At 64.1% G+C, this 57159-nt stretch carries 53 protein-coding genes (1 of these 53 cut by a window edge); 33 read left to right on the forward strand and 20 right to left on the reverse strand.

The window, feature by feature from the left end; all coding sequences use genetic code 11:
- On the forward strand, nt 1-377 hold the 3' portion of the coding sequence (locus tag IG122_RS22245) for a tetratricopeptide repeat protein (protein WP_193188769.1). It extends 1315 nt beyond the left edge of the window; 377 of the gene's 1692 nt are visible here — the last part of the coding sequence; its start codon lies beyond the left edge, outside the window; the stop codon is at nt 375-377.
- Here IG122_RS22245 and IG122_RS22250 read toward each other — a convergent pair.
- Nucleotides 355-1071 (reverse strand): glycosyltransferase, encoded by a 717-nt coding sequence (locus IG122_RS22250; RefSeq protein WP_193188770.1) that lies wholly within the window; start codon nt 1069-1071, stop codon nt 355-357. The genes IG122_RS22245 and IG122_RS22250 overlap by 23 nt on opposite strands.
- Nucleotides 1072-1245: 174 nt before the next feature.
- On the opposite strand from IG122_RS22250, the gene IG122_RS22255 reads away from it, so the two are divergent.
- The 11 genes from IG122_RS22255 (at nt 1246) to IG122_RS22300 (ending at nt 15120) form a co-directional block, all read left to right on the forward strand.
- The gene (locus tag IG122_RS22255) at nt 1246-2910 is read left to right on the forward strand and encodes a glycosyltransferase family 4 protein (RefSeq protein ID WP_193188771.1); all 1665 of its coding nucleotides are present in this window, start codon (nt 1246-1248) and stop codon (nt 2908-2910) included.
- A gap of 2 nt (nt 2911-2912) precedes the next feature.
- Nucleotides 2913-4724 (forward strand): tetratricopeptide repeat protein, encoded by a 1812-nt coding sequence (locus IG122_RS22260; protein ID WP_193188772.1) that lies wholly within the window; start codon nt 2913-2915, stop codon nt 4722-4724.
- Complete coding sequence (locus tag IG122_RS24515) at nt 4721-5902, forward strand: glycosyltransferase (RefSeq protein ID WP_193188773.1); 1182 nt, start codon at nt 4721-4723, stop codon at nt 5900-5902. The genes IG122_RS22260 and IG122_RS24515 overlap by 4 nt, the downstream gene beginning before the upstream one ends.
- Nucleotides 5903-5933: 31 nt before the next feature.
- On the forward strand, nt 5934-6854 hold the full coding sequence (locus tag IG122_RS22270) for a 3-deoxy-7-phosphoheptulonate synthase (protein WP_193188774.1): 921 nt from the start codon (nt 5934-5936) through the stop codon (nt 6852-6854).
- Between the two features lie 103 nt (nt 6855-6957).
- A complete protein-coding gene (locus tag IG122_RS22275) occupies nt 6958-7323 on the forward strand; it encodes a hypothetical protein (protein ID WP_193188775.1) in 366 nt (121 codons plus the stop codon).
- A gap of 94 nt (nt 7324-7417) precedes the next feature.
- Entirely contained in the window at nt 7418-8380 is a 963-nt protein-coding gene (locus tag IG122_RS22280; RefSeq protein WP_193188776.1) for an ArsR/SmtB family transcription factor, read from the forward strand.
- Entirely contained in the window at nt 8380-9246 is an 867-nt protein-coding gene (gene metF, locus IG122_RS22285) for a methylenetetrahydrofolate reductase [NAD(P)H] (protein WP_193188777.1), read from the forward strand. Before IG122_RS22280 ends, metF begins: the two co-directional genes overlap by 1 nt.
- Nucleotides 9243-10109, forward strand: a complete 867-nt coding sequence (locus tag IG122_RS22290; protein WP_193188778.1) for a homocysteine S-methyltransferase family protein — start codon at nt 9243-9245, stop codon at nt 10107-10109. The genes metF and IG122_RS22290 overlap by 4 nt, the downstream gene beginning before the upstream one ends.
- Nucleotide 10110: 1 nt before the next feature.
- A complete protein-coding gene (locus tag IG122_RS24210; RefSeq protein ID WP_226893853.1) occupies nt 10111-11175 on the forward strand; it encodes a homocysteine S-methyltransferase family protein in 1065 nt (354 codons plus the stop codon).
- The gene (gene metH, locus IG122_RS22295) at nt 11172-13835 is read left to right on the forward strand and encodes a methionine synthase (RefSeq protein WP_226893854.1); all 2664 of its coding nucleotides are present in this window, start codon (nt 11172-11174) and stop codon (nt 13833-13835) included. Before IG122_RS24210 ends, metH begins: the two co-directional genes overlap by 4 nt.
- 73 nt (nt 13836-13908) lie before the next feature.
- Entirely contained in the window at nt 13909-15120 is a 1212-nt protein-coding gene (locus IG122_RS22300; RefSeq protein ID WP_193188779.1) for a TIGR04372 family glycosyltransferase, read from the forward strand.
- 14 nt (nt 15121-15134) lie between these two features.
- Here the strand turns inward: IG122_RS22300 and IG122_RS22305 are convergent, their stop codons facing one another.
- Entirely contained in the window at nt 15135-15842 is a 708-nt protein-coding gene (locus IG122_RS22305; RefSeq protein WP_193188780.1) for a GNAT family N-acetyltransferase, read from the reverse strand.
- 247 nt (nt 15843-16089) lie between these two features.
- On the opposite strand from IG122_RS22305, the gene IG122_RS22310 reads away from it, so the two are divergent.
- Entirely contained in the window at nt 16090-17052 is a 963-nt protein-coding gene (locus tag IG122_RS22310) for a lysylphosphatidylglycerol synthase transmembrane domain-containing protein (protein ID WP_193188781.1), read from the forward strand.
- On the opposite strand, the gene IG122_RS22315 is transcribed toward IG122_RS22310, so the two are convergent.
- The 9 genes from IG122_RS22315 to IG122_RS22355 form a co-directional block, all read right to left on the reverse strand.
- Nucleotides 17040-18176, reverse strand: a complete 1137-nt coding sequence (locus IG122_RS22315; protein ID WP_226893855.1) for a DegT/DnrJ/EryC1/StrS family aminotransferase — start codon at nt 18174-18176, stop codon at nt 17040-17042. The genes IG122_RS22310 and IG122_RS22315 overlap by 13 nt on opposite strands.
- A complete protein-coding gene (locus IG122_RS22320) occupies nt 18176-19282 on the reverse strand; it encodes an alpha-ketoacid dehydrogenase subunit beta (protein WP_193188782.1) in 1107 nt (368 codons plus the stop codon). Before IG122_RS22320 ends, IG122_RS22315 begins: the two co-directional genes overlap by 1 nt.
- Entirely contained in the window at nt 19269-20231 is a 963-nt protein-coding gene (locus IG122_RS22325) for a thiamine pyrophosphate-dependent dehydrogenase E1 component subunit alpha (protein ID WP_193188783.1), read from the reverse strand. Before IG122_RS22325 ends, IG122_RS22320 begins: the two co-directional genes overlap by 14 nt.
- A gap of 20 nt (nt 20232-20251) precedes the next feature.
- Nucleotides 20252-21373 carry a radical SAM protein gene (locus tag IG122_RS22330; RefSeq protein ID WP_193188784.1) on the reverse strand — a complete coding sequence of 374 codons (1122 nt, stop codon included), beginning with the start codon at nt 21371-21373 and terminating at the stop codon, nt 20252-20254.
- A 29-nt stretch (nt 21374-21402) separates the two neighbouring features.
- A complete protein-coding gene (locus IG122_RS22335; RefSeq protein WP_193188785.1) occupies nt 21403-22143 on the reverse strand; it encodes a hypothetical protein in 741 nt (246 codons plus the stop codon).
- Nucleotides 22144-22150: 7 nt separating this feature from the next.
- A complete protein-coding gene (locus tag IG122_RS22340; RefSeq protein ID WP_193188786.1) occupies nt 22151-22471 on the reverse strand; it encodes a hypothetical protein in 321 nt (106 codons plus the stop codon).
- A gap of 16 nt (nt 22472-22487) precedes the next feature.
- Nucleotides 22488-23618 (reverse strand): DegT/DnrJ/EryC1/StrS family aminotransferase, encoded by a 1131-nt coding sequence (locus IG122_RS22345; RefSeq protein WP_193188787.1) that lies wholly within the window; start codon nt 23616-23618, stop codon nt 22488-22490.
- A 58-nt stretch (nt 23619-23676) separates the two neighbouring features.
- Nucleotides 23677-25212: a PfkB family carbohydrate kinase gene (locus tag IG122_RS22350; protein WP_193188788.1), complete on the reverse strand. Its 1536-nt coding sequence runs from the start codon at nt 25210-25212 to the stop codon at nt 23677-23679.
- A gap of 133 nt (nt 25213-25345) precedes the next feature.
- Nucleotides 25346-26857, reverse strand: a complete 1512-nt coding sequence (locus tag IG122_RS22355) for an ArnT family glycosyltransferase (protein ID WP_193188789.1) — start codon at nt 26855-26857, stop codon at nt 25346-25348.
- Between the two features lie 144 nt (nt 26858-27001).
- Between IG122_RS22355 and IG122_RS22360 the strand changes: the two genes are divergently transcribed.
- From IG122_RS22360 to IG122_RS22395, 8 genes are all read left to right on the forward strand, one after another.
- A complete protein-coding gene (locus IG122_RS22360; protein ID WP_193188790.1) occupies nt 27002-28906 on the forward strand; it encodes a methylmalonyl-CoA mutase subunit beta in 1905 nt (634 codons plus the stop codon).
- Nucleotides 28903-31056, forward strand: a complete 2154-nt coding sequence (scpA, locus tag IG122_RS22365) for a methylmalonyl-CoA mutase (RefSeq protein ID WP_193188791.1) — start codon at nt 28903-28905, stop codon at nt 31054-31056. Before IG122_RS22360 ends, scpA begins: the two co-directional genes overlap by 4 nt.
- A gap of 31 nt (nt 31057-31087) precedes the next feature.
- Entirely contained in the window at nt 31088-32116 is a 1029-nt protein-coding gene (meaB, locus tag IG122_RS22370; protein WP_226893856.1) for a methylmalonyl Co-A mutase-associated GTPase MeaB, read from the forward strand.
- A gap of 68 nt (nt 32117-32184) precedes the next feature.
- Entirely contained in the window at nt 32185-33240 is a 1056-nt protein-coding gene (locus IG122_RS22375) for a nucleotidyltransferase family protein (RefSeq protein ID WP_193188793.1), read from the forward strand.
- 71 nt (nt 33241-33311) lie between these two features.
- A complete protein-coding gene (locus IG122_RS22380) occupies nt 33312-33761 on the forward strand; it encodes a SufE family protein (protein WP_193188794.1) in 450 nt (149 codons plus the stop codon).
- Between the two features lie 10 nt (nt 33762-33771).
- Nucleotides 33772-34197, forward strand: coding sequence for an iron-sulfur cluster assembly scaffold protein (locus IG122_RS22385; protein WP_193188795.1), 426 nt, complete (start codon nt 33772-33774; stop codon nt 34195-34197).
- A 32-nt stretch (nt 34198-34229) separates the two neighbouring features.
- Entirely contained in the window at nt 34230-35306 is a 1077-nt protein-coding gene (locus IG122_RS22390; RefSeq protein WP_193188796.1) for an NAD-dependent epimerase/dehydratase family protein, read from the forward strand.
- A gap of 165 nt (nt 35307-35471) precedes the next feature.
- On the forward strand, nt 35472-35672 hold the full coding sequence (locus tag IG122_RS22395) for a hypothetical protein (protein WP_193188797.1): 201 nt from the start codon (nt 35472-35474) through the stop codon (nt 35670-35672).
- Between the two features lie 73 nt (nt 35673-35745).
- On the opposite strand, the gene IG122_RS22400 is transcribed toward IG122_RS22395, so the two are convergent.
- Genes IG122_RS22400 through IG122_RS22415 form a run of 4 tightly spaced genes read right to left on the reverse strand, consistent with a single transcriptional unit; the run spans nt 35746 to nt 39309 of the window.
- Complete coding sequence (locus IG122_RS22400) at nt 35746-36606, reverse strand: metal ABC transporter permease (RefSeq protein WP_193188798.1); 861 nt, start codon at nt 36604-36606, stop codon at nt 35746-35748.
- Nucleotides 36603-37481 (reverse strand): metal ABC transporter permease, encoded by an 879-nt coding sequence (locus IG122_RS22405; protein ID WP_319024952.1) that lies wholly within the window; start codon nt 37479-37481, stop codon nt 36603-36605. The genes IG122_RS22400 and IG122_RS22405 overlap by 4 nt, the downstream gene beginning before the upstream one ends.
- Nucleotides 37478-38383, reverse strand: coding sequence for a manganese/iron ABC transporter ATP-binding protein (locus IG122_RS22410; protein WP_193188799.1), 906 nt, complete (start codon nt 38381-38383; stop codon nt 37478-37480). Before IG122_RS22410 ends, IG122_RS22405 begins: the two co-directional genes overlap by 4 nt.
- Nucleotides 38384-38391: 8 nt before the next feature.
- Nucleotides 38392-39309: a metal ABC transporter substrate-binding protein gene (locus IG122_RS22415; RefSeq protein ID WP_319024953.1), complete on the reverse strand. Its 918-nt coding sequence runs from the start codon at nt 39307-39309 to the stop codon at nt 38392-38394.
- 185 nt (nt 39310-39494) lie between these two features.
- On the opposite strand from IG122_RS22415, the gene mntR reads away from it, so the two are divergent.
- Nucleotides 39495-39974, forward strand: a complete 480-nt coding sequence (gene mntR / locus IG122_RS22420) for a manganese-binding transcriptional regulator MntR (RefSeq protein ID WP_193188800.1) — start codon at nt 39495-39497, stop codon at nt 39972-39974.
- A 79-nt stretch (nt 39975-40053) separates the two neighbouring features.
- Nucleotides 40054-41160: a histidinol-phosphate transaminase gene (hisC, locus tag IG122_RS22425; protein ID WP_193188801.1), complete on the forward strand. Its 1107-nt coding sequence runs from the start codon at nt 40054-40056 to the stop codon at nt 41158-41160.
- A gap of 24 nt (nt 41161-41184) precedes the next feature.
- Here hisC and IG122_RS22430 read toward each other — a convergent pair whose 3' ends face one another.
- Nucleotides 41185-41928: a DUF1045 domain-containing protein gene (locus IG122_RS22430; RefSeq protein ID WP_193188802.1), complete on the reverse strand. Its 744-nt coding sequence runs from the start codon at nt 41926-41928 to the stop codon at nt 41185-41187.
- A gap of 99 nt (nt 41929-42027) precedes the next feature.
- Between IG122_RS22430 and IG122_RS22435 the strand changes: the two genes are divergently transcribed.
- Together IG122_RS22435 and IG122_RS22440 are read left to right on the forward strand one after the other, a co-directional pair.
- Nucleotides 42028-43173 (forward strand): alpha-D-ribose 1-methylphosphonate 5-triphosphate diphosphatase, encoded by a 1146-nt coding sequence (locus tag IG122_RS22435; RefSeq protein ID WP_226893871.1) that lies wholly within the window; start codon nt 42028-42030, stop codon nt 43171-43173.
- 154 nt (nt 43174-43327) lie between these two features.
- Nucleotides 43328-43777: a PAS domain-containing protein gene (locus IG122_RS22440; RefSeq protein WP_193188804.1), complete on the forward strand. Its 450-nt coding sequence runs from the start codon at nt 43328-43330 to the stop codon at nt 43775-43777.
- 3 nt (nt 43778-43780) lie between these two features.
- Here IG122_RS22440 and IG122_RS22445 read toward each other — a convergent pair whose 3' ends face one another.
- From IG122_RS22445 to IG122_RS22455, 3 genes are all read right to left on the reverse strand, one after another.
- Nucleotides 43781-44026: a DUF2312 domain-containing protein gene (locus tag IG122_RS22445; protein WP_193188805.1), complete on the reverse strand. Its 246-nt coding sequence runs from the start codon at nt 44024-44026 to the stop codon at nt 43781-43783.
- 80 nt (nt 44027-44106) lie between these two features.
- On the reverse strand, nt 44107-44430 hold the full coding sequence (locus IG122_RS22450) for a DUF1244 domain-containing protein (RefSeq protein WP_193188806.1): 324 nt from the start codon (nt 44428-44430) through the stop codon (nt 44107-44109).
- Nucleotides 44431-44470: 40 nt separating this feature from the next.
- The gene (locus IG122_RS22455) at nt 44471-45298 is read right to left on the reverse strand and encodes an N-formylglutamate amidohydrolase (protein ID WP_319024954.1); all 828 of its coding nucleotides are present in this window, start codon (nt 45296-45298) and stop codon (nt 44471-44473) included.
- A gap of 78 nt (nt 45299-45376) precedes the next feature.
- On the opposite strand from IG122_RS22455, the gene IG122_RS22460 reads away from it, so the two are divergent.
- From IG122_RS22460 to pyrF, 3 genes are all read left to right on the forward strand, one after another.
- Entirely contained in the window at nt 45377-46678 is a 1302-nt protein-coding gene (locus IG122_RS22460; RefSeq protein WP_193188808.1) for a glycerate kinase type-2 family protein, read from the forward strand.
- 60 nt (nt 46679-46738) lie between these two features.
- Complete coding sequence (gene pyk / locus IG122_RS22465; protein WP_193188809.1) at nt 46739-48154, forward strand: pyruvate kinase; 1416 nt, start codon at nt 46739-46741, stop codon at nt 48152-48154.
- A 99-nt stretch (nt 48155-48253) separates the two neighbouring features.
- Complete coding sequence (pyrF, locus tag IG122_RS22470; RefSeq protein WP_193188810.1) at nt 48254-49162, forward strand: orotidine-5'-phosphate decarboxylase; 909 nt, start codon at nt 48254-48256, stop codon at nt 49160-49162.
- Here the strand turns inward: pyrF and IG122_RS22475 are convergent.
- Nucleotides 49159-49893 carry an SDR family NAD(P)-dependent oxidoreductase gene (locus IG122_RS22475; protein WP_193188811.1) on the reverse strand — a complete coding sequence of 245 codons (735 nt, stop codon included), beginning with the start codon at nt 49891-49893 and terminating at the stop codon, nt 49159-49161. The genes pyrF and IG122_RS22475 overlap by 4 nt on opposite strands.
- A 109-nt stretch (nt 49894-50002) precedes the next feature.
- Here IG122_RS22475 and IG122_RS22480 point away from each other — a divergent pair, with 109 nt between their 5' ends.
- The 5 genes from IG122_RS22480 (at nt 50003) to IG122_RS22500 (ending at nt 57131) form a co-directional block, all read left to right on the forward strand.
- Nucleotides 50003-51718, forward strand: a complete 1716-nt coding sequence (locus IG122_RS22480) for an FAD-dependent oxidoreductase (RefSeq protein ID WP_193188812.1) — start codon at nt 50003-50005, stop codon at nt 51716-51718.
- A gap of 180 nt (nt 51719-51898) precedes the next feature.
- Nucleotides 51899-53923, forward strand: a complete 2025-nt coding sequence (locus IG122_RS22485; RefSeq protein ID WP_193188813.1) for an elongation factor G — start codon at nt 51899-51901, stop codon at nt 53921-53923.
- A gap of 98 nt (nt 53924-54021) precedes the next feature.
- Complete coding sequence (locus tag IG122_RS22490; RefSeq protein WP_193188814.1) at nt 54022-55653, forward strand: acyl-CoA synthetase; 1632 nt, start codon at nt 54022-54024, stop codon at nt 55651-55653.
- 3 nt (nt 55654-55656) lie between these two features.
- On the forward strand, nt 55657-56196 hold the full coding sequence (locus IG122_RS22495) for a GNAT family N-acetyltransferase (RefSeq protein WP_193188815.1): 540 nt from the start codon (nt 55657-55659) through the stop codon (nt 56194-56196).
- Nucleotides 56193-57131, forward strand: coding sequence for an ornithine cyclodeaminase family protein (locus tag IG122_RS22500; protein WP_193188816.1), 939 nt, complete (start codon nt 56193-56195; stop codon nt 57129-57131). Before IG122_RS22495 ends, IG122_RS22500 begins: the two co-directional genes overlap by 4 nt.
- Nucleotides 57132-57159 lie beyond the last annotated feature (28 nt).

The following is a 57159-nucleotide window of genomic DNA, read 5'->3' on the forward strand; positions in this document are numbered from 1 at the left end:
GGGAGCCTTTGCTGTCCTCTCCGGAGATCAGGCTCGTAAGCCTTCAGTACGCGGGCGGCGGCGCGTCCGGCGAGCTGCCGGAGCGCATTCTCCCATCGCCTGTCAGCGATCTCCGGAACGATCTCGACGGTCTGGCCGCCCTCATAGCCTGCCTCGACGCCACGGTCTCGATCTCGGGCATCAATGCGCACATGGCCGGGGCGCTCCGGCGCCCGGGTTTCATTTTGCTGCCGCGCCTGCCGCTCTGGTTCTGGGGACGCGAAGGAAGCGGCTCGCGCTGGTATCCGAGCCTCCGTCTGTTCCGACGCTCCGATAGTGGCTGGGGGGCTCCGATCGCGAATCTTTCGGAAAGCGTCAGACGTTTTCTTTCGCTTTGACCATCGCCTCCTCGGCGAGCCAAAGATCGCCGTAATCGACGTCCTGCCAGTTCTCGAACCAGGGGCCGCCGCGGGTATAGTGGATCGCGGCCGGGTGGGAGCCGTCGGCCGGTTTGTCGTACCAGCCCTCAAGCCAGTTCCAGGTACGGTCCACGGAACCGATCAGCTCGTCGGGAATCCACTGGAAGCGGTGCAGGAACGCGCCCCCCTCCCGATTGACCACCTCCGGAGTGAGTGCGGCGTTGGCCGGGTGGCCGCAATTGATCAGCATCATGCTGGACCAGTTCTTGCGCGGATAGACGGTCTGCGCCTTGCCGTCCATCTTGGTCCGTTCGGTCGGACGGTAATCGTGCTGGACGCAGATCAGAGCCTTCTCGTCGTCGGCCAGCGCGAACAGCTTCGCGACGTCGGTGGTCCAGAGAAAATCGCAATCGCAAAACAGCGCCCAGCCTTCGTAGCCCGCGAGGTGCGGAACAAGGAAGCGGGTATAGGTGAACTCGGTGGACGCCAGCGGATCGGCATCCTTGGAATAGAGTCCCGCCGCGCGCAGGTCCTCCTGTTTCAGGGGGACGATCTCCAGATCCGCGTCGCTGTGGCGGCGCAGGGAATGCTCGCAGACGTCGTAGGCGATCGGTTCGCGGCTGTCCCAGCCGATATAGATCCGCAGGGGGCGGGAGCCGGCAACTGCAGTCATGATTTACTCCAAACGGACGAATTGCATGTGCGTCTCATTAGCATGCGAGCGGACGGCTCCAAAGGATTCGCTTTGTCGCAGGGGCGAGAGCGCTTTGCACCGGTCCAGCCATCCTCTATAAACGCAACGCTTTAGATTTCGTCTTCATATTATTCCGTTGCCGGACGGTTCTTCGTGTCAGCCACTCCTGTTTGCGCCATTCATTATCATCCCGATGCCTACAAGGCGGATCGCGTCGGAGTGAAGGGCCGCCATTCCGCGGGCAGCGGGTTCCTGACCGGACTGTTCCGGCACGGGCGTGCGCCTATGCATGTCAGCGTGACGCCGAACGAGAATCATGCGGCCGAGTTCGCCGCGGCTGCCCGGCAACGCGATCCCCAAGCACGCGAAATCCGGAACTTCCAGACCATGCCGGCGGCCGGTTCCGCCGCCGAGTGCCTCATGGTTCCGGGCCCTGTTCTCGACGAGTTCGCCTGGGAGCGCAGGGTCAGGGACCAGCGCGCCTACAGTATCTGCGGCGTGACCCATACCCTGGCGTCGGACCGGATCATTGCCGGCCTCGCCAATTTTCACATCCTGCCGCTGCAGCCCTGGGATGCCCTGGTCTGCACCTCCCGTGTCGCCCGAGACGTGGTCGAGAACGCGATGGAGACCTACGCCGACTATCTGGCGCGCAGGACCGGGGCCAAGTGCGAGACTTCCCTGAAGCTTCCGATCATTCCGCTCGGCGTCGACGGTGCGCGCTACGCCGAAGACCAAGCGGCTCGGCAGTCGTTCCGTGCCGGGATCGGTGCGCGCGACGGCGACTTCGTGATCCTGTTTCTCGGCCGCTTCACCTTCCATGCCAAGGCCCACCCGGTGCCGATGTATCTCGCGGCCGAACGCGCGGCGAAGCGGCTCACGGACCGGAAGGTCCATCTCGTCATGGTAGGCCAGGCGCCGAACGACAACATCCTGAAGCTTTTCAGGAGCGGGGCTGAAACCTACACCGATGCGGCCGAAGTTCATTTTGTCGACGGACGGGACGACGATCTCGTCAACGGATCCTGGCAAGGCGCGGATGTCTTCCTCTCCCTCTCCGACAATATCCAAGAAACCTTCGGGCTGACGCCGATCGAGGCCATGGCGGCGGGCTTGCCGTCGGTGGTAAGCGACTGGGACGGCTACAAGGACACCATTGTGCACGGCGAGACCGGATTCCGCGTCCCGACGGCCGCTCCCGGCAGCGGAAGCGGGCTCGAATTCGCGGTCAAGTATCAGACCCGGCGGGACGACTACGATCGTTTCGTAGGCCGGGCCTGCATGTCGACGTCCTGCGATCTGCAGGCGACGGCGGATGCCTTGGTGCAGCTGGCAAAGGATCCGGAACTGCGCGCCCGGATGGGCGAGGCGGGTCGGGCGAGGGCCCGGACCCACTACGATTGGTCGGTCGTGATCCGGGCCTATGAGGATCTCTGGCTGGAATTGCGGGAGCTGCGCGCTTCGGCTCCCGAAGTCGCTCCGCGTGGTACGCAGGAAAGCCCACACCCGCTCTACCCGGATCCGTTCGCTATCTTCGCGCCGCATCCGAGCGCGGTACTTTCCGCCGATACCGTGGTCAGCGCCGATCCGGACTCCGACCTTGACGGGATCGAGGACCTCGCCCGTCATCCGTTCTGCACCTTCTCGAGCGATCTCATGCTTCCGAGCCGGCTCCTGCCGGACGTGCTCGCCCGCCTGTCCGCCGAGGGGCCGCTTTCGGTCGGTGACATGGAGAGCACTGTTGCTCCGGAACTCCGTCGGCATCTCCGCCGTACCCTGCCGTGGCTGGCCAAGTTCGGCCTGATCAAATTGAGCTGAAGATGAAAGCAATCGACCTGCCGGCACGAGTGAAGCTGCACAACGATACCAAGGCAGCCATGACGCAAATCGCCGAAGGCAAACTCGACGAGGCGCAGAAAACCTCCGCCCAGATGCTCAAGGATGTCGGCCGGACCGCGGTCCAGGCCGGTATCGAGGCCAGACTGGCTTTCGAGCGCAAGAACCCCACCCGTGCCCGCGAGCTCCTCGCAGAGGCCCTGAAGATGGCCTCGCCGGGGGACTTGATGCTTATCCGGCTGGCAATCGACCTGGCGCGGAAGATCGGCGACAACAAATTCACCGAGGACGTGTTCCGCATCGCGCTCGAGATGGTGCCCAGCGATGCCGCCGTGCGCTATGCCGCCGGAGGCTATTGTTATCGCAAGGGCGTCCTGCCGGCGGCTCGCGCCCATCTGGAGGCGGCGGTCAATCTGCGGCCGCGCTTCATCGATGCGATGCGGGACCTTGCGATACTCTATTTCGAGATGGGCGAGAGGGACCGGGCGGTCAGGGTTCTGAGGCGAGCCTGCGAATTCGATCCCAAGGTACGGGACAAGATCCTCGAAATCGGCAATCAGCGCTACAAGATCCCGAATTTCGCGGGCGCGATCCAGGCCTACGAACTGTCCGTGGCCTACGAGCCGCTATTCTCGTCGGCCTATTCGAACCTCGGCTCCGTCTACCGGCAATGCTGCCACTTCGAGAAGGCGGAGCGGGCCCTCAAGAAATCGATCATGATCGAGCCGGACAATTCAGGGGCGTTCTACAACCTCGGCAATCTGATGAAGGAGACGGGCGACCTGGCGCAATCGATCCGGTCGTTCCGGCGGGCCCTCGTGCTCAGGCCGGACGAGCCGACCTTCCACTGGAATCTGTCGCTGGCGCTTCTCGCAGACGGCGAGTTGCGGGAAGGGTTCGAGGAATACGAGTGGCGCTGGCAGACCTCATCCTTCCCGACCAAGAAACGGGCGCTGAAACAGCCCGAATGGGACGGCTCTCCGCTGGAAGGACGCACCCTGCTGATCCTCGCGGAGCAGGGAATCGGGGATGCGCTGCAATTCCTTCGGTTCGTACCCGCGGCCGTCGAACGCGCCCAGGCCGGCAAGAAGAAAGGCCGGATCCTCCTGGAGGCCCACGAAGAGATTCTCGAGGTCTATTCCGACTACAAATCGATGGTCGAACTGGTGCCGCGCAAACCCGGCGAGGAACCGAAATTCGATTGTCACTACCCGCAGCTTTCCCTGCCGCTGATGCTGGGCATCGATACCGTCGAGGATCTTCCGAAGGCCCCCTACATCAATGCGATCGGGCCGGAGCGGTTCCCGGTCCCGGGCCTCGATGCCGGAAAGCTCAATGTCGGCATCGTCTGGGGTGGCAATCCGGCTTTCCCGGGCGACGATATCCGGTCGTCGAAGGTCGAACATTACCTTCCGCTCTTCGGCCTCGATGGCGTCCAGTGCTACAGCCTGCAGAAAGGTCCGCGGGAAGCGGACATCGCCCAGGCTCCGGCCTCGCTTGTTCCGTTGAGCAAGGACATCAAGTCCTTTGCCGATACCGTCTCGATTGTCCGTCAGCTCGATGTCACCGTCACCACCTGCACGTCTGTGGCGCATCTCGTCGGCGGGATGGGGTGTCCGGTCTTCGTGCTGCTGTCGCATAATCCGGACTGGCGCTGGCTGCAGCATCGCGACGACAGTCCCTGGTATCCTTCGGCCCGCCTGTTCCGCCAATCCGAACCGGGTGACTGGGCCGGGGTGATAGAGAGAGTCGGCGCCGCCCTCTCGGACCTCAGGGATGCGAAAGGGATCTCGTGACGCGCGTTTTATTTGCCTGGGAACTCGGCGACGGCTTCGGACATGTGAACCGCCTGCTTCCGATCGCGCGCGTCCTGAAGGAAAAAGGCGTCACTTGCGCCTTCGCCGTTCGCAATCTGACGGTGACTCATCCGGTCATCGCACGGGACGGTTTCCGTGTGTTCCAGTGTCCGTTGGTGAAGCCCTACGTGTCGAAGGAGGTCGAAGGCAAACCGATAGCCTCGATCGGCGACGTCCTGGCGACGGTGGGATATGTCGACCCGGATCTCCTCGCAGCGCTAACAGACGGCTGGTCGGCAATTATCGAGTCTTTCGATCCGGACCTCATCGTCTCGGACTATTCTCCGACGGCGGGGCTCGCGGCTTTCGGCGAACGTCCGGTCGTCCCGGTCGGCGACTGGTTCACGTTACCGCCCGGCAACTGGTCGGAATTTCGCACCTTCAAGGACCATCCAAACCGGGTCGATCCGGCGAAGCTGCTGCAGACGGTCCAGGAAGTGCAGCGCCGCCGTGGCAAGCCGATCCCGGACCGCGTTCCGGCGCTGATGCATGGCGAGCGGAATTTCGTCGTCACCATTCCGGAACTCGATCCCTATCACGCGTTTCGGGAAAACACCTCGAGCTCGCCGCTCAGCCCGCTTCCGGCGCCCGCAACGGTGGCGCCGTCGCAGGACTATTTCGGTTATCTGTCCTACAGTTATCCGGGAACTCCTAAGGTTCTGACAGCGCTTGCCGGCAAGGATTGGACTGGCGAGATCTTCCTGCGCGACGCCAATGACGAAATCAGGGCCGCCTGGCGCGAGCGTGGACTCAAGATCCATGAGGCGCCGCAGCCGATCGAGGAAGTCGTCGCACGCTCGCGCGCGGTTATTCATCACGGCGGGATCGGAACGCTTGAGCAGGTCCTGGCGATGGGGCGGCCGCAATGCATTGTGCCCAGGCACTTCGAGCAACAGAAGAATGGCGAATTCGCAGGAAAGCTGGGCACTGCCACCGTTCTCAGGAGTTCGAACCGTTTTACCGAGGATCACGCCAGCCAGGCCATCACGGCCGTGCTGACCGGCCCGCAATTCGCCCAGCGCGCGCGCCGGGCGGCAGACGATCTCGCACGCCGCGGGCCGTTCAATCTGCTTGCGGAGATCACCGACTATATCCTATCGACGTTGGCAAGGCGCTGACACCCAAGGAGCCACCAGGAGGGAACGAACCATGGCTGTTGAAAACAAATTTCCGGGCAAGGATCTGAGCGAGGACGATATCGCCGGAAAGATCCCGCTGGTGGCCAAGAAGTCGCCCGATCACAAGACGGTCTTCACCTGCGGCGGCATCGAGATCGGCGGTCCGCTCGTGCCGGTCATGGCCGGCCCTAATACGGTCGAGACCGAGGACCTGATCGTCGAAAGCGCGAAGGCGATCAAGGCATCCGGCGGTCACTTCCTGCGCGGCGGCGCGTTCAAGCCGCTGAGCTTCCCCTATCGCAGCCCGAAATTCTTCGAGCCGCGGGAAGACGGCCTGAAATGGCTCTCTGTCGCGAAACAGGAAACCGGTCTGCCGATCGTCACCGAGGTGATGGAGATCTCCAAGATCGACATCGTCGCCAAGCATTCCGACATGCTGCAGATCGGCACGCGGAACATGCAGAACTATCCGCTGCTGACAGAGGTCGGCAAGGCCGGCATGCCGGTGATGCTGAAGCGCGGTTACGGCTCGTCCCTGCGCGACTGGCTGATGGCCGCGGAATATATCGCGCTGGAGCATGATCGCCTCGGTATGGAACCGCAGATCGTGCTCTGCGAGCGCGGTGTCGTCGCGCCGCATACGCATCGGGCGACCTCCCGCTTCATGCTCGACCTTCAGGTCGTTCCGGCGGCGCAGGAAGTGACCCACCTGCCGGTCATGACCGATCCGTCCCATGCCACTTTCTGGCAGCCTTGGGTCAAATCCATGATGCTGGCGTCGCTTGCCGCCGGTGCCGACGCCCTGATGCTGGAAGTGCACCCCGATCCGCGCAATGCCGCGGTAGACCCGCTACAGGCGAGTTCTTTCGAGCAATTCGATGACATGATGAAGGCCATGCGCCCCGTTGCGGCCGCGATCGGCCGGACGCTGGACGCCAACAGCAATATCTGAGAACTGGGAATTGACGCGGTCAGTCAACCTGGCCGCGTCTGCTTCCAGAGACCATATTTGAAAGACGAGAAATCGCCGCTGGCTGTCAGGCAGTGATCGGCGGATGGGTCTTGCGGCCGTTGTTTTTGCGGATCTCGACGATGATCTCGTCGATCTCTTTTTCAAGCGATTCCGTTTCTTTCGCCATATCCTTTACGGTCTCGCCTTTCTTCAAGCGGTGGATCGCGAGCGTGAGGCTGGTCCAGAAGAAGAGAGCGATCCCGGCGAGAATCGCGACAACCGATCCGGCGGATTCAAGAAATTCCAGGAACATTGCTTGGTGCCATTCCGTGAGGTGATCGAGCATCCGAATTGGCTTTTCTATGGGATCTCGGCGCCGCAATGTCAAAGAATTTGCGGCATTCTTCCTTCAGCGGTCTTTCCGCATACCTGCTTCGGCGGCTTTCCGCTCTCTCCTCCTAAATCATGACCCAGTCGACGCGTTCCGGGCGAACGCGCTTGACTCAAATAATATCAACGCATAAAAACATAAAGACATCTTTATATGATTGTATGGATGGATCGTGGAAACATTGCTGCAGGGCCTTCGGGCCGTCTCCGAACCGACGCGGCTGCGGATCCTGGTCCTCTGCGCCCATGCCGAACTGTCCGTTACCGAACTGGTGCAGGTGCTGGGGCAAAGTCAGCCCCGGGTCTCCCGCCATCTCAAACTGATGGTGGATGCCGGCCTGCTCGACCGGCATCAGGAAGGCAGCCGTGCCTTCTACCGCCTCGCCGAGGACAGCGAGGTTTCCGATCTGGCCCGCATTCTGGTCGACCTTACCCCCGACGGTGACGACGTCATTGCCGTCGACCTGGAACGCCTTGAAGAAATCAAGGTGCAGCGGGCCCAGGTGGCGGAGGAATATTTCCGCCGGAACGCGAAGAATTGGGACGATCTGCGCGGTGAGCATATCGACGACGACGACGTCGATGCGCGGCTTAAGCGCCGGATCCTGAGTGCGCCGGTCCGCGACCTGCTCGACATCGGTACCGGCACCGGGCGCGTGCTCCGGCTGGTCGGCGACGAGGTGCGCTCCGCCGTCGGCGTCGACAATTCCCGTGAGATGCTGGCCATCGCCCGCAGCTATCTCGACCAGGACACGCTCCGGAACTGCCAGGTCCGGCACGGCGACATGTACCGCCTTCCGTTCCCCGCCCACCGCTTCGATGCAGTGACTGCGAACATGCTGATGCACTACGCGGACAACCCGGGCGAGATGGTGCGGGAAGCGGCGCGGGTGCTGCGCCCGGGCGGCCGGCTGGTGGTGGTCGATTTCGCGACCCACGACCTGACCGATCTGCGCGAACGCCATGCCCACCGCTGGCTCGGCTTCTCGGACAGCGACGTGGAGCGTCTGTTCAAGAAGGTCGGGCTCGAACTCCAGAATGTCGAGCGGATCGACGGCGGCACGCTCACCGTCTGCATCTGGACCGGCCGTAGCCGGATCGAAGTCGCCAATGATCTCGTTGCGGAGGCACTCTGATGACCCAGGATCTCAACGTCAGTTTCGAATTCTTCCCGCCGACCAGCGAAGCTGCGGAAGCGCGCCTCTGGAACACGGTCGAAAAGCTGGCCCCTTTGCGTCCGGCCTTCGCCTCTGTGACCTATGGGGCCGGCGGTACGACGCGCGAGCGGACCCTGAACATCGTAAGGACGCTCAAGCGCGACGGCCGCATGGTGCCGGCGGCGCATCTGACCTGCGTCGGCGCGGAGAAGGCGGAGATCGATGCCATTGCCCGCGGTTGGCTGGACGAAGGCATCACGCATCTCGTCGCGTTGCGCGGCGATCCGCCGAAGGGCAGCGGGAAATACATTCCGCATCCGGGCGGCTACGCGAATGCTGCCGCTTTGGTCGAGGGGCTTCGCAGGATCGGCGATTTCGACATTTCCGTTGCCGCCTATCCGGAGGCCCATCCGGATTCGCCGTCGGAAGCCGCCGATATCGAGAACCTGAAGGCGAAGATCAACAACGGCGCGGCGCGGGCGATCACGCAGTATTTCTTCGATGCGGAGCTGTTCCTGCGCTTCCGCGACAAGGTCGCCGCGGCCGGCATCGACGTGCCGATCGTGCCGGGCATCATGCCGATCACCAATTTCGGCAAGACGGTGAATTTCAGCAAGGCCTGCGGCGCGACCGTTCCCGCCTGGCTGCACGAGCGTTTCGAGGGGCTGGACGAGGATCCGGAGACCCGCGAGCTGGTCGCCGCCAGCACCGCCGCCGACCTCTGCCACGATCTGATGGCCGAAGGGGTGAGAGATTTCCATTTCTACACCCTCAACGTGCCGTCGCTAACCTATGCGGTCTGTCATCTGCTCGGCATCCGTCCGGACGTCTCGGAGGCGGCATGACCGGAACCGGAGAGCGCATCCCCCACGCGGCGCCCGCGCCGGCGACCCAGCTTACGCGCTGGGTCGGGCAGAGCGGCTGCGTGGAAGCGCTCAATATCGACCGGCCCAAGCTCGTCATGAAGGTGCACCGCCGCTTCGTGAAGGCGGGGGCGGAAATCATCTTCACCAATTCCGGCAATGCGGCGCCGCAGCTGCTGCGCAACTTCCGCATGTTCGACGAGGCCTTTGCCGTCAGTTTCCTCGGCGCTGAGCTGGCCCGCACGGTGGCGGACGAGGCCGCGCACCGGGTGCATGTGATCGGCGATGTGCGCCTGCCGTCACGGGTCCCGGCAACGGGCTTCATGACGGAGGACGAACTCGGTTCGGCGGCGCGCTGCCTCGTTTCGGCGCAGGTCGCCGGTGGGGTCGACGCGGTCCTGCTCGATCTCCCGGCGCGTCCGGCCCAGCTCGCCGCGGTGCTCAACGGAGCGCGCTGGGGCATGAGCGAGGCAAAACGCACGGTACCGCTGCTGCTCCTGCTGCACCCCGCGATGATGCCCGGCCAGATCGACCGGGACCGGTTGCATGACGAGCTTTCCCAGGCTGCCGTCGTGGCGGCGACGGCGCACGCGGCGGCGCTGGGGGTCAATCCGGGCGATCTTCCCGAAACGGCACCGGAGCTGCTTGAGCATGTGCTGCCGTTCTGGAACGGGCCGATCGCCCTCAGCCCGGCGGCGGATGCGGCGACGGTCCGGACGCTTTGCGAGGATCCGCTGCTCGGCGGTCGTCTCGCCTTCCTGCCATCTTCCTCGCCGCGCGACCTTCGGCGCGTCATCAAGACGAGCCTCGGAACCGCCGCGGCGGTCATTCAACGGAGAAACTGACATGACACGCGAACAGCGCAGGGTCGCCTTCGATCTGCTGATCGGCGAGCGCATCCTGGTGATGGACGGTGCCATGGGCACGATGATCCAGGGCTACAATCTGGACGAGGCCGGCTACCGCGGCGAGCGGCTGAAGGATCACAGCCACGATCTGCGCGGCAACAACGATATCCTGAACCTCACGCGTCCGGACATCGTTGAGGAAATCCACCGCGCCTATTTCGAGGCCGGCTCGGATATCGTCGAGACCAATACCTTCAGCGCGACCTCAATCGCGCAGGCGGACTATGCGGCCGAGGACCTCGTCACCGAAATCAACTTCGAGGGCGCGCGCCTCGCGCGTCTGGCCGCCGACAGGGTCGAGCAGGAAAATCCGGGGCGCGTCTGCTTCGTCGCCGGCGCGCTTGGCCCGACCAACCGGACAGCCTCGATCTCGCCGGACGTGAACGATCCGGCTTTTCGGAACGTTTCCTTCGACACACTCGCCGCATCCTACAAGGAAGCGGCGCGCGGCCTCGTCGAGGGCGGGGCGGATCTGCTGCTGGTCGAAACCATCTTCGATACGCTGAACGCCAAGGCGGCACTCTTTGCCATCGATGAACTCGGCGAGGAGATGGGCTTGCATCTGCCGCTGATGATTTCCGGCACGATCACCGATCTCTCCGGCCGCACGCTATCGGGTCAGACGCCGGAGGCCTTCTGGAACTCCGTGCGGCACGCAAACCCGGTCAGCGTCGGGCTCAATTGCGCGCTCGGGGCGAACCAGCTCCGCGGCTTCCTGGCCGAACTGTCGCGCGTCGCAGAGACCCGCGTCAGCGCATATCCGAATGCCGGTCTGCCGAACGCCTTCGGAGGTTATGACGAGACCCCGGAGGAAACCGCGCGCGAGATCGGCGCCTGGGCCCGTGACGGTCTGGTCAATGTCGTCGGCGGCTGCTGCGGCACGACGCCTGACCATATCCGCGCCATAGCCGAGGCGGTGAAGGACGTGCCTCCACGCGACATACCGGTGCCACCACGTCGCATGCGGCTGTCCGGCCTTGAGCCGTTCGAGGTGCCGGCATGAGCACCGCGACCGACAGCATCGCCCGTTTCGTCAATATCGGCGAGCGCACCAACGTCACCGGCTCCGCCCGCTTCAAGCGGCTGATCCTCGAGGGCGATTACGAGACCGCGCTCGAGGTCGCGCGTCAGCAGGTCGAGAGCGGCGCGCAGATCATCGACATCAACATGGACGAGGCGATGCTGGATTCGAAGGAGGCGATGGTCCGCTTTCTGAACCTGATCGCCTCCGAGCCGGACATCTGCAAGGTCCCGGTGATGATCGACAGTTCCAAGTGGGAGGTGATCGAGGCCGGGCTGAAATGCGTTCAGGGCAAGTCGGTGGTCAATTCCATCAGCCTGAAGGAAGGCGAGGAACCGTTCCTGAAGCAGGCCCGTCTGGTCCGGCGCTACGGCGCCGCCGTCGTCGTCATGGCGTTTGACGAGCACGGCCAGGCGGATACGGCGGAGCGCAAGTTCGAGATCTGCAAGCGCTCCTACAATCTTCTGGTCGAGAAAGTCGGTTTCCCGCCCGAGGACATCATCTTCGACCCGAACATCTTCGCGGTCGCGACCGGGATCGAGGAGCATAACGATTACGGTCGCGCCTTCATCGAGGCGGCGCACCGGATCCGTACCGAGCTGCCGGGCGCCCATGTCTCCGGCGGCCTCTCCAACCTGTCCTTCTCCTTCCGTGGCAACAACACAGTCCGCGAGGCGATCCATTCCGTCTTTCTGTTCCATGCCATCAAGGCCGGCATGGACATGGCGATCGTCAATGCGGGCGCCCTGCCGGTGTACGAGGACATCCCGAACGAGCTGCGCGAGCGGGCCGAGGACGTCGTGCTCAACCGCCGGGACGATGCGACGGAGCGTCTGCTGGAAATCGCCGAGAGCTTCCGCGGTCAGGCGAAGGAAAAGGAAGCCGATCTCGCCTGGCGCGATCAGGAGGTCGCAGCAAGGCTCTCCTACGCCCTGGTGCATGGCATCGCCGATTTCGTCGAGGCCGATGTCGAGGAAGCCCGTCTCTCCATGGGCCGGCCGCTCGATGTCATCGAGGGCCCGCTGATGGACGGCATGAATGTCGTCGGCGATCTCTTCGGTGCGGGGAAGATGTTCCTGCCGCAGGTGGTGAAGAGCGCGCGGGTGATGAAGAAGGCGGTCGCCGTCCTGCTGCCCTACATGGAGCAGGAGAAAGACGGTGGGGCCCGCTCGAATGGCAAGATCCTGCTCGCGACCGTGAAGGGCGACGTGCACGATATCGGCAAGAACATCGTCGGCGTCGTGCTCCAGTGCAACAACTACGAAGTCATCGATCTCGGCGTGATGGTGCCGTCCGCCAAGATCCTCGAGGTCGCGAAGGCGGAGAAGGTCGACGCCATCGGTCTCTCCGGCCTGATCACGCCGAGCCTCGAGGAGATGTGCTACGTCGCCTCGGAAATGAAGCGCGAGAAGCTGGCCCTGCCGCTGCTGATCGGCGGAGCGACCACGAGCAAGGTCCACACGGCGGTGAAGATCTCGCCGAACTATGACGGTCCGGTGGTCTATGTGACCGATGCCTCCCGTGCGGTCGGCGTCACGGGCAATCTTTTCTCCGCGAGCAACAGCAAGAACTTCTCCGCCGAGGTGGCGAACGAGTACGAGAAGATTCGCGCCCATCACGCCCGCGGCAGCAGCGGCGCCAAGCGCCTGTCGCTGGCCGAGGCGCGGGAGAACCGGGAAGCGCTTGACTGGCAGAATTATACGCCGCCGAAGCCGTCCTTCCTCGGCACCAGGGTGTTCGACCATTACGACCTCGCCGAACTGGCGGACCGGATCGACTGGAAGCCGTTCTTCCAGGCCTGGGAGCTGCATGGCCGTTTCCCGGAGATTCTCGACGATCCGAAGGTCGGGGCGGCGGCGCGGCCGCTCTATGACGACGGCATGCGGATGCTGGAGAGCATGATCGCCGACAAATGGGTACGTGCCCGCGCGGTGATCGGCTTCTGGCCGGCGGCATCTTTCGGCGACGACATCGCGCTCTTCGCCGATGAAAGCCGGGGAGAGAAGCTGGGCACGATCCACACCCTCCGCCAGCAGCGCATTCACAGCCGCGCCGACCGGGCGAACCTGGCGCTTGCCGATTTCGTGGCGCCGCTGGAAACCGGGGTGCCGGATTATGTCGGCGGCTTCGCCGTCACCGCAGGGGCGGAAATCGACGAGCGGGCGAAACGCCTCGAAGCCAAGCATGACGATTACGACGCGATCCTGATGAAGGTGCTCGGTGACCGGCTGGCGGAAGCCTTCGCCGAGCGCATGCACGAGCGGGTGCGCAAGGAGTTCTGGGGCTACGCGCCGGACGAGCATCTCGGCAACGACCAGCTGATCGCCGAGGAGTATCGCGGCATCCGCCCCGCGCCGGGCTATCCGGCCTGTCCGGACCATACCGAGAAACCGGAGCTGTTCCGCTTGCTCGACGCCGAAGCCGCGACCGGGATCTCGCTCACGGAAAGCTGCGCCATGTGGCCGGCCTCTTCGGTGTCGGGACTATATTTCGCCCATCCGGAGGCGCGCTACTTCGGTCTTGGCCGGATCGGTCGCGACCAGGTCACCGATTATGCCAGGCGGAAGGGCGTTACGATCGAGGAGGTCGAGCGCTGGCTGGCGTCAAATCTCGACTACGATCCGAAGGCCGTTGCCGCCTGACGAAATTCGGCGCCTGGCTTTCCTCGCGATGCTAAGGTCGTGCGTCTGATTCAAGAGTCGAAGGCACAGACATATGCATCGGGATCGTACCGAACTCTTCAGAGCGGAACTGACGGAGCCGGACCGGCTTGCACATCATCTTGGGCGTCTTCTCGACCTGGTCCGGCCGCATATCAGGCCGGGTGCGAAGAGCCTTGTCTACGTCAATGCCCAGGTGGCGCGGATCGGCCATCTGACGCATGAGGCCTGGTGTCTCGCCCACATGCGGGTCTTCGGCTACGATCAGATTATCATGGTGACCGCGCCGCTCGCCGATTATGCGAACAAGGCTTTTCGGGAGGTCATGGATCTTGAGTTCGAGACCGTCGAGACCGACGACCTGATCCTGACGACTCTCGGCTTCATCGATGCGGGTCTGGTTTCCGTCGGGGGGACGGATCTGCTGCTCCTGCCCACCCTCAAATTCTCCGAATACCACACCCGCCTTCTGGCTGGCGGCGCCGACCATGTCTTCTTCACTTTGCCGGACAGCATACGGGCGCGGACCGAAGGCTTTCTTGAGGCGCGCGGTCTCGATCCCCGGGCGCCATTCGTGGTCATGCATGTGCGTGACGCCGGTTTCGCTCCGGAAATGAGCTACCACTCCTTCCGCTTCAGCCCGATCGAGACCTATCGGCCGGCGGTCGAACGTTTGCTTGAAAGCGGATTGAATGTGCTGCGCATTGGGGACGTGGCGAGCCCGGCGCTGGAGATCGGATCGCCGAACTATGTCGAAGTCATGCGCGATGAGGCGTATGAAGACTATCTCGATGTCGGGCTTTGCGGACTCTGCCGTATGGGCATTTGCACGCTGTCCGGACCTTGGTCGCTCATGCAGGGCTTCGGCAAGCCGATTTTTTTCACGAACGCCTATCCGCAGACATTCTGGAGTTTCCTTCCGCAGGAAGTGACCATCTACAAACATTTCTTCGACAGCAGCGGGCATGAACTCAGCTACGCCGAACAATGGCAGCAGGGCGTCCAGCACGTATTGGCCACCGAGGAGTTCGCCGAAAAGGGACTGACGGTCGAGAGCAACTCCCCGGAGGAGCTGCTTGCGGGCGCCGAGGAGATGCTCAAACGCCTGGAAGATCCGCAATGGGAAGATGTGGCGCTGCAGCGGAGATATACCGAGGTGGCGGGAACATATGACCCGAACATCCGGCCGCCGGCGGGCAAGGCCGTCCGCTGGCCGCGGCGCCTCGGTGTCAGTTACGCCAAGCTGAATCCGAATTTCCTCGAGTGACGAAGGTCGGGGGGTCAGGCGGAGCCGATCGGGGCCGGCGTGAAGTGGAAGGTTCGCATGCGGCCGGTCTCGACATAGCCGAGCTTGCGGTAGAGTGCCAGCGCGCCGAGATTGCTCGCCTGTGTTGCGATCAGGGTTTTCCCGACCTGATGCGCATAATGGGCAAACGCCGCCTTCAGCAACTCCGCCCCGATCCCTTTGCCCTGGTGCCCGCTCGCGACGGCAACAAGATCGACGATCATCACTCCGCCCCGCACGAGGCAGCCGTTGAAACCGAGAATCTCTCCATTGCTCTCGTAGATGAAGGTACGGTCCGTGCGTCCGGTCACCTCGTTCCGAGCCCACGCGGCTTTGATACGCGCCGCGATACAGTCGTCGATCAGAGGGTCGGCGTGGTAGCGGTCGGCGGAGAATGCGGTTTCGGCAATCGCGGCGCAGGCTTCGGCGTCCTCCGCCCGCGAACAGCGGATCTGGGCGCCCTGAAATCTGGCGTCTTCAGTCGTGAGAGAGCGCTCAAGCGACACCAGGGTCTCTATTTCGCGGAAGCCGGAATGCGCATCCGGGGCGCCCCAGGATACCGGGATGCGGACCGATACCAGCGCGGCGTCTTCCGGCACCAAGGTCCGGAGGCCCGCGATTTCGGCTGCTGCGGTAATCTCGATACGGTAAACGGGACCGCCGATGAAACCGGTATCAAACGGCTGGGGGACGCAGGTTGCCATCCGGTTCCGGTCTCCTGAGGGTTGCCGAGGCACAACGTGCCAAAGAATAGAGTTCCGCCGGACGCGATCCGTCAAGTGGCGCAGATCAGATATGCCCGGGCAGTTTTCTGATCCATATCGGACGACTTGGGACTATAGTCAAATTCAGGCAATGCATACCTCTTCCATCGGCTGGCATCTCATTGCCGCGTGGTGGAGATCAGCCCGGCAACCAGATGCTCCAGAGCAAGAACGGAACCCGACCGCGGTGAGATTGAGACTTTTCCTGAAGCTGGCAGTCAGCCTCTGCTTGATAGGGTCGCTCTTTTATCATGTCGATTTCTCGCGTCTGCTCTCGGCAGCCCTCTCGCCGTCTCTTCCTCTGCTCGCGGCTGTTGTCGGGATCGTCATTCTTCAGTTTTGTATCGGCGCTACACGCTGGTTCCTGCTGATCCGCGGGACCGGTGTGCCGCTTTCGCCGTGGCAAACCTTCCGCATTCTCCTCGCCGGGATGTTCTTCAATCAGGCGCTCCCTGGATCGCTCAGCGCGGACACGGTGCGGATCTGGCTGGTCAGCCGCCATGGTCTCCCGCTATCCCGCGCCGCAAGCACCGTTCTGCTGGACCGGACAGCGGGTCTGGTCTCGATCCTGACGATGCTCGTTGTGACCAGCGTCACGGTGGCAAAGGTGGCACCCGATCCGAATCTCGAAACGGTCGCGATCCTCGTGGTCGGCGGCGCGATGGTGCTGCTCGCCATGGGGCTGTCGAGCGCGGACTGGATCGCCGACATGATCGAGGACCACCGTTTCGGTCGCCCGTTCGCCGCCATGCTTCGCGACTCCCGTGTGCTCTGGCGTGCCGGTTACCGGTCCGCGATTATCATAGGTCTGAGCTACCTGCTCCACGTGATCAGCGCGCTGGGGCTCTGGGTCGTCTTCCGCTCGATCTCGGTGGAAGTCGATTTTCTCATGGTGCTGGGGGCGCTGCCGTTGGTGATCCTCGGAACCCTGCTGCCGATCTCGGTCGGCGGCTGGGGCGTGCGCGAAGGACTCATGGTCGGCATCTTCGTGATGACCGGCATGGCGCCGGAGCATGCCCTCGCAGCGTCGATCCTCTGGGGCTTGTCGGTGATCGTCGCTGCCAGTCTTGGCGGCCTGCTCTGGGTGTTGAGCCGCCCTGGAACGGAGCGGGTCGGCGATGTGGTCGCGACGCTGCCTCAGCGTCCGTAGAAGCCCCGCACAACGCCGATCAGGTAATCGATCTCCTCTGTCTGGAGATGCTGGTCCGCAGGGAAGCTGATGATGGTTTCCGTGTGACGGTCCGTGACCGGAAATGCGCCGGCCGGATAGCCGAGATGGTGCAGGGCCTCCTGCCTGTAGAGCGCGATCGGGTAATGCACCTTGGCGTCGATGCCGTTCGCCCGGCAATGCGCGAGCAGGTCGTCCCGGCGCTCAGCGAAGACCACGTAATTCAGATAGACCGCCCTTTCGTCCGGGCCTTTCGCGGCCCTGCGCAGGGGGATGGTGATTTCCGGAATGTCCGCGAAGGCGGCATCGTAACGCTCCGCATTGCGGATGCGCGCCGCGACAATGTCCTCGACCTTGGCGACGATCCATTTGCCGACCACGGCCTGCACCGAATCGAGCCGCGTATTGTAGCCGAGGATCTCCATTTCGTCCCGGTTCCTGAGGCCGTGGTTGCGCAGCAGCCGGCACATCCGGTCCATCTCCGGATCGTCGGTGACGATCACGCCGGCATCGCCCCAGACATTGATGATCTTCAGCGGGTGCATGGAAAAGCCGCCGGCGATGCCCCAGGTCCCGGCCGGGCGCCCGCTCTCCTTCGCCAGCAGGCTCTGACAGGCGTCCTCGACTACCTTCAGGCCGTGCTTTTCGGCGATCTCCACGATCCGGGTCATGTTCGCCATGTCACCGGTCAGATGCACCGGCATGATCGCCTTGGTGCGCGGCGTGATCGCAGCCTCGATCAGCTCGGGATCGATCCCGAACGTGTCGTCGCAATCGACGAAGACGATCCTGGCGCCGGTCTCGGCGATGGCGCCGGCAGTGGCATAGAAGGTGTTGGCGGCGGTGATGACCTCGTCGCCGGGACCGATCCCGAGCGCTTTCAGCGGGATCTTCAGCGCATCGGTGCCCGAGCCGACGCCGATCGCGTATTTGCTGCCGACGGCGGCGGCGAACATCTCCTCAAACTCGCCGACCACCTTGCCGAGGGTGAAATCCGTCGAGCGGACGAGGGCCTTGAGGTCCTCGAAAACCTCGTCGACGTCGGCGAACTGCTGTTCAAGCGGCGAATAGCGAACCTTCATGACCGGCGCGGGGTCGACGGCCATCAGAACGGACCCTTGAAGAAGGGATCGGGCACGTCGATCGGAACATCGCCCCGGTCCGCGAGGATCTTCTCCTCGACCTGGGAAATCGTCGCCTCCTCAAGTCCCATCATCTCGCCCGCGGTTCTGGCGATCCGGGCGGCGTCCGGATAGAAGCCGCGCACGAGGCCCCGGGAACTCGGAGTGGGATGATCCGGCAGACCCATGCGAACCGGTGCCGCCTCCAGCAGGTCGAAGCAGCGGGAGGTGACCTCGGAGGCGATTTCCGCGCCGATGCCGAACATCCGGAAACCGGTGTCGACGGTGAGCAGACGCCCGGTGCGGGCGACGCTCTCCACGATCGGATCGAGATTGAGCGGGCGGACAACCCGGAGATCCAGTACCTCGACCGGATAACCCGCCTCGGCCAGCCCGTCGGCGGCGCGCACCGCCTCCAGCGTCATGTAGGAGGTCGCGACGATGGTCAGCCCGTCGCCCTGGCGAACCGTGCGCGGTCCGTCGAGCGGACGATGGACATAACCCTCCGCGACGGCGCTCGTCGTGTAGTGCGACCAGCGGTGTTCGATGACGACCACCGGATTGTCGTCCTCGACCGCGGCCGTGACCATGCCTTTGGCATCTTCGGCAAAGGCCGGCATGATCACTTTCAGGCCGGGCACGTGCGCGAAGATCGCTTCGAGGCTCTGGGAATGCTCCGGACCCTGACCCCAGCCGCGTCCGACGATCATCCGCAGAACCAGCGGAACCTTGTGATTTCCCCTGCTGACGTAATGCATCTTCGCGGCATTGTTCAGGATCTGCTCAAGGGCGAGGAGGGCGAATTCGACGCGCTGCAGGGTCACGACGGACCGTTTCCCAGCTAGAGCGGCGCCGATCGCGACGCCGATCAGGCCGTTTTCTGCGATCGGCATCTCGATCATCCGATCGTGGCCGATATGCTTGCCGATATCCTTCAGGGTACCGAAAAGCGCGCCCGGATCCTCGACACCCTCGCCGAAAAAGATCACGGACGGGTCGCGTCTCGCGGCTTCCAGGAGTCCGTCCCGGATCGCCGTTCCCATGTTGATGACCGGGGCACCGGCCGCGCTCGCGGGTTCAGGCATAGACATGGGCACGCGCCTCGTTCGGCTCCGGAAGCGGAGAATTGATTGCGAATGTGAAAGCCGCGTCGACCTCGGCCTGCAGCGTCCGTTCGAGCTCGGCATAGGATCCGGCGGAAAGGACGCCGGCCTCTTCCAGTTGCTTCCGGTACCGCTCGAGCGGGTCGCGGACGCGCCAGGTCTGGAATTCCTCTTCGGTCCGGTAGCCGATGTGATTGTCGAAGTTCGGCCCGCAATGCTCGCGCCAGCGGTAGGTGTCCAGCAGCAGGAAAGTCGGCGTTCCGGTGCGCGACGTTTCCACCGCCCAGGACGCGGCCTCGCGCACGGCGTCGAGATCGTTGCCGTCCACATGGCGGCTTTCCAGGGCGTGCGCCTTGGCGACATCCGTCAGGGGCCGCTCGGGCTGGCGGTCCGCCAGGTTGGTATAGACCGAATAGAGATTGTTCTCGCAGACATAGACGACCGGCAGTCCGCGGAGCCGCGCGAAATTGGCGGATTCGTGGAAGACGCCTTCCTCGAGGCAGGCGTCGCCGAGGAAGGACACTGTCACCTTGCCGTTACCGTCGAACTTGTCGGAGAGCGCGGTCCCCGTGGCGAGCGGGATCGAGCTGGCCACGATCGGGATGCTGGCCATCATGCCGGCCTCCGGATCCATCAGGTGCATCGAGCCGCCGCGGCCGCCGATGCAGCCATCCCGCTTGCCGTAGATCTCGGCCATCATGGCGTTGAGATTGCCGCCCTTGGCGAGATAGTGCGCATGGGAGCGGTGACTGCTGAAGACCCTGTCTTCGCTCTGCAGAACGTCGCAGACGCCGACTGCGGTGGCTTCCTGTCCGACGGAAAGGTGAACCGGGCAGCGCATTTCCTGCTCTGCATAGCGCTCGGCGATGGTTTCCTCGACGAGGCGGATGCGCAGCATCTGCCTCATGCACCGGAGCCGGTAGTCGTTCTCGGCCATGTTTGTCGTTGCTCCCCGGCTCAGATGAAATTGATATGCATCGGCGGTTCGCCCTTCATCGGAGGCAGTTCGAACTCGCCTTTCTGATAGCCATCGAGAAATTCGTTGACCTTGTGCTGCAGGCAGAGGCTGCCGCACATCTTCTGGGCGTTGAATTCGGGGCTGGCGAGGTAATTCATCACTTCCCAGTAACGGTCGCTGTTGAAGATATCGCGGAACCGCTGCTCGGTGATGTTGCCGATGTGAAACTTCTTGTAACGCTCGTTGAACAGCATGCCGCAAGGCGCGACGAGGCCGGAGCCGGACATTTGCAGCATGAAGGGCGCACCATAGCAGCGCTGGTAGCTGCGGGTGCCTTCGGTATCGATCTTCGACCATTTGACCGAGACTTGGTAGCTCTCGTCCGAGAGCGCCTCGGCGGCGTGCAGTGTCTCGTAGAGGCTCGCGTAGCCGCCGTAATCGACGCCGAGGGAGCCGTCCTCGTCGTCGCTGCAATGCTTGATCACGAGATAGTCCGGCCGCAGTTCTTTGCCGAGCCGGGCGAGGGGCATGATCTGGTCGTGATATTCCGGCATCAGCACCATCTGCATGCCGATGGTGACGTCGAGGTCTTGCTCGCGCTTGATCTCGCCCATTGCCTTGATGTTTTCGCAGACGCGGTCGAACCAGTGCTCTTTCACGCCCATGATCTCGGCATAGCGCTGACGCTCGCCGGCCGAGATGTTGACGCGCAGATAGGTCAGCGACGGCAGCACCTCCTCCAGCTTGCGCCGGTTCAGCACGAAGCCGTTGGTGCCGACAGCCATGGAGAGCCCGAGTTCGTGACCGTACTTGCAGGCATCGACGAAGACGGGGGAGATCGTGCTCTCGCCGTCGGAGACGAAGCTGATGCCCTTGACGCCGATCTCGGCGCAGTCCTCGAGGAACTCGAAGATCGCCTTCTTGTCGATCACCTTGCGCTCGTTTTCCTGCAGCATCGCATAGCAGAAATGGCAGGCGAAATTGCAGGCGCGGGTGAGCGACATGTCGATCGTGATCGGTGCGATCCGCTCGCCACGCTCCCAGGCATCGATGCGGTCCTGATGCCAGGCGATCTTGGTGCCGTCCAGGATCAGCTCGACATGATCTGTCATTCCGGTCATGGCTTCATTCCTCGCGTGTCGGCCCCGTTCTAGAGACGCCGGATGCGGTTTGCGTCCTTCACCACTTCGGTGAAGAGTTCGATGCGTTCGCCGGTCTTCTCGCGCAGCCAGTGCTCGAGATCCATGAGCATTGCCGGCTTGTCCCAGACCGGCACCTCGTCGGAAAAGACAAGGAACAGACGGTCATATTGGTCGATTTCGACCAATTCGAAGGCGTCGCCAGCTATTTTGTGCGCATCCCTGAAGCTCTCGATATGCGGCAGGACAAGGTCCCGCTTGCCCGCCTTGTCGAGTTTTTTCCAGGCGTCGCTGTACGGCCGGTCGAAGAAATTAGTGTCGCTGTGCCGTCCGAACCGCGCGTCCGCCTCCCGCCGGAGGGCCGCCATCAGCTTCAGGGGAGCCGCGAAGCAGGCTCCGGCGTTGCGCGGTGTCAGGACGCCGTTCACCGGCGCGGGGATCTCCGGGTCGCGCAGTCGCTGCAAGGCGAAAATGAGCCCGTGATCGGTGAGCTCGCGGACCGGCGCGCCGATGGCATAGCTGCAAAGCGTTTCCAGAATTGCGGCTTCGGGCGCGGTCTCCGGAGCGGAGAACCGGGCTTGCCGGATCGTTTCCGAGCCGTTCTCGAACTCGAGCATAAGCTCCAGACCCGCTTCCGCGACGGAAAGGCCGGCGGCGGAGGCGGCACCGGATTTCTGCAAATGGGGCAGGGACTTCAATTGCTCGGCGATCCGCTCGGCAAAGGCGGCCGGGATGTCGGAACGCTCACCCATGGCCACCTCAAGCTTTGATATTGCTGATATGGACAAGGCAGTAATCCCCATGATCGTCGATCTCGACATCCGAGAACGGACCCAGCGCAGTGCGCAGCTCGTCGTGTTTCGCGCGCGGCAGGCTCGTGTTCGAGACGCGCAACGTGAAGTTCTCCGTGCCGAAAGCTCCCGCCGCTTCTGCCATGTTGAGAATGCTGGCGACCGAATCCTCGTCCGGCACCCACATCTCGAGGAAGTCGAGATCGACGCCGTGGCTCCTCAGCTGGTTGAGGAGCCTGTCCTCATAGGATGCCACGAGGTTCTCGTAGTTGATCGCCTGCTCGCTCATGCGTTTCGCTCCGGCATTAGCTGCCCTTCGACAGGAAACGGTTCACACTGGCCGCCACGCGGGTGATTTCCGCTTCCGTCAGATTCTGGTTGGCCGGAAGAGTAATGATCCGCCGGGACTGTTCTTCGGTTACCGGGAAATCGCCGGCCTTGTGGCCGAGATAGGCCGCGGCCGGTTGCAGATGGATCGGCACCGGATAGTGGATCGCTGTTCCGATGCCCTGCGCGCCCAGATGGGCCTGCAACTCGTCGCGGCGGTCCACCTGAATGACGAAGGTGTGGAAGGTGTTGAATTCGATCTCCCGGCAGGGAGGCGCGAAGACCAGCTCAGGATCCAGAAGCTCGCGATAGAGCGCGACGTTGCGTCGCCGCTTCTCGATCAGCGCGTCCATCTTCCCTAGGCGGTAATAGAGGATCGCGGCCTGGATCTGGTCCATCCGCGAGACGGAGCCGAAACGGGTGACGGTGTTCCGGTCGACAAGTCCGTGATTGCGGTAAAGACGGGCGTATTCCGCGACATCGTCCCGGTCGGTGGTCAGGAAACCGGCATCGCCGCAGGCATTCAGGTTCTTCAAAGGATGGGCCGAGAAGCATCCGACGTCGCCGAGCGCGCCGCTCATGACGCCGTCGTAGCGTGACCCGATCGATTGCGCCGCGTCCTCGATGATCGCGAGACCGTGCCGCTTGGCGATCTCCTGGATCGGTTTCATGTCGGCGACCCGGCCCGTCAGGTGAACGGGCATGATCGCCTTGGTTTTCGCCGTGATCTTCTTCTCGATCTCGGCCGGGTCTATATTCTGGTCCGGAAGCACGTCCGCGAAGACCGGGGTCGCTCCGACATGCGCGATGACGGCGGTCGAGGCGACGAAGGAATTCGGCGGCGTGATGACCTCGTCGCCATGTCCGATCCCGAGGGCGGCGAGCGAGAGGATCAGGGCATCGGTGCCGGAGTTCAGGGCCACCGCATGTTTGGTGCCGCAAAGCTCGGCCAGTGCGGCCTCGAGTTTCTCGTTCCAGGGGCCGCCGACATACATACCGCTCATGAGGATTTCCTCGATGATCGGCATGAGCTCGTCGCGCTCCTCCGCAAACTGCGCCCCGATATTCACATAGGGGATCGGGGACTGTGTCGCACTCGTATCCGGCATTTTCTTCCTGCTCGCACGAAAAACCCGGCCCGGACGCCCTTCGCTCCGGGCAGAGCCGTTATTTCAATAACGCGGTCAACGCTTTGATCACGTTTACCTTGCTCACCGAGTCGCGGTGGCCGACGATTCCGACCTTGATCGCTCCGGCGATATTTCCAATCAGACCGATCATAGCAATATCCGTTCCAACCTTCGCCAGCGGCGCCGTGATCGAGAAGAACGCGTCGCCCGCGCCCATCGTGTCGACGACCCGCCGGGTGAAGGCCGGGATCTGAGTGACGGGCGATCCGGCATCGTAGGCCACGCAGCCATGCCGGCCATGGGTCAGGATCATACGGCGGCAGTCTAACCGCTTCGGCAATACGTCTTGAGCGATCACCGCGAGATCGCTGAACCGGTCTCCGACGGCGAGGCGGGCCTCGGGCGCGTCGATACAGAGATAGTCCGCACGAGGGTATTTGGTGATGAGATTGTAGCCCCGGTTCGCGCTGTTGGTCTGCGCATTGACCGCAAGATAGGGGGCCTTCTCGCAAATCAGGTCAACCGTCTCGCCGTTGATCAGGCCGTGTCCGAAATCGGCTGCCATCACGACATCATAGTGCGGCGCGAGTTCCGCGATCTTCGCGTGCAGATCGCCGAGCACTGCCGGGGGCAGCGGCGAATCCTCGATGAACTGCACCTCGAAGAGCTTGCGCAGATAGCTGCTGTCGACGAAGCGAACCTTGCGGGTCGTCGGTGCGTTCGGACGATAGACCGGAATGAGGTTTACGTTCTCGTGCGACTGGGTCTTGATGAAATTCTCGCGCGGATCGCTCTTTCCGAGGCAGGTGACGATATCGACCTGCTTGCAGAAACTTGCGACATGGTTTGCCGCCGCGACCACACCGCCGGCAAAGAGCTCCATGTCCTGGTGGCGGGTTGACATGATGTTCTCTTTGGAAGGCTGACCCGAAGGCGAGACATACTGGTACTCGTCGAGGATGGTGTCCCCGATGATCAGGATCCGCATGTCCTTGATGCTGTCGATCAATTCCAGCAGCTGCTGCAGCCCGACCGTTTTACGGACCCGGTCGAGATACTCCCGGACTTCCGGCTCGAAGACATCGACGTGACGGTTGATCAGCTCGCTCGAGCTGAAGGTGATGTCGTCCGTGAAAACGATCCGCCCGCCATGCTGCTCGACCGCGAGGCGTTCATCGACGATCTTGCCGGTGACGTCTTGGTCGGCATCGACATAATCGGAGCCCTTGATGTAGGCGTCGGGCTTGATCGCATGGATCGCCTGTTCGGCGGAGGCTGCGTGGTTGATGCCGACCCAGCTTACATATTCGAGCGCGGCCAGCATCTCGGCGCGGAGCTGATCGGTGAAGACGGGCCGGCCCGGACCCTTGTGGACATGCTCGTCCGCGGTGACGGTGACAAACAGTACGTCGCCCTCACGCCGCGCATGTTCGAGATGGCGGACGTGGCCGAGATGCAGCAGATCGAACGTACCGTGGGCATGAGCGATCGTTTTTCCGGAAGCGCGAATTTTATCAGCTATTTCAGATAGTTCTGAAATAGATTTGATCTTGTCTCTAGCTGAAGGCTGCATCCGATTGATTCAATTGTTATATGGCCGTTCAGAGCCTATCACAATTTCATCGCGAAACGGGAAAAACAAATTGTCCCGGCGTTTTCGATCGGCAGCGGAAGATTTTCCGCTCCATGCGACCCTGTACGGGCCCTCACGAGGCGGAAGACGGCAATGGATTGCGGAGCAGGAACAGGTGCAGACGACGGGACTCGCCGGCGCCGATATCGACCTCGACCGCGGGCAGGCGATCGACTGTTCCGAACCGTTCCAGGATCGGGAAGGGATTGTCCCACTTGGCCACGAGCAGCACCTGGTCGCCCGGCTTTGGCAGATAGCGCTCGGTAAGTTCGTAGTGATGGTCCGGATGGCCGTCATAGTCCCACATCAGTGGACGCCGTTCGAGGTCGCGCAGGGCGTAGAGCAGGGAGGCCATGGTCTTCCTGTCTTCCGTCAGCCAGACAGCGTCCGGATGCGCGGCGAGCACCGGCCGAAGCTGGGCGGCGGTCTGATCCCATCCGCGCAGGCGGCGCAGCGGGTCGCTCTTCAGCGGCGGCTCGAAACCCGGCAGGCCAAGGAAGAAAAACCCGAGGACGGCCGCCGCGGTCAGGTTGAGGGCAATGCCGCCCGCGACGATCTTCGCGAGGTCGCGGCGCAGCAGCCAGGCGACGGTGAGGATCGTGGCGGCGACATAGGCGGTGGCCGCCCAGTTCGCGTTGGCACGGCTGAGGAACGACTGCACGGTGATGATCAGCAGCACGGGAACGCAGAAGGCGAGCAGGAGTTTCTCGCTTTCGCCGGGGCGCTCCCGCCTCAGCAGGGCCAGGCGCCAGAGCAGCGCGACGAAGAGGACCGGCCCGAAGACCCCGGCCTGACTGCCGACGAATTCCAGCATCTTGCCGAAATGGAAGAGGTCGCCCTTCAGGTTCGTATTCTGACCGACATGGGTGAAGGTCACCCAGCCGGACTCGACGTTCCAGAGCAGGTTCGGAGCGAAGACCGCGAGCATGGCGAGCAGCGCGGCCAGCGCTTTCCGGCTCAACAGCCACGGACGGTGAGAGGGCGTGAGGAGCGCGAAGAGCACCATCCCGAGGATGAAATAGGCCATCGCATATTTGGCGAGGAAGCCCGCACCGGCGGCGAGGCCGAGCAGCAGTGGCCAGCCAAGGGAGTCGCTTTTGAGGCTGCGGACAAAAGCGAGCAAGGCGACCGCCCAGAGGAAGAGCAGCGGCACGTCGGTCGAGATCAGAAAGCTGGAGAGCGATACGGCCGGCAGCGTTGCAAAGCTCAGCCCCGACCAGAAACCGGCTCTCTTGCTGCCGGTCAGTGTGACGGCAATTCCATAGATCGCGAGCGCGGTGCCGGCATGGAGCAGCGGTGACGGCGCCCTGATGCAGGCCGTTCCGCTGCCGCAGACGCTCTCGGCCGCGGCGATCACGAAGGCGATCAGCGGCGGTTTGGTGTAGTAGCCCCAGGCGAGATCCCGGCTCCAGGACCAGTATTGCGCCTCGTCGCCATGCAGCCCGAGGCTGCTGAAACCCAGCACGGCGATGCGGGCGGCGGTAAGGGCGCCGACGGCGAGCAGGAGCCAGAGGAAATAGGGCCGATCCCGGTCGGCGGTGACGGTCTGCATGCGCTTCGCGGCTTTCCGTTTTTGGGCGGTCACGCTTCGCCTTAGCCGAGCCGGCTCCGGGAAACAATCGGAATCGCGGGCTGCGGCGAATTCACCTCAGATCACCGAGTTTCTTGCCGAACCCGCGGCGACCCGGTAGGACAAACGCGACAGAGTGTGGAAGAGGTGGCCAAGGCAATGTCGGTCCTGGACAACGAAACCTTGATGGCGCTCGCGGAGGACTTTCCCGAGACATCCCGAGACGCCTGGATGGCGGCCGTCGAGACGGCGCTCAAGGGCGCATCCTTCGAGAAGGTGCTGACGCGCCAGACCTACGAGGGTCTGCGGCTGCAGCCGATCTATACGGCCGAGGACGCGCCGGAGGGCCGTGCGGCGCCGGTCGCGGGTGGAACCCGGACGGAGACCGGCTGGGACGTGCGCCAGATGCAGGCGCACGGCGACCCGGCGGAAGCCGCGAAGGCGGTGAAGCAGGATCTCGAACGCGGCGCGACCTCCGTGCTGCTCCGGATCGACCGTCCCGGTGTGGACGGCATCGTCATCGGCTCCGCGGACGATCTCGACCGGGCGCTCGACGGCATTCACCTCGACATGGTGCCGGTCGCGCTCGATGCGGGCGCCTTTGGACCCCGTTCGGCGGCTATCCTTGAAGAGCTCTGGTCGAAACGCGGACACGGCGCAGGCGAGGTCTCCGGCAGCTTCCGGATCGATCCGCTCGGTGCGCTGGCCCGCGAGGGCTGGCTTCCGAGCGCGCTCGATGCCGCACTCGCAGAACTTGGCGAAACCGCGTCGCGCGCCGCGTCCGCGCATCCGAAAGTCCGCGCCGTCGGAGTCGACACGGCGCCCTATTACGAAGCGGGCGCGAACGAGGTCCAGGATCTCGCTTTTTCGATGGCGACGGCGATTGCCTATCTGCGCGCAATGGAAGCCGCCGGGCTCGACGTGGCCACCGCTGCCCGCCAGATCGAATTCAGCTACGCGCTCGGCGTCGATGTTTTCCAGGGCATCGCCAAGCTGCGCGCGGCGCGGCGGCTCTGGGCCCGCATCCTCGAGGCATCCGGTGTAGATGCCGCAAAGACGCCGATGCTGCAGCATGTGGTGACCGCAGAGCGGGCAATCGCCGGACGCGACGTCTGGGTGAACATGCTGCGTGCCACGGTCTCCACTTTCGCCGCCGGCGTCGGCGGCGCCGACAGCCTGACGGTGCTGCCCTATGACAGTACCGTCGGATTGCCGGACGGCTTCGCCCGGCGCATCGCGCGCAACACGCAAATCATCCTGATGGAAGAGTCCGACCTGCACCGGGTCGCCGATCCGGCGGGCGGCTCGTGGTACGTGGAGCGGCTGAGCGACGAGTATGCGTCCCGCGCCTGGGAGCTGCTGCAGCAGATAGAGCGCGACGGCGGTATGGCGGCGGCGCTGACCTCCGGGGCGGTTGCGGAGCAGGTGGCCGACGGCTGGGCGGAGCGGGAACGCAATCTCGCGCGCCGCAAGGACGAACTGACCGGCGTCAGCGCCTATCCGAACCTGAAGGAAGAAACCGCCACGGGTCTGACGGTCGACCGTGAGGCGCTTCGGGCAAAACTCGGCGCTGCGGCCTGGCCGAAGCGGACGGAGGCGGGTACCGAGATGGAAGCGCTCGCACGGCACCGGCTGGGCGAGGGCTTCGAGGCGCTGCGCGATGCGAGCGACGCCTTCCTTTCGGAAACCGGCAAGCGCCCGGCGATCTTCCAGCTGAATATCGGGATGCCGGTCGATTACACGGCCCGGGCGACCTTCGCGCAGAACTATTTCGCCGCCGGCGGGTTGGAGAGTGTTCCGGCCCAGAACGCCGCCGACTTCGTGGCGAGCGGCTGCCGTTTTGCCGTTCTCTGCTCCTCTGATAAAATCTACGGCGAAGAAGCGGTGGACGCCGCCGGAACGCTGAAACGGGCGGGCGCGGAGCGGATTTTCCTCGCGGGCCGTCCGGGCGACAACGAGGCGGCGTGGCGCGCGGCCGGTATCGACGGGTACATCTTCGTCGGCGACCAGACCCTTGCCACCCTTCGGGACGTCGCCGCCGGATTGGGAGTGATCGAGCAATGAGTGCGATACCCAATTTCTCCGAGATCGATCTCGGCGCGCCCGCGGGCAGCGCAAAGGTGGAAGGTAAGCTCTGGGAAACGCCGGAGCGGATCGGCGTGAAGCCGCTCTATACGGCGGAGGATATCGAAGGGCTCGACTTCCTGAAGACCTGGCCGGGCCTGCCGCCGTTCCTGCGCGGCCCCTATCCGACCATGTACGTCAACAAGCCCTGGACGATCCGGCAATATGCCGGCTTCTCCACGGCGGAACAGTCGAACGCCTTCTACCGGCGCAATCTGGCCGCGGGGCAGAAGGGGCTTTCGGTCGCCTTCGACCTTGCGACCCACCGGGGCTATGACAGCGACCATCTGCGCGTCGTCGGCGATGTCGGCATGGCCGGGGTCGCGATCGACAGCATCCTCGACATGCGCCAGCTGTTCGACGGCATCCCGCTCGACCAGATGAGCGTTTCCATGACCATGAACGGCGCCGTGCTGCCGGTCATGGCCCTCTACATCCTCGCGGCGGAAGAGCAGGGCGTTTCACCCGAGAAGCTCAGCGGCACCATCCAGAACGACATCCTCAAGGAGTTCATGGTCCGCAACACCTACATCTACCCGCCGGCGCCCTCGATGCGGATCATCTCCGACATCTTCGGCTTCACCTCGGCGAACATGCCGCGCTTCAACTCGATCTCGATCTCCGGCTATCACATGCAGGAAGCGGGCGCGACGGCCGACCTCGAACTCGCCTACACGCTGGCGGACGGGGTGCAGTACGCCCGTGCGGGCATGGAAGCGGGGCTCGATATCGACGCTTTCGCGCCGCGGCTCTCTTTCTTCTGGGCCATCGGCATGAATTTCTTCATGGAGGTCGCCAAGATGCGGGCCGCGCGCCTGCTCTGGGCCAAGCTGATGAAGCAGTTCGATCCGAAGAGCCCGAAAAGTCTCAGCCTGCGCACCCATTGCCAGACCTCCGGCTGGTCGCTGACCGCGCAGGACGTCTTCAACAACGCGGTACGGACCTGCGTCGAGGCGCTCGCCGCGACCCACGGCCATACCCAATCGCTGCATACCAACGCGCTGGACGAGGCGCTGGCCCTGCCGACGGATTTCTCCGCCCGCATCGCCCGCAACACCCAGCTGCTGATCCAGCAGGAAACCGGAACCTGCAACATCATCGATCCCTGGGGCGGCAGCTATTATGTCGAGCGGCTGACCCACGATCTGGCGCAGCGCGCCTGGGCCCATATCGAGGAAGTCGAAAGCTTCGGCGGCATGGCCAAGGCGATCGAGGCCGGGATTCCGAAGATGCGGATCGAGGAAGCCGCCGCCCGCACTCAGGCGCGGATCGACAGCGGCCGCCAGACCATCGTCGGCGTGAACAAGTACCGCATCGACGAGCCCGAGAATGTCGAGGTCCTGAAGGTCGACAATCAGGCCGTCCGCCGCCAGCAGCTCGAGAAGCTGGAGCGCCTGAGGGCCGAGCGGGACGAAAACGAGACCCGGAAGATGCTCGACAGGCTGACCCAGTCCGCCCGGTCCGGCGAGGGCAACCTGCTGGCGCTCGCGGTCGACGCGGCGCGGGCGCGGGCCACGGTCGGGGAGATCTCCGACGCGCTGGAAACTGTCTACGGGCGGCATGTCGCGGAGGTGAAGACCGTGTCAGGCGTTTATGCAAGTGAAGTCGGCAAGGGTGCCGAATCCGTTGAACGGGTCCGCAAGGCGGTCGATGCCTTTGAGGCCATGGAAGGGCGCCGGCCCCGTATCCTGATCGCCAAGATGGGCCAGGACGGACACGACCGGGGGCAGAAGGTGATCGCGTCGGCCTTCGCGGATCTCGGGTTCGATGTCGATATCGGGCCGCTGTTCCAGACCCCGGAAGAGGCCGCGCGCCAGGCGGTGGAGAACGACGTCCATGTGATCGGCGCGAGTTCGCTTGCCGCCGGGCACCTGACTCTGGTTCCTGCACTGAAGGCGGAGCTGGAGAAGCTCGGCCGCGAGGACATCCTGATCGTGGTCGGCGGCGTGGTCCCACCGCAGGATTACGACGCGCTCTACAAGGCGGGCGCCAAGGCGATCTTCCCGCCGGGCACCGTCATCAGCGAGGCCGCGGTGGACCTGATCGGCAAGATCGGCGAGGTGCTCGGCCATACCGACGAGGCGGCGTGACCGTTCCTTCCCTCGCACGGACCGCATGACAATGGCAGAACCGGTTGCCGCGCCAAAGCGGCGCCAGATGAGCGTCGACGACTATGTCGCCGGGGTTCGCTCCGGCGACCTCGCCGTTCTCGCGCGCGCCATTACCCTGATCGAGAGCCGCAATCCGGCGCACCGACGCCAAGCGCAGGAGGTGCTGAACGCGCTGCTGCCTTTCTCCGGCAAGGCCAGGCGGATCGGTATCACCGGCGTGCCCGGGGTCGGCAAGAGCACCTTCATCGAGGCGTTCGGCAAGATGCTAACCGGCTCCGGCCATAAGGTCGCGGTGCTGGCGGTGGATCCGTCCAGCAACCGGACCGGCGGCTCGATCCTCGGCGACAAGACGCGGATGCAGGAACTCGGCCGCGATCCCGACGCCTATATCCGCCCGAGCCCGTCGGCCGGCACGCTCGGCGGTGTTGCGCGGGCGACGCGCGAGACCATGGTGATCTGCGAGGCCGCCGGCTTTGACCACGTGATCGTCGAGACGGTGGGTGTCGGCCAGTCCGAGACCGTGGTCGCCGAGATGGTGGATTTCTTCCTCGTCCTGATGCTCCCGGGCGCCGGTGACGAGCTGCAGGGCATCAAGAAGGGCGTTCTGGAGATCGCCGACATGATCGCCGTCAACAAGGCGGACGGCGACAACAGAACCCGCGCCCGCCGCGCCGCCGCGGAGTACCGCCGTGCACTCGAGATCATGACGCCGGCGAGCCCGAACTGGCGCCCGCCGGTCTCGACCTGCAGCGCCCTTTCCGGAGATGGGCTTGCCGATATTCTCGGCGAAATCGCCCGCCACCGCGAGGCACTCAGCGAGAGCGGGGAGTTCGAGAAAAAGAGACAGGACCAACAGGTCCGCTGGATGTGGGCTATCGTGCGCGAACGCCTGATGGCGCGATTCGAGGAGAATGAGGCCGTCCGGGCACTGGTCGCGGAACTCGAGGGAGAAGTCGCCGGCGCGCGGCTGACCGCGAGTGCCGCCGCGGACCGGTTGCTTCGGACGTTCGGGCTTGCGCCGGACGGGAGTGGGGCCTGAGCGATTTCGATTTGTCTTCGGGGCCGCTTTCCCTATGCTGCGCGGCCTCTAGCCAATGACGGAAACCGATGACGATTCTGGATTCCATACTGCTTGGCCCGGACGCCCTGATCCGTGAAGCCCTGACGAAAATCGATGCGGGTTCCTCGCAGCTCGCCATCGTCGTGGATGCGGAGCGGCGGGTGCTCGGTGTTGTCACGGACGGAGACGTGCGGCGCGGGCTGCTGGCGGGCGTGACGCTGGACGACCCGGTCGACCGGATCATGAACCGGAAGCCGAAACTCGCTTCGGCGGAGGCGCCGGACGAGGAGATCCAGGCGCTGATGCGCCGCGAGGTCATTCACCAGGTTCCGATCGTCGACGAAAACCGCCGGATTGTCGCGCTCCGGACTGTCGATACTTTTGTCGCCGCCGAGCGGCTTGAGAACCGGGTGGTCCTGATGGCTGGCGGACTCGGCACGCGGCTGCGCCCGCTGACCGAGACCGTGCCGAAGCCGATGCTGTCCGTCGGCGGCCGGCCTCTGCTCGAGACCCTGGTCCAGTCCTTCATTGATCAGGGTTTCTACCGTTTTGATTTCTCCGTCAATTACCGCGCCGAGGCGATCGAGGAGCATTTCGGCAACGGTTATCGCTTCGGAGCCGAGATATCCTATCTTCGCGAGGAAGAGCCGCTGGGCACGGCGGGGTCGCTTTCTCTCATGGCGGAGCGGCCCGCGGCGGCGTTCTTCGTCATGAATGGTGACATCCTCACCTCGATCAATTTCCGCCACATGCTCGATTTCCACAAACAGACGGGCGCGGCGGCGACCATGGCGGTGTTCGAGAAGGGTTTCGACATTCCGTACGGCGTGGTGGAGGTCGAGGGCGACCGGCTGGTCACAATCCGCGAGAAGCCGACCCATAATTTCTTTATCAGCGCCGGGATCTATGTCCTGGAGCCGAAAGTGCTCGACCGGATCGCGCCCAGCCGTTTCCTCGACATGCCGGATCTTTTCGCCCGCATGATCGAGGCAGGCGAAGCCGTCAGCGCGTTCCCGATCCGGGAATACTGGCGCGATATCGGCCAGCATCAGGATCTCGACCGGGCGGAGCAGGACTTTCCGCGGGTCTTCGCGGGCAAGTAGGCCGTCCAGCCTCATTGACAAGGCGGCGCGACCGCGCCAAGTCAGAACCGTCGCTTTTCACAGGGTAAGACATGGTTGCTGAAACCGACATTCCGGCGCCGGACCGCTCCATCGCCGAGGAACAGGAAGAGCTGATCTCCGAGTTCGCCTTCTTCGACGACTGGATGGACCGCTACCAATACCTGATCGATCTCGGGCGCAAGCTTCCGGAGCTTCCCGAGGAGTTCAAGCGCGACGAGTTCAAGCTGAAGGGCTGCCAGAGCCAGGTCTGGCTGGTCGGCGACCGGCATGGCGACCGGCTGGTCTTCCGTGCGATCAGCGACGCCGCCATCGTCTCCGGCCTGATCGCCGTCATCCTGCGCATCTACAGCAACCGGACGGCCGAGGAGATCCTGGCGACGGAGCCGGATTTCATCCGCGAGATCGGTCTCGAGGAGCATCTGAGCCCGACGCGCAAGAACGGTCTCGGGGCCATGCTGAACAAGATCAAGGCCGAGGCGCAAGCCGCCGCGGCCGCGTGAGACCGCCATCGTGAGCGGCATCGACGCCATCTATCAGGACAAGATCCTCGCTTACGCCGCAGACATTCCGCGGCTCGGCAAACTTGAGGACGCGACCCACAAAGGCGAGGCCGTGAGCCGCGCCTGCGGCAGCGAGATCTCGGTTTATCTGAAAGTTGAGGACGGCAGGATCGAGGATTACGCGCACAAGGTCGACGCCTGTGCGCTTGGCTCGGCTGCGGCGTCCATCGTCGCCCGCGCCATCGTCGGCTGTACGGTCGAGGAGGTGCTGCGAGCGCGGGATCAGATGGAGGCGATGCTGAAGAAAGACGGCCCCGTCCCGGATGGAAATTTCGCGGAACTTGGCGTATTGCAATCCGCAAAGTCGCTGGCCAACCGCCACAGTTCCATGCTGCTGGCACTGAACGCTTCGGCGAAAGCTCTGAAACAAAAATGACAGTCCGCGTGTAGCGGGCCGCACGGTGAGATATGGCAATTGCACTCGTTACCGGCTCAGCCGGTCTGATCGGCGCCGAGGCCGTCCGGTTTCTGGCAGAGAAGGGGCTCGATGTTGTCGGTATCGACAATGACATGCGGGCCTATTTTTTCGGCGGCGAGGCCAGTACCGGCTGGAGCCGGGCGCAGCTCGAAAGCGCGCTCGGCAACCGCTATCGTCATGTCGCTGCCGACATCCGCGAGATTGCGGCGCTGGAGCCGGTCTTCGATCAATGTGGCGACGAAATCGCCCTGGTGCTGCACACGGCGGCGCAGCCGTCGCACGACTGGGCGGCGCGGGAGCCGATCACCGATTTCACGGTGAATGCCAACGGTACGCTCAATCTTCTGGAGCTGACCCGCCGGCATTGCCCGGAGGCGGCGTTCATTTTCACCAGCACCAACAAGGTCTATGGCGACACGCCGAACCGGCTGCCGCTGGTCGAACTGGAGACCCGCTGGGAGATCGACCGGAGCCACGCTTTCTTCGCGAAGGGGATCGACGAGAGCATGAGCATCGACGGCACGCTGCATTCTCTTTTCGGCGCGTCAAAGGTCGCGGCGGACGTGCTGGTACAGGAATATGGCCGCTATTTCGGCTTGAAGACCGGCGTCTTCCGCGGCGGCTGCCTGACCGGCCCCGGTCATTCCGGCGCGGAGCTGCATGGCTTCCTCGCCTATCTCGCCAAGTGCGCGCTGACCGGCAAGGCCTATACGGTGTTCGGCTACAAGGGCAAGCAGGTGCGCGACAATATCCATTCCCACGACTTGGTGAACGCCTTCTGGCACTTCTTCCAGGCGCCGCGCCCGGGGGAGGTCTACAACATCGGCGGCGGCCGTCATGCCAACTGCTCGATGCTCGAAGCTATCCGGATGGCCGAGGAGATCACCGGGAAATCGTTCAACTGGTCCTATTCGGAGGAGAATCGCGTCGGCGATCACATCTGGTGGATCGGCGACATCTCCAAGTTCGAGGGCCATTTTCCGAACTGGCGCCTTGAGTACGATATGCAAGGCATCATGGAACAGGTCGTGGAGGGACAGCGGGCCCGGCTGGTCGATGCACAATAATGCATTGAAATAAGACCATTTTAGGACCCTTTAACATATTTTCGGGTCCGGTTTGATTCTTAGAATTGTTCTAAATTGTTGAAACCGCAACGATTTTCCTTGCGTTCCGGGGGCGGATTCATATCCTGCCGGAACAATCGGACGATGATGGTGTGGGAACCGATCATGAGTTCTTGCGACGATAAATTCGGCTGTGGGCCGACCGACACCTGCTACAGGGCGGTCGTAAACACCTATACGAAGATGAAGATGCTCGGCCAGCGCGACGAGATCTGCTTCAACTCCGCCGTGAAGGTGTACCAGCACCATCATCCGGAAGTACCGAGCACGCGCGCGCCTTACGTGATCGCCGACTGGCTCGACTGAGCGATCCGAAATAAATACAGATCGAGGGACGCGGTTCGGCCGCGTCCTTTTTGTTTGTGCGCCGGGTCGGATGCTACGTGCCGGACGCTGACCGGGTTTTCAGCTGCGAGGCTCGACGCGTCAGCGCCATGCGGCGAAGGAACGCCACCACGAACATCGCCGTCAGGATCAGGATGATGGTCGGCGCCGGCGCGCTGTCGAGGAAGAAGCTGAGATAGGTGCCGAGCAGCATCGAGGAGATGCAGACCGCGACCGCGACCAGCAGCATCGTCCCGAAACGGCGGACCAGCAGAAAAGCGATGGCGCCGGGCGAGATCAGCAGGCCGATGGCGAGAATCAGGCCGGTCGCCGACAGGGTCGCGACGATGGTGAGGGACAGTGCGGCCAACAATCCGTAATGCAGCCAGGCCACGGGAAGGCCGGAGGTCCGGGCCTGCGCCGGATCGAAGCTGTGTAGCAGCAAGTCCTTCCACTTGAGCAGGATCGCGGCGGAGACTCCGAGGGAGATCAGTCCGGCGGTCCAGAGATCTTCCGCGCCGACGCCGAGCATATTTCCGAACAGGATATGGTCGAGATGGGCGTTGGTCTCGATCGAGACGAAGAGCACGATGCCGATCCCGAACATCCCGGAAAACACCACGCCCATCACCGTGTCCTGCTTCACCCGGCTGTTGTGCGACAGATAGCCGGTCGCGAGCGCGCAGGTCATCCCGGCTGCGAAAGCGCCGAGGATCAGCGGCAGGCCGAGGATATAGGCCAGCACGATCCCAGGCAGCACGGCATGGCTGACGGCATCGCCCATCAGGGCCCAGCCCTTGAGCACAAGGTAGCAGGAGAGCAGCGCCGTCGGCACCGCCACGATGAGCGAGATGGCAAAGGCGTTCAGCATGAAGCCGAAGCGGAACGGCATCAGCAGGGTTTCGAACTCGGTCATGCGGCCCGCCTGAGCTTCCGGCTGCGCTGAAGCGTGTCGGCGGCCTTCCGGCGTGAGGCCATCAGCCCGTGCTTTGGCGCGAAGACGAAGGTTGTCAGGAAAATCAGGGTCTGCAGCGTGACGATGATCCCGCCCGTCGCGCCGTCGAGGAAATAGCTCGCATAGGCGCCGACGAAACTGGTCAGCGTGCCGATGGCGATGGAGGTCAGGATCAGGCGCGGGAAGCGGTCGCAGAGCAGATAAGCCGTCGCCCCCGGCGTCACGACCATGGCGATGACGAGGAAGGCGCCGACGGTCTGCATCGCCGCCACGACGGAGGCGGAGAGCAGGACGAAGAAGACGGCCTTCAGGATTTCCGGGCGCAGACCGATGGACCGGGCGTGGCTCTCGTCGAAGAAGGTGACCATCAGATCCTTCCATTTCGCCGTCAGCACGGCGAGGGAGATCGCCCCGATCAGGACGAGCTGCAGCGTATCCTCCGGTGTGATGGCGAGGATGTTGCCCATGGTGATGGTCTGGATGCTGACGGAGACCGGACTGACCGAAACGATGAAGAGGCCGAGCCCGAAGAAGGAGGTGAAGATCAGGCCGATGATGGTGTCGATCTTCAGGCCCGAACGTTCGGAGAGAAACAGCATCGCGCCCGCAGCGAGTCCGCCGGCGATGAAGGCGCCGAGCGCGAAGGGCAGGCCGAGCATGTAGGCGCCGGCGACCCCGGGCACGACGGAGTGGGAGAGCGCGTCGCCGATCAGCGACCAGCCTTTCAGCATCAGGTAGGCCGAGAGAAAGGCGCAAACCCCGCCAACCAGCGCCGAGACCCACATGGCGTTGGTCATGTAGCCGTACGAGAAGGGCTCCAGCAGCAAGGCGATCACTGCGCGTCCTCGCTGCGGATCGTGTGCGTGCGCTCGCCGTACTGCACCAGGGGGCGCTCGTCGTCGGTGAAGATGGTGACTTCGCGAGTGTCTCCATCCTCGTGCAGATCGTTCCCGCCGAGAGTGAAATGGCGCAATACGCCGCCGAAGGCGCGCTCCAGATTCTCCCGGGTGAAGGTCGTCTCGGTCGGGCCGTAGGCGAGCACCGTGCCCTTGACCAGGATCGTGCGGTCGCAGAATTCCGGCACCGAGCCGAGATTGTGCGTCGAGACCAGCATCACCCTCCCTTCCTCGCGAAGTTCGCGCAGGAGGGCCACGATCTGGTCCTCGGTCTTCACATCGACACCGGTGAAGGGTTCGTCAAGCAGGATCACCTGTCCGTCCTGCGCCAGCGCCCGGGCGAGGAACACGCGCTTACGCTGGCCGCCGGAAAGCTCGCCGATCTGGCGGTGGCGGTAGGCCTGCATATTGACCCGGTCGAGTGCCTTGTCGACCGCCGCGCGGTCCCCGGCCGAGGGGCGGCGCAGAAAACCCATATGGCCGTAACGCCCCATCATGACGACATCCTCGACCAGCACCGGGAAGGCCCAGTCGACATCCTCGGATTGCGGCACATAGGCGACGAGGTTCTCGCGCAGCGCCTGCTTCACGCTGCGCCCGAGCAGCCGGATCTCGCCCTCGGCGGTCGGCACGAAGCCCATGATCGCCTTGAAGAGGGTCGACTTGCCCGCGCCGTTGACGCCGACCAGAGCGGTCACGGTGCCGCGCGGGATCTCGAAGCTGGCGTCGAAGAGCGCGGTGTGGCCGTTGCGATAGGTGACTGTGACATGATGGGCTGAAATGCCGCCGGCGGTGTCTTTCTCCGCACTCGTGTCTTTCGTCGGATCGTTGCGCGCGAGCATGCCGGGCCTCAGTTCGTCGGGGCCGCGAGACCGTCTGCGACGGTGCGGGATGTGACGGTCAGAAGATCGAGATAGGACGGAACCGGCCCGTCGGCTGTGCTAAGCGAGTCGACATAAAGCTCCCCTCCATATTTGGCGCCGGTTTCCCGCGCCACCTGCTTGGCCGGCGCGGTATTGACGGTACTTTCGCAGAACACGACCGGAATGCTGTTACCGCGCACACCGTCGATCACCTTGCGGACCTGTTGCGGCGTCCCGACCTGATCGGCGTTCATCGGCCAGAGATAGAGTTCCTTCAGGCCGAAATCGCGCGCGAGATAGCTGAAGGCACCTTCGCAGGTCACGAGCCAGCGCGAGGCTTCGGGGATCCCGGCGATGCGGCGGCGCAAGGGGTCGATCGTGCCGCGAAGCTTCTCCTTGTACGCGGCGGCGTTCGCTTCATAGATCGTCGCGTTCGACGGATCCTGTTTCGCGAAGGCGGCGGCGATGTTGTCGATATAGATCAGCGCGTTGTCGAGGCCCATCCAGGCATGCGGATTGGGTTTGCCCTCGTAGGACCCGGATTTGATCGGGATCGGTGTAATGCCGTCGGACAAGGTGACCGAGGGGATGGGGCCGAGATGCGAGAGGAACTGTTCGAACCAGAGCTCGAGATTGAGCCCGTTCCAGAGAATGAGATCGGCGTCGCTCGCGCGGACGATGTCCTGCGGGGTCGGCTGGTAGCCGTGGATTTCCGCACCGGGTTTGGTAATCGAGACCACTTCGGCAGCCTCGCCCGCGACGTTCGCCGCGATGTCGGCAAGGACGGTGAAGGTCGTCACGACCTTCATCTTGCCAGCGGCGAAGGCCGTGTGCACTGCCGCAACGCCGAGCGTCAGACCGACAGCGAGCATGAACAGTAACACCGTCCGCTTTGCGGATTTCATTGCTTCCCCTTGGGTAGCCGGCACCAGTTGCGATGTCCCGCTCACGGATCGTGCCGGGATGTGAACTTAAATCAGATATGGATTAATTTGTTAGCGCGTCAATAGAAATTTAGCTTATACTAATTTTCTGTCCGGCAAAGGAACTGGCAAAGGATCGGGAATTGACACGCGGCCGCAGCACGAAAATGGCGGAAGACAGGGACATGCCGGTCATCGATCTGGGCGATTCCACCAAGCGCGCGGCTTTGTTCGAGCGTATCCGGCGGGACCATAGCGTCGAGATCGCCGAGGATTATGTGGAACTGATCGCCGACCTGATCGAGACCAATGGCGAGGCCCGGCTGGTCGATCTCGCGGACTTGCTCGGGGTCAGCCGGCCGACGGTGAACAACACCATCCAGCGCCTGCAGAAGGAAGGGCTTGTCGAGAGCAAGCCCTACCGCGCGATCTTCCTGACAGACAAGGGCCGTACCGTCGCCGAGCATGCACGCCAGCGGCACCATCTCGTGCTTGAGTTCCTGCACCTGATCGGCGTGCCGGCGGATATCGCCGAGGCGGATGCCGAGGGGCTGGAGCACCATCTCTCCGAACAGACGCTCGATTGCCTTGCGAAGGCGACGGAGCTGCTGAAGAAAGCTGCCTCGAAGGACAGAGGCCATTCCTGATTTGCGCCTGTACGGACTTCCTGATTGACCATACGATCATGCGTTTTTCCCGCTGATCTCTCTTCCCTGGAACAGTCCTATGGCCGAATTCTCCGCTGAGCCCACGATCCCGAAGCCCGCGCTGCGTGCGCTCCCTGACCCGGGCCGCCCGCCGATCGAGGCGGACGCCGGCAAAGGGCCGATCCGGCGGATGAACCTCAACGAGTCGCCGATCCAGCCCTCGCCGAAAGCGATCGCGGCGATGCAGGACGCCTGCGCGCGGGTGAACCGCTATCCGGACCCGCAATGGCGCGCCCTGACCGCCGCGATCTCGGAGGCGACGGGGATCCCGCAGCACCGCATCGTCATGGGCAACGGTAGCGACGAGGCGATCGTCTCCGCAGGCCGTCTCGCGGTCTCGCCGGGGGACGAGGTGGTGGTGCCGATGCCATCCTTCCCGAGCTACAACAACGCCGCGGTGCTGAACGGCGGAACCGTCGTGACCGTCCCGGTCAAGACCGACGGCAGCAACGACGTGGACGGGCTGATCGCGGCCTGTACGCCGAAGACCCGCATCGTCTTCGCCGCCTCACCGAACAATCCGACCGGCGCCATCCTCAGCTCGGCGGAGGTCGCGCGGCTGGCGGCAGGCGTGCCTGACACGGCATTGCTGGTTCTGGACGAGGCTTATTACGAGTTCGGCATCCATGCCGGCGGCGAGGACCATCTGAAGGTGATGGAAACCCGCAAAGGGCCATGGGCCGTGTTCAGGACCTTCTCGAAGGCTTACGGACTGGCCGGAATCCGAGTCGGTTATGTGCTCGCCGGGTCCGACGAGATTGCGAAGGCGTTCCAGAAAGTCCGCAGTGTCTTCAACGTGAACGCGGTCGCCCAGGCGGGCGCGCTCGCAGCCTGGCAGGATACGGCACATCGCGAGATGCTGCTGGAAAAGACCCGGATCGAGCGGGAGCGTCTCGTCGCGGGTCTGACCGAACTCGGCGCGGAACCCTTTCCGACGGTGGCCAACTTCGTCACCGCGAAGATGGACCGGCCGGCGGCGGACATCGTCTCGGCGCTCACGCAGCAGGGCGTCATGATCGGCCGCCTGATGCATCCCGGATACGAGAACTATATCCGCGTGACCGTCGGCAGCCCCGAGGATACGGATGCCTTTCTCGCCGCGCTGAAGGACGTTCTGGCGGGGTAGGACCCGGCGGGAAGCCGGGAGACGTCAGCCTCCGAACGGGAAATGCCCGAGGCGCAGGAACGGCTTCGACCTGTTCTCCTGATGAAACACGGAGACGGCGTCGATCCTGACTGGCGTCGCGAGCGCGTCCGCGCCGTGCTTCAGGATCTCGCGCAACAGCGCCTCGCGTTCCTCGTCGTCCCGGATCCGCTTCGACAGCGTCATGTGGAAACGGAATTCGTTCATCACGTAGGGATAGCCCCAGCGTTGCAGCATCAGTTCCTGCTGGCTCGAGAGTCCGGCGGCCCGGCGCTTCTCCAGTTCCGCGTCGCTCGGCAGCGCGCGCAGGGAATCGAAGTCACGGACGCCGTCGGCGGCGAGCTCGCGCATCGCCGCCTTGCTCTCCTTCTGCATCAGGGCGAGGAAGCCGGAGAGATCGCGGGCGACGAGATTGACTTCGAATGAAGCGCGACCGGCTGCAAATCGCGCCGCCTGGTCCATCAGATCGTCGGCTGTCCGGCCGGCCTTCAGATGGAACGGCGGTTTCAGCGTTGCGTGAAAGCCGTACCCGCGGGCGGTCGCCGTCAGGGCTTTCTGACTCTCTGCATCGAACCCGTCGAGCGCCGGCTGCTCCAGTTCCTCGCCGCTGATCGCGTCGCGTCCGAGCCAGCTCGAGCCGAAGCGGTGCAGCACGGTGTCCGCGTCCGGCGCGAAATAGATCGCGTAGCGCGGGCTGTCGGGATCCGTTGACGGTGCGGGAGCCGGAAAATTCGGTGTGCTGCTGGTCATGATGCAAAGGACTCCGAAAGGTTCATCTCACTGTCAGGCCGACTGTGTATATTCGCCTTATGACATGGCTCACCGGATCGGAGAAGTGCGTTGGGGGCGTTGATTCAGGGGGGACGCGTGCTTGTCCCGGGAGAAGGTCTTGTCGAGACCAGCATCAGGATCGAAGAGGACCGGGTCGCCGCGGTCGGGGTCGATGCCGCGCCGCGTGACCGCGTCGTGGATGCGGCCGGTCTCCTCGTGCTTCCGGGGATCGTCGACCTGCACGGGGACGCCTTCGAGCGTCAGCTCATGCCGCGTCCCGGCGTGCATTTCCCGACCGAGGTCGCCTTCGCCGATACCGACCGGCAGCTGATCTCGAACGGCATCACCACCGCCTATCACGCCGTCACTTACTCGTGGGAGCCGGGCCTGCGCGGGCGGGACACGGTGATCGAGATCATCGACGGGCTGGACGAGGCCCGGTCGCGCCTCCTCGCCGATTCGCGCTTTCATCTCCGCTACGAGCTCTACAATCTCGATGTCGCCGACGAAGTGGTGGACTGGATGCGGAACGGCCGGGTCGATCTGCTGGCCTTCAACGAGCACATGGCACCGATCCTTCGCAAGGTCGAAAGGGGCGAACCGCTCGGCACCTATACCGGCCGGACCGGGCTCTCCGAACCGGACTTCCTTGCGCTCGTGCGCGGGCTTGCGGCGCGGAGCGAGGAGGTGCAGCCGACCGTGAGCCGTCTGGCCGAGACCGCACTCGCCAACGGCATTCCGATGGCCTCCCACGACGACCGGACGCCGGACGAGCGGCGGCATTTCAACGCCCTTGGCTGCGGGATCGCGGAATTTCCACTGACCCTCGACGCGGCGGAGGAGAGCCGGAAGCTCGGCAATACCGCGATCTTCGGCGCGCCGAATGTGCTGCGTGGAGGCAGTCACATGAAGGATGGCGGGATCCGGGCGGCGGACGAAGTGCGTGCCGGACGCTGCACGGCGCTGGTCTCCGACTATTACTATCCGTCACTGCCGCAAGCGCCGTTCATCCTGGCGGCGGCAGGCGATGCCGATTTCGCCGATGCCTGGAACCTGATTTCGCGCAATCCTGCCCGCGCCGCCGGCCTTGATGACAGAGGCGAAATCGCCGCCGGCCAACGTGCGGATATCCTGTTCGTTTCTCCGCCGTCCGGTGACGGCCGCGCCGAGATCCGGGCCACGTTCTGCCGCGGTCGCCCGGTTCTCGTTTCCGACTGGATCTGAGCTGGCGGATTGCCGCGCGCCAAGTGGGGTTGTTGCAATGCTTGGCGGAAATACTCCGCCGCATTACGCTGCATGCTAATATGCGTTCGGAAATGCAAAACGAAGTGAAAGCGGAATTCACGTGAGCTCAGAGGATACGCCCCTAGAAACTGCAGTGATCGGGGAAGGAACAATCCTCGAAAGCGACCGGGTCAGGCAGATTGTCGCGCAATGGAACGATCTCAGAGCCGATCGCATCGGACCCAGACGGTGCGAGGTCGATCCGATCGACCTGTTCGACTTCCTGCCGAATCTCGCGATGATCAAGGTGATGGACGGCAATGACCCGTTCCAGTTCAGCCTGATCGGAACGGGGCTTGCAAAGATATACGGACTTGTCACGCGTCAGTTTGTGTCCAGTGCCGTGTTCCCCGGGCCGACGAAGGAGGTTCTCCAGCAAGCGCTCGAACTTTGCGCGACCGCACGCGCTCCGGTTCACGGGATATGGCGCCGGGTGAAGACGGTGAACGACGTCAAAGTGGATATCGAAGTCGTGTTACTGCCGATCTCCGAGGATGGCGCCGAGGTCAGCCGGATCCTCTGCTATCACGTGATCGCTTTGTGAAAGCTATTCGATGCCGAGCGCGACCTTGTAGAGTTCGAGCAGGTGCTCCTGCTCCTGCAGATCGTCCTTGTCCAGTTTCCGGAGCTTCAGGATCTGGCGCATCGTCTTCACGTCGAAGCCGTTGCCCTTGGCTTCCGCGAACACGTCCTTGATATCCGCGGCCAGCGCGGCCTTCTCTTCTTCGAGCCGCTCGATCCGTTCGATATAGGAACGCAGCTGGTCCGCAGCGATACCGCCGACATCGGTCATGAAATATCCCCGTAACTGGAAGGAAAAAACGAGCGGACAATAGTCAGGCCGTCCGCTCCCATCAAGCGCTGCTTGATGCCTCAGTGACTCTGTTTCGCCATCTCGGCGTCGAAAGCCTTTTTCTGCTCGGTGGAGGCTTCCTTCTGGTACTTCGCCTTCCAGTCGCCGTACGGCTCGCCATAGACGATTTCCCGTGCCGCGTCGTAATCGAGCTCGAGATTCCGCGACTCGGCCTCCGCCAGGTACCATTTCGAGAGGCAGTTGCGGCAGAAACCGGCGAGGTTCATCAGATCGATATTCTGCACGTCCTTGCGCTCGTCGAGATGGGCGAGCAGCCGCCGGAAGGCGGCGGCCTCGAGTTCGGTACGGGTCTGCTGGTCAAATTTGTCTGCCGGATGGCTCATTGCTTCCACTCCCTCGCGCGGTGCGCGTTCGTTTCCTGTCTCAGAGAGTAATGGACGCCAGCGCGATTTCCAGAGCGTTCCCGAAAATCTCCGCCCATTTCCGTGCGCCCGCCCCGTCGGCGATCAGGTCCTGACGGAACTCGACCGCGACATGCGGCAGGCCGCGCGCTTCCGGATGGGCATTGAGCGAGAAGCCGCCCACCCCTCTGCCGGAATAGGGTTCGTTGTCGCCGATGGAGAGAGTGAGATCCTCCCGCAGAATATCGATCAGCGGACGGGCAAGGCGCTCGTCCTCGTTCCAGAGAATGCCGATCTCCCAGGGACGCCAGGTGCCGCCGTCGCGAAGCTGCGGCGTGAAGCTGTGCAGCGCGACGACGACCGGGATCCGCCCATCCGCTTCCATCGCCTCGATCCGGCTTCGGATGGCGGCATGATAGGGCTCGAAGATCTCGCGCCGCCGGGCGTTGCGCTGCGCATCGGTCAAAGCCCAGTTGCCGGGAACCTCCGTCCCGTCCGCGACTTCCGGCATCGAGCCGGGGGCTTCGGGCACCCGATTGCAGTCGATCACCAAGCGCGAAAAACAGGAGTGCACCATCGGCGCGTCGAACCGGTCGGAGAGGTAGTTTCCCGCCCATTCGATCCCGATATCGTAGCCGATATGCCGGCCGAGTTCGTCATCCGGAAGGCCGAGCCGGTCGAGCGAGACCGGGACCGTGTTGCGGTGATGGTCGGAGATGAAGAGCAGGCGGGAGGCACCGTCGGGATTGCGTTCCCCGTATGGTGCCGGGTCCCGGTCGGTCAGGATCGTGGCCATGTCTATCCAGAGCGAGAGGCTGTAATCGAAGCGATCTATCGCCTTTTTGAGCACCGCTGGCAAGCGGCTCCGGGCCGCTTGTCCGGGGAGGATGCCCGGAATAGACTCGGCCCGCTTTTGCGAGGGAGTGACATGAGTTCCGAGGCAGACTTTCTGAAATCGCTGTTCGACGCCGCCGTTTCTGCGGCCGACCCCGGGCGCTGTCTCCCGCCGTTTCTGGACAGGGTCTTCGCTGAGCCTGTCGCGGGCCGCATCGTCGTGCTCGGGGCCGGCAAGGCGAGCGGCGCGATGGCGAAGGCTGTCGAGGATTACATGCAGGAGAGGCAGCCGGACCTGTCCTACTCCGGACTTGTCGTGACGCGCTACGAGCATGCCTTGCCTTGCCGTCAGATCGAGATTGTCGAGGCGGCTCATCCGGTACCGGACGAAAACGGTCGCGAGGCCGCCCGGCGCATTCTCGAGATCGCCGAGACCCTCGGTCCGGACGATCTCGCGCTTTGTCTGATTTCCGGCGGCGGCTCGGCATTGCTGACTGCGCCGGCCGAAGGTCTCGATTTCGAGGAGAAGCAGGCGTTGAACGGGGCGCTGCTGAAATCAGGCGCGACGATCCATGAGATGAACTGCGTGAGGAAGCATCTCTCCGCCATCAAGGGAGGCAGACTTGCCGCCGCGGCGGCACCGGCACGGCTGGTGACGCTCGCGATCTCCGACGTGCCCGGAGACGATCTCGACGTCATCGCGTCCGGTCCGACCGTGCCGGACCCGACGACCCTCGCCGACGCTATCGCCATCATTAAAAAATATGGCCTCGAGATTCCGTCCGGGGTTCGGGCGCTGCTCGACGATCCGCGAAACGAGACGCCGAAAGCGGGCGATCCGGCATTCGCGCGGACCGAGACCCACCTCGTCGCGGCACCGCAGCGCTCGCTCGAGGCGGCGGCGGAGGCTGCGCGGGCGGCAGGCGTGACCCCGCTGATCCTCGGCGACTCGATCGAGGGCGAGAGCCGGGAGGTGGCAAAGATGCATGCCGCCATCGCGGCGCAAGTGGCGCGCCACGGGCAGCCGCTCGGCGCGCCGGCGGTTCTGCTCTCGGGGGGCGAGACGACTGTCACGGTCCGCGGTTCCGGGCGCGGCGGGCGGAATGCCGAATTCCTGCTCTCGCTTCTGGTCACGATGCAGGAGCGGATGCCTGATTGCCGCGAGCGCATCTCCGCGATCGCCTGCGACACCGACGGGATCGACGGCACCGAGGACAATGCGGGCTGCGTAATGACCGGGTCGATCCACGCGCGGCTGGCGGATGGCCTGGCCGATCCGAAGCCCTATCTTGCAAACAATGACGGGTATAGCTTCTTCGGGAAGGCGGGCGGGCTGGTCATGACGGGACCGACGCTCACGAACGTGAACGACTTCCGGGCTATCCTGATCCGGTGATCGTTACAGGTCCCGCAATGACGGTTTGAATTGTCATCTGGCTCGCGTTTAACTGGCATCATGAGAAGATATAGAAACACGAAAATCGTCGCCACGCTTGGTCCGGCAAGTTCGACCGCGGAGCGCATTGAGGAACTGTTCAGGGCCGGGGTCGATGTCTTCCGCCTGAATTTCAGCCACGGCTCGCACCGGGATCATGCAGAGCGGCTGAGGGTCATCCGGGAGCTGGAGAAGAAGACCGGCCGCCCGATCGCCATCATGGCTGATCTGCAGGGTCCGAAACTCCGGATTGGCAGCTTCAAGGACGGCAAGATCGAGCTGAAGGCCGGCGCGAAGTTCCGGCTCGATCTGGAACGGACGCCGGGCGACCAGAAACGCGTCTGCCTGCCACATACGGAAATCTTCGAAGCGATCGAAAAGGGCACCGAGCTGCTGCTCGACGATGGCAAGATCCGGCTCCTCGTCACCAAGTGCGGCGAGGGTTTCGCCGAGACCAAGGTCCTGACCGGCGGCCCGCTCTCCAACAACAAGGGCGTCAATGTGCCCAACGTGATGCTCGGCCTCTCGGCGCTCAGCGCGAAGGACAAGTCGGACCTCTCCTTCGCCCTCAGCATCGGGGTCGACTGGGTCGCGCTTTCCTTCGTGCAGCGTCCGGAAGACGTCGCCGAGGGCCGCAAGCTGATCGGCGACCAGGCGGCGATCATCGTGAAGCTGGAAAAGCCGGCGGCGATCGACCGGCTGGAGGAGATCTGCGAGCTGAGCGACGGCGTCATGGTGGCGCGCGGCGATCTTGGCGTCGAGATGCCGCCCGAAAAGGTGCCGATGCTGCAGAAGCGGATCATCAAGCTCTGCCGTTCCCTCGGCAAGCCGGTCGTGGTGGCGACGCAGATGCTGGATTCCATGGTTACCAGCCCGGCGCCGACCCGCGCCGAGGCCTCGGACGTGGCGACGGCGGTCTACGATTCGGCGGACGCGGTGATGCTGTCGGCGGAATCGGCGGCGGGCGACTATCCGGTCGAGGCGGTCGAGATGATGAACCGCATTATCCGCGAGGTCGAAGGCGACTCGATCTACCAGCAGATCATCAATGCCAGCCACGACGATCCGGAACCGACGGTCTCCGACGCGATCACCCTCGCGGCCCGGCAGGTCGCGGAGACGGTGAGCGCCTCCTGCATCGTCACCTACACGACCTCGGGTTCGACCACGGTCCGCGCTTCGCGCGAACGGCCGGCGGTGCCGATCCTCTGTGTTACCGCGAACGAGCGGACGGCGCGACGCCTCGCCATGGCCTGGGGCGTCCATGCGGTCCATGTCGAGCAGGAGCAGCGCTTCTCCGCCGTGGTAAAGCGCGCGGTCGAGGTGGCGAAGTCGGAAGAGTTCGGGCAGGCGGGCGAGAAGATCGTCATCACCGCAGGCGTTCCGATGGGCACGCCCGGGTCGACCAACGTGCTCCGGGTCGAACGGATTCCCTGAGCCGGACCGACCCGTTTTCGGCCGTCGCAAGCGGGCCGCGCGGGGTGGACAGGGCGGAGGGCTTCGCCTTATAAGCTGGAAACTTCTCCGGAGATTTCCATGCAGCATTTCGGCGATGCCCTGATCGGACGCGTGCGCGCGCTCGGCAACCCGCTTTGTCTCGGTCTCGACCCCTATCTCGACAAGATCCCGGCGCTGTTCCGTGACGGCGACATGTCCCCCGGCAACCCGCTGACGGCGCCGGCGGTTGAGGCCTTCCTGAAGGCGATGCTGGACCGGGCCGAGGGCCGGGTGGCGGTGGTGAAGCCGCAGATCGCCTTCTTCGAGCGCATGGGCTGGCGCGGCATGCGCATGCTGGACGAGGTCTCGGCCCATGCCCGCAGGCTCGGGATGCTGGTTCTCCTGGACGCCAAGCGCGGCGATATCGGCAGCACGGCGGACGCCTATGCCGGCGCTTACCTCGCCGCCGACGCGCCGATGCCGTCCGATGCGATCACCCTCAATCCCTATCTCGGCCGGGACACGCTGCAGCCCTTCTTCACGACCGCGAAAGCCAACGGGCGCGGGCTCTTCATCCTGGTGAAGACCAGCAATCCCGGCTCCGGCGACTATCAGGACCTCAAGATTGGCAACCGCAGCCTCGCCGAGACCGTGGCCGACAGCCTGAGCCAGATGTCGGGCGAGATGGAAGGTCCGGAGACCGGCTGGTCCTCGCTCGGCATCGTGGTCGGTGCGACCTATCCGGGCGAGGCGGAGCGGATCCGCGAGATCCTGCCGCGCACGATCTTCCTCGTCCCCGGTTACGGCGCCCAGGGCGGTAGTGCCGCCGATGCGGTCAACGGCTTCGTCAAGGGCCCGAACGGGCTCGAGGGCGGGATCGTCAATTCATCGCGCGGCATCCTTTATCCGGCGGGCGCCGATACCGACAGCGCCGCCGTCTGGGAGAAGGCGGTGGACGCCGCGATCGGAAAGGCGGTCAATGAGCTCGGCGAGGCAGTCTCGGCCTAAACCGCGAGATAGCCGCCGTCGACCACCAGGGTCGTGCCGGTGACGTAGCTCGACATGTTTGAGGCAAGGAACAGCGCCGGTCCGACCAGTTCCTCCGGCTCGCCGAAGCGGCCGAGGGGAATGCGGGTCAGGAACTGCTTGTAGCGTTCCGGATCCTCGCGGGTCGGCAGGGTGATGTCCGTCTTCATCGGGCCCGGGGCGATCGCGTTCACCCGCACCCCGTCCGGCGCCAGTTCCTGGGCGAGGCTCTGGGTCAGCATCTTCACCGCCGCCTTCGAGGTCGAATAGGCGATCGAGGTCGCGGTCGAGACGAAGGCCGCGACAGAGGCCATGTTGATCACCGTTCCCCGCGTCTCGCGCAGCTGGGAAACGAAGGCGAGGGTCATGTTGAGCGTGCCGTCGAGATTGACGTCCATCGCCCGGCGCCAGGTTTCCGCCACGTCCGGACTGTCGATGCGGTTGCGCGGACAGATCCCGGCATTGTTGACGAGGACATTGATCGGTCCGTGTTCCTCGGCGACCTTGGCCGCCGCACGGTCGGCCGATGCGCGGTCGGAGACATCGAGGCGCAGCGCGATCCCGGTGCCGATCAGGATGGCGGTCCGTTCCGCCGCCGCCGCGTCGATATCGGCGCAGATCACCTGCGCGCCCTTGTCCGCGAAGCCTTGCGCCATGGCTGCGCCCAGTCCCTGCCCCGCGCCGGTAACCAGCACAAGCCTGTCTTCGAACATTCCGTTTCCTCCGGTTTCTTTCATTCTTTCATGACAATTACGGCGATAGACCGCCGGGCGGAAGCCGCTAGAGTTGAAAGAAAAAAGAAATCGAACGGAGGAGACGGAAATGGCGGCGGATCGGCATCCGACGGAGAGTTACGACGTCCTTGTGGTGGGCTCGGGTGCGGGTGGTCTCGCCAGCGCGGTTTCGGCGGCACATCGCGGGCTTTCGGTCCTGGTGGTGGAGAAGGAGCCGGTCTTCGGCGGCACCTCGGCGCGCTCCGGCGGCTGGATGTGGATCCCGTGCAATGCCCCAGGCAAACGCGCCGGGATCCAGGACAGCCGGGAAGCGGCGGAAACATATCTGAAGCACGAGGCTGGCGCGTTCTACGACAAGGCCCGCGTCGACGCCTTTCTGGAAGCCGGACCGAAGGCGGTCGAGTTCTACGAGAACGAGACCAGTCTTCAGTTCGATCTCGGCCCGACCTTCGCCGACTACCATCCGGACGCGCCGGGCGGCATGGATGCCGGGCGCTCGATCGTCGCGCGGCCCTTCGACGGTCGCGAACTCGGCCCGGAGATCAAGCGCCTGCGCAAGCCGCTGAAGGAGATCACCTTCTTCGGCCTGATGATCGGCACCGGCAAGGAGCTGCTGCATTTCTTCAATGTCACACGCTCGCCGGTCTCGGCCTATTTTGTCGCAATCCTCTTTTTCAAGTTCGTGCGCGACCTGCTCTTCCACGGCCGCTCGATGCGGCTGATGAACGGCAACGCGCTGGTCGCGCGGCTGGCGAAATCCTGCTTCGACAAAGGCGTCGAGATCCGCACAAGCGCCCCGGTGCGCGAGCTGTTGCGGGATGATGCCGGACGGGTGATCGGCGCCGAGATCGATACGCCGAAGGGACGTACGCGTATCGTCGCCCGCAAGGGCGTGGTGCTGGCGGCGGGCGGATTTCCGCACGATCCGGTGCGGCGCAAGCAACTCTTCCCGCACGCGCCCTCCGGCCATGAGCACTTGAGCCCGGCGCCTCCGGGCAATACCGGCGACGGTCTCCGGCTCGGCGAGAGCATCGGTGCGGCGGTGCAGGACGACCTGCCGCACGCGGCGGCCTGGGTGCCGATCTCGCGCCCGGTCTGGTCCGACGGCACGCGCGGCACCTTCCCGCACTTCGTCGACCGCTCGAAGCCGGGGGTGATTGCGGTCACGCGCTCCGGCCGGCGTTTCGTGAACGAGTCGCACTCCTATCACGATTTCTGTCAGGCGATGTACGCGCGCTGCATGGAGGAGGGCGGCGAGATCTGCGCCTATTTCATCGTCGATCACCGGGTGCTGCGCAAATACGGCCTCGGCTTCGTGAAGCCGTTCCCGGTGCCCTACAAGCAGCACATCAGGAGCGGCTATCTCTTCACCGGAAAGACATTGGAAGACCTGGCAACGGCCATCGGCGCCGATCCCGCGCAGCTGCGTGCCACGGTCGAGGCCTTTAACGGCCCGGCGGCGCGCGGCGAGGATCCGGAGTTCGGCAAGGGCAGCACTGCCTACAACCGCTCCCTCGGCGACCCGGAACACAAGCCCAATCCCTGCGTCGCGCCGATCGGCGAGGGACCCTATTACGCCGTCCGGCTGGAGATCGGCGATCTCGGCACTTTCGCGGGGCTGCGGACCGATGCGAACGCGCAGGTGCTGGACGGGGAGGGGCAAGCGATCCCGGGCCTCTATGCGGCGGGCAACGACGCGGCGAGCATCATGGGCGGAAATTATCCGGGCGGCGGGATCACGCTCGGGCCCGCCGTAACCTTCGGCTACATCGCCGCGCGGCACATGTCCGGGGCCAATTCCTGAACCTGCGAATCGGTGAAATTCCTTGCCTCCCGCCCGGACTCGTGCGGGAATGACGGTGGCGCGCGCGCTCGCGCCGCTCCCTGGTGCCAGCGCGTTGTGCCGGCTTGAAACCGCCTCGGCCAAGAGGAGGACCGGAACGCCCCATATCGGGCTGGAACCGGCATTCACAGGGAGGATTTCATGACAGGCAAGAATGGAGACACCGCCCGGTGCGCGGTGCTTGTGGGTCCCTATCTGAGCGGCAAGACCTCGTTGTTCGAGGCGCTGCTCCTGGCGACGGGGACCCTGCACAAGAAAGGGACGGTCAAGGACGGAAACACCGTCGGCGACAGCGCCGAGGAAGCGCGCAAACGTCAGGCCAGCACCGAGCTCAATGTCGGGCAAGGCGCCTATCTCGACGAAAAATGGACCTTCATCGACACGCCGGGGAACCTCGAATTCAGTCAGGACATGCGCAATGCCTGCATGGTCGCGGATATCGCCATCGTCGTGGCGGAGCCCGAGGTCTCCAAGGTCCCGGCGCTGACCCACTATCTGAAATTCCTCGACGCCCACGACATTCCGCACGTGATCTTCGTCAACAAAATCGAGGATTCTCATGAGCAGGTCCGCGATCTAGTGCTTGCACTGCAGGACGTCTCCGACCGCCCTCTGGCGTTGCGCCAGGTGCCGATCCGCGACGGCGAGGCGATCACCGGGTTTGTCGATCTCGTCAGCGAGCGCGCCTACCAGTACCAGAACGGCAAGCCTTCCAAACTGGTGCAGCTGCCCGACTCGGTCCTCGACCGCGAAAAAGAGGCGCGCAACGAGATGCTGGAGACGCTGTCCGATTTCGATGACGGGTTGCTCGAGAAGCTGCTGGAAGAGGTCGAACCGGCGGCGCCCGACGTCTATGCGCAGCTGACCGAAACCCTGCAGCACGACCTCGTCGTTCCCATCCTGCTCGGCGGAGCGGAAAAGGATCATGGCATCCAGCGCCTGCTGAAGACCCTGCGGCACGAGGCCCCGGGCGCGGACAGCACCGCCGAGCGTCTGGGCATTCCTCAGTCAGACGGCCCGGTCGCGCAGGTCTTCAAGACGGTTCATGCTTCGCATGTGGGCAAGCTCTCTTATGTCCGGGTCTGGCGCGGCACGGTGAAGGACGGCGACGAACTGAACGGGCAGCGGGTCAGCGGCATCAATCATCTGCTTGGCGCCAAGATGGACAAGGTCTCTTCGGTCTCGGCGGGTGACGTCGCCGCCTTCGGCCGGATGGACGAGATCGCGACCGGCGATCTGTTGACTCCGGACGGCAAGGCGCGCTTGGACTGGCCGGAACCGCTCACGCCGGTCTACGGGCTCGCGATTTCACCGACCAGCCGCGGCGACGAGGTGAAGCTTTCCGGTGCGCTGACGAAACTCGGCGAGGAAGACTCGTCCTTCCGGGTCGAGCACAGTGCCGCGCTGGGCGAACTGGTCATCAGAGGCCAGGGTGACACCCATCTGAAGGTGATGCTGGAGCGGCTCGAGGGGCGCTACAAGCTCGCGGTCGAGAGCCACGCGCCGGGCGTGCCCTACAAGGAGTCGATCCGCAAGGGCGCCGACCAGCATGCGCGGCACAAGAAGCAGACCGGCGGCCACGGCCAGTTCGGCGACGTGAAGATCAAGATCGCGCCGCTCAGCCGGGGCGAGGGCTTCGCCTTCAAGAGCAGTATCGTTGGCGGTGCGGTTCCGAAACAGTACATCCCGGCCGTCGAGGAAGGGGTGAAGGACTATATGCGCCGGGGGCCGCTCGGCTTCGAGGTCGTGGACGTTGCGGTAGAGCTTTATGACGGCTCGTTCCACGCGGTCGACAGCTCCGACATGGCCTTCAAGACCGCGGCCCGGATGGCGATGAACGAGGGCCTGGCGAAATGCCAGCCGGTTTTGCTGGAGCCGATCCAGAGGGTGGTGATCTCGGTGCCGAACGACTCGACGGCACGGGTCCAGCGGATCGTGACAGGACGGCGCGGGCAGATCCTCGGCTTCCAGGCGAAGGAGAGCTGGAACGGCTGGGACGAGATCGAGGCCTATCTGCCGGAGAGCGAGACCAGGGACCTGATCATCGAGATCCGCTCCCAGACCGGCGGAATCGGGTTCTATGACGGGGCGTTCGATCATCTGGCCGAACTCACCGGCCGGATCGCCGACCAAGTGGTCGAGGGCCGCATCGCCGTCGCCGACTGACGGCAAACCACGCGAACGGATGTCCGGCCGGTTTCCACTGGCCGGACGCCGCATTCCATGGTCTTTTTCCGATCCGTCTTTCTTGGGGCCTTTCGACCATGCTTCCGACCGGCAGCACCTATGAGGAGATTTGCCAGAAATTCGCCTGGCAAATTCCGGAGCGCTACAATATCGGCCGCGACATTGCCGACCGGCAGGACCCGGCGGCGCCTGCGCTGATCTACCGGACCGAGGACGGAACGGTCGAGCGTTTCAGCTTCGGCGACATCGCCCGCGCCTCGAACCGGTTCGCCAACCTTCTGAGTGCAAGCGGGCTCGGCCGTGCGGATCGTGTCGCCATCCTGCTGCCGCAACGCCCGGAGACGGCGATCGCCCATGCCGCGATCTATAAGGCCGGCATGATCGCGATCCCGCTCTTCACCCTCTTCGCCGAGGAGGCGCTGGTCTACCGGTTGCAGAATTCCGGGGCCGCGGCGGTCGTGACCGACGAGGGCGGCCTCGCGAAGATCCGGACCTTCCGCGACCAGCTGCCGGAACTGCGCCATGTCTTCGTGACCGACGTGGCGAAAGACGGTGAGGGCTTCGTCGCGCTCGGCCCGGCCATGGAACGCGCGTCCGAGCGTTTCGAGATCGTCGACACCAGGGCGGACGATCCGGCGCTCATCATTTACACCTCGGGAACCACCGGGCCGCCGAAAGGCGCGCTGCATGCGCACCGGGTCCTGCTCGGCCACCTGCCGGGCGTCGAATATCCGAACAGTTTCTTTCCGAAGAAGGGAGACCTTTTCTGGACGCCGGCGGACTGGGCCTGGATCGGCGGGCTGATCGATGTGCTGCTGCCGAGCTGGCATCACGGCGTGCCGGTGCTCGCCTACCGGGCGCGCAAGTTCGACCCGGAGGAAGCCTTCTGGCTGATGCAGGAGCATGGCGTCCGCAACGCCTTCCTGCCGCCGACCGCCCTGAAACTGATGCGCCAGGTCGAGACCCCGCGGCAGCGTTTCAGCTACGACATGCGCTCCGTCGCGTCCGGCGGAGAGACACTGGGGACCGAGCTGCTCGACTGGGGGCGGGAGACTTTCGGTCTCACCATCAACGAGTTCTACGGCCAGACGGAATGCAATCTCGTGGTCGGCAACTGCGCCGAGACCATGGAGGTCCGGCCGGGCTCGATGGGGCGCGCCATTCCGGGGCACGAGGTCGCGGTGGTCGACGATGCCGGCAACGCGCTGCCCGACGGGACTCCGGGCAATATCGCCGTCGCAAAGGGTGATCCGGTGATGTTCCTCGAATACTGGAACAATCCGGACGCAACGGAGAAGAAGTTCGCCGGTGACTGGCTGCTGACCGGTGACCAGGGCATCCGCGATGTCGACGGCTATTTCTGGTATGTCGGGCGTGACGACGACGTCATCACCTCGGCGGGCTACCGGATCGGCCCGGGCGAGATCGAGGATTGTCTCGTCGGTCATCCCGCCGTCGCCATGGCAGCGGTGATCGGCGTGCCGGATCCGCTCCGCACCCAGGCGGTGAAAGCCTATATCGTGCTGAAGGACGGCATCGCCGGAACCGACGAGCTGGCGAAACAGATCCAGGAACATGTGAAATCCCGGCTCGCGGCGCATGAATATCCGCGTCACGTCGCCTTCGTCACCGAACTGCCGATGACGACGACCGGGAAGATCGTGCGCAAGGATCTCCGCGCCCTGCACGACGCCGCGACCGGAGCCTGACCCATGATCGAGAGCGAACGCCTGCTTCTCCGCCGCTGGAAGCCGGAGGACAGGACACCGTTTGCCGCGCTGAATGGCTCGGCGAAAGTGACCGAGTTCCTGCCGAAGCAACTCACACGCGCCGAGTCGGACGACTTGCTGGACCGGGTCGAGGCGCATTTCAAGACACGCGGCTTCGGCCTGTTTGCCGTCGAGCGTAAGGATACCGGTGCCTTCATCGGCTGGACCGGCCTCTCGGTGCCGCGCTTCGAGGCCCCTTTCATGCCGGCGGTCGAGATCGGCTGGCGCCTCGCCGAGGAACATTGGGGCCACGGTTTCGCGACCGAGGCGGCCCGGCGGTCGCTTGCCTTCGGCTTCGGGGATCTCGGCCTCGCAGAGATCGTCTCCTTTACGGTGCCCGCGAATCTGCGCTCGCGGGCCGTGATGGAGCGGCTCGGCATGACGCGGGACCCGGAAGACGATTTCGATCATCCCAATCTGGCGCCGGACCATCCGCTGCGCCGTCACGTCCTCTATCGGCTGAAACGGGAGGATTTCTCATGAGCCTGCCCTTCGTCGGACCGGAACAGGTCGCCGGCCGCCTGACCTGGAAAGCGGTGGTCGATGCATTGGAGGCGGGCCATCGTCTGCCACGGGCCAGGATCGGCGATACGCTGCTGGAGCGCGGCGACGAGGCCCTCCTGTCCCGCTCCGCCTGGATCGACGGGCTTGGTCTCGGGGTTAAATCGGCGACGGTGATGCCCGGTAATGCAGCTTCCGGATTGCCGACGGTTCAGGCGGCGATGCTGGTCTTCTCCGACAAGACGGCGACGCCCGAAGCCGTGCTCGACGGATCCATGGTGACGGACTGGAAGACGGCCGGGGATTCCCTGCTCGGCGCGCGTCTGCTCGCACGGACTGACAGCCGGGTTCTGACGATCATCGGTGCCGGTCGCGTCGCGGAAACGCTGGCGCGCGGCTATGCGGAGATCTTCCCCGGCTTGCGGGAGATCCGAGTCTTCAACCGGACTCCGGACCGCTCGGAAAGACTCGTCGCGTCTCTCGAAGCCGACGGGCTTCCCGTGTCCAGTGCCCCGTTGCTCCCGGACGCCATCGCATCGGCCGATATCATAGCGGCGGCAACGATGTCGCGGGATCCGGTCCTGAAGGGGGCCTGGGTGCGGCCCGGAACCCATGTCGATCTGGTCGGCGGGTTCACGCCGGAGATGCGCGAGGCGGACGACGACCTGATCGCCAAGGCCGCGATCTTTGTCGATTGCCGCGAGACGGTGCTGGACCATGTGGGAGACATCGCCATTCCGCGTGCCGCCGGGCTGATCGAGCGCGAGCGGGAAATTCCTGACCTCTACGATCTGGTGGCCGGGCGAAGCGGCCGGCACAACGGGTACGAGATCACGCTCTTCAAGAACGGCGGCGGCGCCCATCTCGATCTGATGACAGCGCGGGCGATCCTTGCACTCCGGGAAACCGGGGCTTGATCCGCAGCGGAAAGTGTACCTTGATTCG

The organism is Nisaea sediminum (genome assembly GCF_014904705.1).
Lineage (GTDB): Bacteria > Pseudomonadota > Alphaproteobacteria > Thalassobaculales > Thalassobaculaceae > Nisaea > Nisaea sediminum.

Bases quoted from the DNA above. Each gene is read 5' to 3' on its own strand.
- IG122_RS22250 (WP_193188770.1), bottom strand. From the start codon at position 1,071: ATGACTGCAGTTGCCGGCTCCCGCCCCCTGCGGATCTATATCGGCTGG.
- IG122_RS22260 (WP_193188772.1), top strand. From the start codon at position 2,913: ATGAAAGCAATCGACCTGCCGGCACGAGTGAAGCTGCACAACGATACC.
- IG122_RS22270 (WP_193188774.1), top strand. From the start codon at position 5,934: ATGGCTGTTGAAAACAAATTTCCGGGCAAGGATCTGAGCGAGGACGAT.
- IG122_RS22275 (WP_193188775.1), top strand. From the start codon at position 6,958: ATGGGTCTTGCGGCCGTTGTTTTTGCGGATCTCGACGATGATCTCGTC.
- metF (WP_193188777.1), top strand. From the start codon at position 8,380: ATGACCCAGGATCTCAACGTCAGTTTCGAATTCTTCCCGCCGACCAGC.
- IG122_RS22290 (WP_193188778.1), top strand. From the start codon at position 9,243: ATGACCGGAACCGGAGAGCGCATCCCCCACGCGGCGCCCGCGCCGGCG.
- IG122_RS24210 (WP_226893853.1), top strand. From the start codon at position 10,111: ATGACACGCGAACAGCGCAGGGTCGCCTTCGATCTGCTGATCGGCGAG.
- metH (WP_226893854.1), top strand. From the start codon at position 11,172: ATGAGCACCGCGACCGACAGCATCGCCCGTTTCGTCAATATCGGCGAG.
- IG122_RS22300 (WP_193188779.1), top strand. From the start codon at position 13,909: ATGCATCGGGATCGTACCGAACTCTTCAGAGCGGAACTGACGGAGCCG.
- IG122_RS22305 (WP_193188780.1), bottom strand. From the start codon at position 15,842: ATGGCAACCTGCGTCCCCCAGCCGTTTGATACCGGTTTCATCGGCGGT.
- IG122_RS22315 (WP_226893855.1), bottom strand. From the start codon at position 18,176: ATGGCCGTCGACCCCGCGCCGGTCATGAAGGTTCGCTATTCGCCGCTT.
- IG122_RS22320 (WP_193188782.1), bottom strand. From the start codon at position 19,282: ATGTCTATGCCTGAACCCGCGAGCGCGGCCGGTGCCCCGGTCATCAAC.
- IG122_RS22325 (WP_193188783.1), bottom strand. From the start codon at position 20,231: ATGGCCGAGAACGACTACCGGCTCCGGTGCATGAGGCAGATGCTGCGC.
- IG122_RS22330 (WP_193188784.1), bottom strand. From the start codon at position 21,373: ATGACCGGAATGACAGATCATGTCGAGCTGATCCTGGACGGCACCAAG.
- IG122_RS22335 (WP_193188785.1), bottom strand. From the start codon at position 22,143: ATGGGTGAGCGTTCCGACATCCCGGCCGCCTTTGCCGAGCGGATCGCC.
- IG122_RS22340 (WP_193188786.1), bottom strand. From the start codon at position 22,471: ATGAGCGAGCAGGCGATCAACTACGAGAACCTCGTGGCATCCTATGAG.
- IG122_RS22345 (WP_193188787.1), bottom strand. From the start codon at position 23,618: ATGCCGGATACGAGTGCGACACAGTCCCCGATCCCCTATGTGAATATC.
- IG122_RS22350 (WP_193188788.1), bottom strand. From the start codon at position 25,212: ATGCAGCCTTCAGCTAGAGACAAGATCAAATCTATTTCAGAACTATCT.
- IG122_RS22360 (WP_193188790.1), top strand. From the start codon at position 27,002: ATGTCGGTCCTGGACAACGAAACCTTGATGGCGCTCGCGGAGGACTTT.
- scpA (WP_193188791.1), top strand. From the start codon at position 28,903: ATGAGTGCGATACCCAATTTCTCCGAGATCGATCTCGGCGCGCCCGCG.
- meaB (WP_226893856.1), top strand. From the start codon at position 31,088: ATGGCAGAACCGGTTGCCGCGCCAAAGCGGCGCCAGATGAGCGTCGAC.
- IG122_RS22375 (WP_193188793.1), top strand. From the start codon at position 32,185: ATGACGATTCTGGATTCCATACTGCTTGGCCCGGACGCCCTGATCCGT.
- IG122_RS22380 (WP_193188794.1), top strand. From the start codon at position 33,312: ATGGTTGCTGAAACCGACATTCCGGCGCCGGACCGCTCCATCGCCGAG.
- IG122_RS22390 (WP_193188796.1), top strand. From the start codon at position 34,230: ATGGCAATTGCACTCGTTACCGGCTCAGCCGGTCTGATCGGCGCCGAG.
- IG122_RS22395 (WP_193188797.1), top strand. From the start codon at position 35,472: ATGAGTTCTTGCGACGATAAATTCGGCTGTGGGCCGACCGACACCTGC.
- IG122_RS22400 (WP_193188798.1), bottom strand. From the start codon at position 36,606: ATGACCGAGTTCGAAACCCTGCTGATGCCGTTCCGCTTCGGCTTCATG.
- IG122_RS22410 (WP_193188799.1), bottom strand. From the start codon at position 38,383: ATGCTCGCGCGCAACGATCCGACGAAAGACACGAGTGCGGAGAAAGAC.
- IG122_RS22415 (WP_319024953.1), bottom strand. From the start codon at position 39,309: ATGAAATCCGCAAAGCGGACGGTGTTACTGTTCATGCTCGCTGTCGGT.
- mntR (WP_193188800.1), top strand. From the start codon at position 39,495: ATGGCGGAAGACAGGGACATGCCGGTCATCGATCTGGGCGATTCCACC.
- hisC (WP_193188801.1), top strand. From the start codon at position 40,054: ATGGCCGAATTCTCCGCTGAGCCCACGATCCCGAAGCCCGCGCTGCGT.
- IG122_RS22430 (WP_193188802.1), bottom strand. From the start codon at position 41,928: ATGACCAGCAGCACACCGAATTTTCCGGCTCCCGCACCGTCAACGGAT.
- IG122_RS22445 (WP_193188805.1), bottom strand. From the start codon at position 44,026: ATGACCGATGTCGGCGGTATCGCTGCGGACCAGCTGCGTTCCTATATC.
- IG122_RS22450 (WP_193188806.1), bottom strand. From the start codon at position 44,430: ATGAGCCATCCGGCAGACAAATTTGACCAGCAGACCCGTACCGAACTC.
- IG122_RS22460 (WP_193188808.1), top strand. From the start codon at position 45,377: ATGAGTTCCGAGGCAGACTTTCTGAAATCGCTGTTCGACGCCGCCGTT.
- pyk (WP_193188809.1), top strand. From the start codon at position 46,739: ATGAGAAGATATAGAAACACGAAAATCGTCGCCACGCTTGGTCCGGCA.
- pyrF (WP_193188810.1), top strand. From the start codon at position 48,254: ATGCAGCATTTCGGCGATGCCCTGATCGGACGCGTGCGCGCGCTCGGC.
- IG122_RS22475 (WP_193188811.1), bottom strand. From the start codon at position 49,893: ATGTTCGAAGACAGGCTTGTGCTGGTTACCGGCGCGGGGCAGGGACTG.
- IG122_RS22480 (WP_193188812.1), top strand. From the start codon at position 50,003: ATGGCGGCGGATCGGCATCCGACGGAGAGTTACGACGTCCTTGTGGTG.
- IG122_RS22485 (WP_193188813.1), top strand. From the start codon at position 51,899: ATGACAGGCAAGAATGGAGACACCGCCCGGTGCGCGGTGCTTGTGGGT.
- IG122_RS22490 (WP_193188814.1), top strand. From the start codon at position 54,022: ATGCTTCCGACCGGCAGCACCTATGAGGAGATTTGCCAGAAATTCGCC.
- IG122_RS22495 (WP_193188815.1), top strand. From the start codon at position 55,657: ATGATCGAGAGCGAACGCCTGCTTCTCCGCCGCTGGAAGCCGGAGGAC.
- IG122_RS22500 (WP_193188816.1), top strand. From the start codon at position 56,193: ATGAGCCTGCCCTTCGTCGGACCGGAACAGGTCGCCGGCCGCCTGACC.